General features: G+C 63.4%; 36 protein-coding genes and 1 pseudogene. 9 read left to right on the top strand and 28 right to left on the bottom strand.

The window, feature by feature from the left end:
• Positions 1–139: 139 nt before the first annotated feature.
• Entirely contained in the window at positions 140–610 is a 471-nt protein-coding gene (locus tag BN1127_RS06060) for a hypothetical protein (protein ID WP_005326718.1), read from the bottom strand.
• Between the two features lie 85 nt (positions 611–695).
• On the bottom strand, positions 696–1112 hold the full coding sequence (locus BN1127_RS06055; RefSeq protein ID WP_042648858.1) for a hypothetical protein: 417 nt from the start codon (positions 1110–1112) through the stop codon (positions 696–698).
• Between the two features lie 90 nt (positions 1113–1202).
• Between BN1127_RS06055 and BN1127_RS06050 the strand changes: the two genes are divergently transcribed.
• Together BN1127_RS06050 and BN1127_RS06045 are read left to right on the top strand one after the other, a co-directional pair.
• Positions 1203–1871 (top strand): response regulator transcription factor, encoded by a 669-nt coding sequence (locus BN1127_RS06050; protein WP_042648857.1) that lies wholly within the window; start codon positions 1203–1205, stop codon positions 1869–1871.
• A 29-nt stretch (positions 1872–1900) separates the two neighbouring features.
• Positions 1901–3130, top strand: a complete 1230-nt coding sequence (locus tag BN1127_RS06045; RefSeq protein ID WP_082029985.1) for a sensor histidine kinase — start codon at positions 1901–1903, stop codon at positions 3128–3130.
• A gap of 131 nt (positions 3131–3261) precedes the next feature.
• On the opposite strand, the gene rimK is transcribed toward BN1127_RS06045, so the two are convergent.
• Complete coding sequence (rimK, locus tag BN1127_RS06040; RefSeq protein ID WP_005326726.1) at positions 3262–4158, bottom strand: 30S ribosomal protein S6--L-glutamate ligase; 897 nt, start codon at positions 4156–4158, stop codon at positions 3262–3264.
• A 237-nt stretch (positions 4159–4395) separates the two neighbouring features.
• On the bottom strand, positions 4396–8091 hold the full coding sequence (gene metH, locus BN1127_RS06035; protein ID WP_042648855.1) for a methionine synthase: 3696 nt from the start codon (positions 8089–8091) through the stop codon (positions 4396–4398).
• A 202-nt stretch (positions 8092–8293) separates the two neighbouring features.
• Between metH and BN1127_RS06030 the strand changes: the two genes are divergently transcribed.
• Both BN1127_RS06030 and BN1127_RS21185 read left to right on the top strand, forming a co-directional pair.
• Entirely contained in the window at positions 8294–9571 is a 1278-nt protein-coding gene (locus BN1127_RS06030) for a cation:proton antiporter (protein WP_042648854.1), read from the top strand.
• A 449-nt stretch (positions 9572–10020) separates the two neighbouring features.
• Positions 10021–10197, top strand: coding sequence for a hypothetical protein (locus tag BN1127_RS21185; RefSeq protein WP_005326732.1), 177 nt, complete (start codon positions 10021–10023; stop codon positions 10195–10197).
• Positions 10198–10310: 113 nt separating this feature from the next.
• Here BN1127_RS21185 and BN1127_RS06025 read toward each other — a convergent pair whose 3' ends face one another.
• Positions 10311–10832 (bottom strand): GNAT family N-acetyltransferase, encoded by a 522-nt coding sequence (locus BN1127_RS06025; protein WP_041206779.1) that lies wholly within the window; start codon positions 10830–10832, stop codon positions 10311–10313.
• Between the two features lie 220 nt (positions 10833–11052).
• On the opposite strand from BN1127_RS06025, the gene BN1127_RS06020 reads away from it, so the two are divergent.
• Together BN1127_RS06020 and ypfJ are read left to right on the top strand one after the other, a co-directional pair.
• Entirely contained in the window at positions 11053–11316 is a 264-nt protein-coding gene (locus BN1127_RS06020; protein ID WP_042648853.1) for a hypothetical protein, read from the top strand.
• Positions 11317–11391: 75 nt separating this feature from the next.
• Positions 11392–12246 (top strand): KPN_02809 family neutral zinc metallopeptidase, encoded by an 855-nt coding sequence (gene ypfJ, locus BN1127_RS06015; RefSeq protein ID WP_042648852.1) that lies wholly within the window; start codon positions 11392–11394, stop codon positions 12244–12246.
• Between the two features lie 79 nt (positions 12247–12325).
• Here the strand turns inward: ypfJ and BN1127_RS06010 are convergent, their stop codons facing one another.
• Positions 12326–13003 carry a Dph6-related ATP pyrophosphatase gene (locus BN1127_RS06010; protein WP_042648851.1) on the bottom strand — a complete coding sequence of 226 codons (678 nt, stop codon included), beginning with the start codon at positions 13001–13003 and terminating at the stop codon, positions 12326–12328.
• 155 nt (positions 13004–13158) lie between these two features.
• Between BN1127_RS06010 and BN1127_RS06005 the strand changes: the two genes are divergently transcribed.
• The 3 genes from BN1127_RS06005 to BN1127_RS05995 all read left to right on the top strand — a co-directional run bounded on the left by BN1127_RS06005 (position 13159) and on the right by BN1127_RS05995 (position 15687).
• Entirely contained in the window at positions 13159–14475 is a 1317-nt protein-coding gene (locus BN1127_RS06005) for an MFS transporter (RefSeq protein ID WP_005331561.1), read from the top strand.
• Positions 14476–14651: 176 nt separating this feature from the next.
• The gene (locus BN1127_RS06000; protein WP_231557445.1) at positions 14652–15323 is read left to right on the top strand and encodes a MarC family NAAT transporter; all 672 of its coding nucleotides are present in this window, start codon (positions 14652–14654) and stop codon (positions 15321–15323) included.
• 160 nt (positions 15324–15483) lie between these two features.
• Entirely contained in the window at positions 15484–15687 is a 204-nt protein-coding gene (locus BN1127_RS05995) for a hypothetical protein (protein ID WP_041206780.1), read from the top strand.
• A 133-nt stretch (positions 15688–15820) separates the two neighbouring features.
• On the opposite strand, the gene tldD is transcribed toward BN1127_RS05995, so the two are convergent.
• The 22 genes and pseudogenes from tldD to mshL form a co-directional block, all read right to left on the bottom strand.
• Complete coding sequence (tldD, locus tag BN1127_RS05990; protein WP_042648850.1) at positions 15821–17269, bottom strand: metalloprotease TldD; 1449 nt, start codon at positions 17267–17269, stop codon at positions 15821–15823.
• 113 nt (positions 17270–17382) lie between these two features.
• Positions 17383–18189 carry a carbon-nitrogen hydrolase family protein gene (locus BN1127_RS05985; RefSeq protein ID WP_042648849.1) on the bottom strand — a complete coding sequence of 269 codons (807 nt, stop codon included), beginning with the start codon at positions 18187–18189 and terminating at the stop codon, positions 17383–17385.
• A 121-nt stretch (positions 18190–18310) separates the two neighbouring features.
• On the bottom strand, positions 18311–22213 hold the full coding sequence (locus BN1127_RS05980) for a YhdP family protein (RefSeq protein ID WP_042648848.1): 3903 nt from the start codon (positions 22211–22213) through the stop codon (positions 18311–18313).
• Positions 22214–23683: a ribonuclease G gene (rng, locus tag BN1127_RS05975; protein WP_005328020.1), complete on the bottom strand. Its 1470-nt coding sequence runs from the start codon at positions 23681–23683 to the stop codon at positions 22214–22216.
• A gap of 79 nt (positions 23684–23762) precedes the next feature.
• Positions 23763–24350 carry a Maf family protein gene (locus tag BN1127_RS05970; RefSeq protein ID WP_005328019.1) on the bottom strand — a complete coding sequence of 196 codons (588 nt, stop codon included), beginning with the start codon at positions 24348–24350 and terminating at the stop codon, positions 23763–23765.
• Between the two features lie 51 nt (positions 24351–24401).
• Entirely contained in the window at positions 24402–24887 is a 486-nt protein-coding gene (mreD, locus tag BN1127_RS05965) for a rod shape-determining protein MreD (protein WP_005328018.1), read from the bottom strand.
• On the bottom strand, positions 24887–25795 hold the full coding sequence (gene mreC / locus BN1127_RS05960) for a rod shape-determining protein MreC (RefSeq protein ID WP_042648847.1): 909 nt from the start codon (positions 25793–25795) through the stop codon (positions 24887–24889). Before mreC ends, mreD begins: the two co-directional genes overlap by 1 nt.
• Before the next feature lie 41 nt (positions 25796–25836).
• Complete coding sequence (locus tag BN1127_RS05955; protein ID WP_005308111.1) at positions 25837–26877, bottom strand: rod shape-determining protein; 1041 nt, start codon at positions 26875–26877, stop codon at positions 25837–25839.
• Between the two features lie 216 nt (positions 26878–27093).
• The gene (locus tag BN1127_RS05950; RefSeq protein ID WP_331418918.1) at positions 27094–29076 is read right to left on the bottom strand and encodes a DUF6701 domain-containing protein; all 1983 of its coding nucleotides are present in this window, start codon (positions 29074–29076) and stop codon (positions 27094–27096) included.
• A 131-nt stretch (positions 29077–29207) separates the two neighbouring features.
• Positions 29208–30089 carry a hypothetical protein gene (locus BN1127_RS23060; RefSeq protein ID WP_042648846.1) on the bottom strand — a complete coding sequence of 294 codons (882 nt, stop codon included), beginning with the start codon at positions 30087–30089 and terminating at the stop codon, positions 29208–29210.
• Positions 30086–30547: a hypothetical protein gene (locus tag BN1127_RS05940; RefSeq protein ID WP_042648845.1), complete on the bottom strand. Its 462-nt coding sequence runs from the start codon at positions 30545–30547 to the stop codon at positions 30086–30088. Before BN1127_RS05940 ends, BN1127_RS23060 begins: the two co-directional genes overlap by 4 nt.
• On the bottom strand, positions 30537–31316 hold the full coding sequence (locus BN1127_RS05935; RefSeq protein ID WP_042648844.1) for a PilW family protein: 780 nt from the start codon (positions 31314–31316) through the stop codon (positions 30537–30539). Before BN1127_RS05935 ends, BN1127_RS05940 begins: the two co-directional genes overlap by 11 nt.
• The gene (locus BN1127_RS05930) at positions 31316–31888 is read right to left on the bottom strand and encodes a prepilin-type N-terminal cleavage/methylation domain-containing protein (RefSeq protein WP_042648843.1); all 573 of its coding nucleotides are present in this window, start codon (positions 31886–31888) and stop codon (positions 31316–31318) included. Before BN1127_RS05930 ends, BN1127_RS05935 begins: the two co-directional genes overlap by 1 nt.
• Positions 31875–32354, bottom strand: a complete 480-nt coding sequence (locus BN1127_RS05925; RefSeq protein ID WP_042648842.1) for a type II secretion system protein — start codon at positions 32352–32354, stop codon at positions 31875–31877. Before BN1127_RS05925 ends, BN1127_RS05930 begins: the two co-directional genes overlap by 14 nt.
• A 68-nt stretch (positions 32355–32422) precedes the next feature.
• On the bottom strand, positions 32423–32863 hold the full coding sequence (locus BN1127_RS05920; protein ID WP_042648841.1) for a prepilin-type N-terminal cleavage/methylation domain-containing protein: 441 nt from the start codon (positions 32861–32863) through the stop codon (positions 32423–32425).
• An 18-nt stretch (positions 32864–32881) separates the two neighbouring features.
• Complete coding sequence (locus BN1127_RS05915) at positions 32882–33541, bottom strand: prepilin-type N-terminal cleavage/methylation domain-containing protein (RefSeq protein WP_042648840.1); 660 nt, start codon at positions 33539–33541, stop codon at positions 32882–32884.
• A gap of 76 nt (positions 33542–33617) precedes the next feature.
• Complete coding sequence (locus BN1127_RS05910; protein ID WP_042648839.1) at positions 33618–34079, bottom strand: hypothetical protein; 462 nt, start codon at positions 34077–34079, stop codon at positions 33618–33620.
• Positions 34080–34277: 198 nt separating this feature from the next.
• Entirely contained in the window at positions 34278–35498 is a 1221-nt protein-coding gene (locus BN1127_RS05905; protein ID WP_042648838.1) for a type II secretion system F family protein, read from the bottom strand.
• A 3-nt stretch (positions 35499–35501) separates the two neighbouring features.
• Positions 35502–37214 (bottom strand): MSHA fimbrial ATPase MshE, encoded by a 1713-nt coding sequence (mshE, locus tag BN1127_RS05900; protein ID WP_042648837.1) that lies wholly within the window; start codon positions 37212–37214, stop codon positions 35502–35504.
• Positions 37215–37246: 32 nt separating this feature from the next.
• Entirely contained in the window at positions 37247–38362 is a 1116-nt protein-coding gene (locus BN1127_RS05895; protein ID WP_042648836.1) for a tetratricopeptide repeat protein, read from the bottom strand.
• Positions 38359–39249 (bottom strand): ExeA family protein, encoded by an 891-nt coding sequence (locus BN1127_RS05890; protein WP_042648835.1) that lies wholly within the window; start codon positions 39247–39249, stop codon positions 38359–38361. Before BN1127_RS05890 ends, BN1127_RS05895 begins: the two co-directional genes overlap by 4 nt.
• An 83-nt stretch (positions 39250–39332) precedes the next feature.
• A pseudogene (mshL, locus tag BN1127_RS05885) lies at positions 39333–40943 on the bottom strand (pilus (MSHA type) biogenesis protein MshL); the annotation flags it as partial.
• Positions 40944–41015: the final 72 nt, after the last annotated feature.

Here is a 41015-nt window from a genome sequence, read left to right as displayed (position 1 = left end):
ATCTGGGTGAACAGTTACTTCGAGTTTAGCTATCCAAACCCAGCCCCCTGCGCCACCTCATGGAACGCGATCCAGATTCCTCTCGAGAACATTCACTTCCAATAAGCAACAAGCTAGCACCACCCGTGGCGCTAGCTCCTTAGTCATCCTCCGGGTTGGGGATCAGGATCTCGGTCAGACGGCCCGCATCATCCCGGCTCAGCACCAGCCGGCGGCCCGGTTGCAGATCGGCGAGGCTGCCGTTCACCCAGCGGGTGCCGGCATCAAACACCAGTACCCCCAGTTGCTGCAGCAACAATGTCTGGCCCGTGCTGGCGAGCAGATTGTCCTCCGCCCGCCGCCACTGGCCGCTCTGCACCGGATCCGGCTCAGCCGTGCGCAGCCGGATCTGCTCGGCAACGCCGTATCGGCTCTGGATGGCGAGGTGCATGCCGGGCCTGAGATCGTCATACTGCGCTATGCCGTGCAGCGCGGCGCTGCCGAGCTCGAGCTCGGCCCCCTGGAACTGCAGGCGGAGGCCGTCGTTGTGCTCCAGCTCCACCAGCCAGAGCTCGGGCTCGTCGGCAAGGACGTGAAAGGAGAGCAGCAGGAACAAGGCGGTTCTGGTCATAGCAAGCAGGCCCATGGTCAACCCGGCGAGGAGGTTTAACTATGGGCCTGGATGGGCAATTTTTCCGGTTCACTGGTGCGGCGGCTCAGTCGTCCTCCCGGCAGCGGCTCAGACGCATGCCATCGAAGCGGCACTCCAGCTCCAGCCAGCGCCCCTCGAAGGGGGCCAGGCTCTCATCCGAGGTGACATAGCCCCAGATCCGCCCCTGAGCCACCGGCCCCTCCAGCTCCATCTCATGCTCTTCTTCCAGCGGCTCCACCTCGCGGACCAACCGTCTGTCTCCCTCGATCACCCCTTCCAGATCGACCCAGGTGCCGCCGAGATCGTCTTCGTCCAGACCATCCTTGAAGCGGGTCTGATCATCGATCACGAAGGGAATACCGTTGACCATCAACTGGCCCAGTTGCCAGCTGGTACGGCCGGTCAGCTTGAACTCGGCCGCCTGCACCAGACCAAAGGGCAATAAAATCAATAGCCAGAGGGCGCAGAGAGACTTCTTCATCGGGGATCCTCGGGGTTACACTGGCACACAGGATGTCTCATCCGGTGTGAAATGGCCGTGAAATGCCGGCCCAAACCAGGAGATCAGAGCATGAAAATACTGGTGGTGGAAGACAGTCCCCAGGTGGCTGAGACCGTCATGGACTATCTGGAGCTGGCCGGGCACAGGGTAGACTGCGCCTATCACGGCCAGGCAGCCCTGCAACTGCTGGCCGAGCAGCGTTTCGACGTCATCATCATGGACGTCATGATGCCGCGCCTGGACGGCCTGCGCACCGTCGAGCGGTTGCGCTCGGACGGCATCGCCACCCCTGTGCTCTTTCTCACCGCCCGCGACAGCCTGGACGACAAGCTGGCAGGTTTCAAGGCGGGGGGCGACGACTACCTGGTCAAGCCGTTCGCCATGGAGGAGCTTGAGGTGCGGTTGCAGGCCCTGGCCCTGCGCGGCCCCCGCAGCGACATGGGGGCGTTGGCGTTCGGCGACCTGGAGGTGGATCCCGCCGCGGGCCGCGCCACCCGCGCCGGGGTGGAGCTCAAGCTCGGCAAGATCCCGTTCCAGATCCTCACTCTACTGGTGAAACGGGCCCCCCATCTGGTGACGCGCCAGGAGGTGCTCGACACCGTCTGGGGCGATGAGGAGCCAGACTCTGACGCCCTGCGCAGCCACATCTATGCCCTGCGCAACGCCCTGGACAAGCCCTTCCCCAGTCCCATGCTGGAGACATTGCACGGCCAGGGCTACCGGCTGGTCAAACCATGAGCCCCCCTGCCCCCCCAAGCCAGCAAGCCTTGAATCTGCCGAGCCTGCGCAAGCGCCTGATCCTAGCGCTGGGCGGGGCCGGCTTGTTGCTGCTGCTGATCCTGAGCCTGCTGATGGTGGTGGCCGAGGACAAGATGGAGGAGCTTAGCCTGCGCCACTGGCTGGAGGCCGAGGTCACCCGCTACAACGATGACTGGCTGCGGCTCGGCCATGCGGCCCCCGCCCCCAGCCCGCGCCAGTTCTCCAGCTACTGGACGGAGGCGGGACGTCTGCCAGCCTGGCTGAAACCCTACCAGACCCCCGGCTTCTTCGAGCACCAGCTGGGGGAGGAGGACAAACACTTCCTGGTGCGCGCCCACCCATCGGGCAAGGGCCTGCTCTATCTGGTGTTCAACGACGACGCCGACGACTACCTGGATCCTTACGAAGACAGGCTGCACCTGGTCACCCGGCTGATCGGGCTGGCCCTGTTGCTCGGCTGCATAGCGTTCGGCATCTGGCTTGTGCGCCACATCACCCGCCCCCTGGACAGGCTGCGTCAGCGCGTCGCCCACCTCACCCCGGATCAGGTCGACTTCGTGCCGGATGCCCCCTGGCAGGAGCTGCGGGAGATCGAGCTGGCGCTGCTGGCGGGCAAGCACGAGGTGGCCGCCGTGTTCGCCCGCGAGCAGGAGTTCAGCCGCTTCGCCAGCCACGAGCTGCGCACCCCCAACATGGTGATCCAGGGCTCAGCCGCCCTGCTCGGCAAGGTGACCGACCTGCCCGCCCCCGCCGCCCGGGCCGCCAGCCGCATCCGCGCCGCCAGCGACGAGATGGCCCTGCTCACCGAGACCTTCCTGCTGCTGGGGCGCAAGGAGGCGGTCGAGCGCCCCCCGCAATGGGTGGCACCGCTGATCGAGCGGGAGCTGGCGCGCCTCGCCCCCTTGCTGCAGCGGGAGAACCTCGACATCCGCCTCAATCTGGACGAGCAGAGCGAGGTGCAGGCCCCCCTCTCCCTGCTCGCCATCGCGCTCGGCAACCTGCTGAAGAATGCCCTGAGCTACGCCGAGGGTCACATCGAGATCGCGCTTCAGGGGCAGGTGCTCACCATCAGCAACCCCACGGCGGCGGCGCCGGATCAGATCCTGGGCTACGGCTGCGGCCTCACCATCATCCAGCGCATCTGCGAGAAGCTAGGCTGGCAGATAGAGACCCGGCTGGAGGATGGCGTTTTCAGTGCCAGGCTGGCGATGAACGCCCTCGACCTCACGCAGGCATAGTTTCCCCCTCATCCCCGGCCCTTCTCCCGCAAGGGGAGAAGGGAGACAACAGGCACTCCCCGGCAAGCCCACAAGCCAGATAACAACAAGGCGCCCGAGGGCGCCTTGTTGTCAGAGGATAGGAGGACGGCTTATTCCGCCGGCTTGTGCTTGCGACTCGCCTTGAGCTCCAGAAAATCGATGATCTTGCCCGCCACATCCTTGCCGGAGGCGGCCTCGACCCCTTGCAGGCCGGGGGAGGAGTTCACCTCCAGCACCAGAGGGCCGCGGGCACTGCGCAATATATCCACCCCGGCCACATCCAGCCCCATGATCTTGGCGGCCTGCACCGCGGTCGCCCGCTCTTCCGGGGTGATCTTGATGGCCGACGCCTCGCCGCCACGGTGCAGGTTGGAGCGAAACTCCCCCGGCTGGGCCTGACGACGCATGGCCGCCACCACCTTGCCACCCACCACCACGCAGCGAATGTCGGCGCCATTGGCCTCGCGGATATACTCCTGCACCAGGATGTTGTTGTTGGTCTGGATGAAGGCTTCGATCACGCTCTCGGCCGCCTTCTGGGTCTCGCACAGCACCACGCCTATCCCCTGGGTTCCCTCCAGCAGCTTCACCACCAGGGGCGCCCCGCCGACCATGGTGATGAGGTCGGGCACGTCGTGGGTGCTGTGGGCATAGCCGGTGATGGGCAGGCCGATGCCGTGGCGGGAGAGCAGTTGCATGGCTCGCAGCTTGTCCCGGGAACGGGAGATGGCCACCGAGCTGTTGAGGGCCATGGTATTCATCATCTCGAACTGGCGCAGCACGGCGGTGCCATAGAAAGTGATGCTGGCACCGATGCGCGGGATCACGGCGTCATAGCTCGCCAGCTCCCGTCCTTCGTAGTGGATGGAGGGGCTGTGGGAGGCGATGTTCATGTAGCAGCGCAGGGTGTCGAGCACCTCGACCTGATGCCCGCGCGCCTGTGCCACCTCGACCAGACGGCGGGTGGAGTAATTGTTGGGCTCGCGGGATAAAATGGCAATATTCATGACAATTCCGCTAGAAGGCAGTGCCTGGGCAGGATGGGGCGGGAGAGTATAAAGTGCCACAGCGCCAAGACAACGCCAATTGTTTCTCCTGACAACAAGACAAACCACGCAGAACTCTGCTATGCCATCCCGCTGTCATCCAGATGTAAAACGGCGGCACCAGACTGGTCTGTCCCCCAGTACAGGATGCCGCCGTTGTTCGTCAAAGATCAATCTGGACTGACCGGTCGCAACGCCTTAATTCAGGTTCGGCCCCAGCCAGCGCTCGGCCTCCACCAGCGTCATGCCTTTGCGCTGGGCATAGTCTTCCACCTGATCGGGCTGGATCTGCGCCACCGCGAAGTACTTGCTGTCGGGGTGGGAGAAGTACCAGCCGGACACCGCCGCCCCCGGCCACATGGCGTAGGACTCGGTGAGCTGCATGCCGATGGCCTGCTCTACATCAAGCAGCTCCCAGATGCTGCCCTTCTCGGTGTGCTCCGGGCAGGCCGGGTAGCCCGGCGCCGGGCGTATGCCCTGATAGTTCTCGCGAATAAGCTCCTCGTTGCTGAGGGCCTCGTCGGGGGCATAGCCCCAGTGCACCTTGCGCACCTGCTCGTGCAGGTACTCGGCGAAGGCTTCGGCGAGACGGTCGCACACCGCCTGGATCAGGATGGCGTTGTAGTCATCGTGATCCGCCTTGTAGGCTTGCGCTATGGCCTCCTCGCCGATGCCGCCGGTCACCGCGAAGGCGCCGATCCAGTCGGGCTTGCCGCTCTCCTTGGGGGCCACATAGTCCGCCAGACAGTAGTTCGGGAAACCCTGCTTCTCGCTCTGCTGGCGCAGGTGATGCAACACCTTGATGACCTCGGTGCGGGACTCGTCCCTGTAGACCTCTATGCTGTCCCCCACCCCGTTGGCGGGGAACAGGCCTATGATGCCGGCGCAGCGCACGCTCTGATCTTTCTCCAGCTGATCCAGCATGGCGTTGGCATCGGCAAACAGCTTGGTCGCCTCTTCGCCGATGATCTCGTCTTCCAGAATGCGCGGATACTTGCCCGCCAGCTCCCAGCTCAGGAAAAACGGCGTCCAGTCGATGTAGGGGCGCAGCACCGAGACGGGCACGTTTTCGAAGGTCTGCACACCGGGCTCGCGGGGTGCAGGGGGCTCATAGCCGACCCAGTCAAGCTGATGGCGGTTGGCGCGGGCATGGGCCAGGGAGACCGGCTTGGAGCGTGGCTGCTTGCGGGCATGCTGATCCCGCGCTATCTCGTACTCCTTGTCGATGCGGGCGACGAAGGCGGGCTTGAGCTCGGGGTTCAGCAGGCTCTGGGCCACCCCGACGGCGCGGGAGGCGTTCGACACATAGACCACGGGTTCGGAATAGTTCTGCTCTATCTTCACCGCTGTGTGGGCCTTGGAGGTGGTGGCACCGCCGATCAGCAGGGGCAACTTGAAACCCTGGCGCTCCATCTCTTTCGCCACGTGTACCATCTCGTCCAGGGACGGGGTGATCAGGCCGGACAGGCCTATGATGTCCGCCCCCACTTCCCGCGCCGTCTTGAGGATGGTCTCGCAAGAGACCATGACCCCGAGATCGACGATCTCGTAGTTGTTGCACTGCAGCACCACGCCGACGATGTTCTTGCCGATGTCGTGAACGTCCCCCTTGACGGTGGCCATCACTATTTTGCCGTTGCTGGAGCCGCCGGACTTCTCCGCCTCTATGTAGGGTTGCAGGTAGGCGACCGCCCGCTTCATCACTCGCGCCGACTTCACCACCTGGGGCAGGAACATTTTTCCGGCGCCGAACAGGTCACCCACCACGTTCATACCGTCCATCAGTGGCCCTTCGATCACGTGCAGCGGCTTGTCGGCCCCGGCCCGTGCCTCTTCGGTGTCCTCCTCGATGAAGTCGGTGATGCCCTTGACCAGGGCATGCTCCAGCCGCTTGCCCACCGGCCAGCTGCGCCACTCCTGATCCCGGGGATCCTCGGCCTGGGCGCCGGCGCCGCGATACTTCTCGGCGATGGCGAGCAGATCCTCGGTGGCGCTGTCACTCAAGTTGAGCACCACGGCCTCGACCTTCGCCTTCAGCTCCGCCGGAATGTCTTCGTAGATGGCGAGCTGACCGGCGTTGACTATCCCCATGTCCATACCGTTCTGGATAGCATGGTAGAGGAAGACGGCGTGAATGGCTTCCCGTACCGGCTCGTTGCCGCGGAAGGAGAAGGAGACGTTGGAGACGCCGCCGGAAATCATGGCGTGGGGCAGATGGGTCTTGATGTCCTTCACCGCCTCGATGAAGTCCACCGCGTAGTTGTTGTGCTCGTCGATGCCGGTCGCCACCGCGAAGATGTTGGGATCGAAGATGATGTCTTCCGGCGGGAAGCCGACCCTGTCCACCAGGATCCGGTAGGCGCGCTGGCAGATCTCGAACTTGCGGGCACGGGTATCGGCCTGACCCACCTCGTCGAACGCCATCACGATGACGGCGGCGCCGTAGCGGCGCAGCAACTTGGCCTGCTCGATGAATTTATCCTCCCCCTCCTTCATGGAGATGGAGTTGACCACAGGCTTACCCTGCACGCACTTGAGGCCCGCCTCCAGCACCTCCCACTTGGAAGAGTCGATCATCACGGGCACCCGGGCGATGTCGGGCTCGCCAGCGATGAGGTTCAGGAAGCGCACCATGGCCGCCTCGGCGTCCAGCATCCCCTCGTCCATGTTGATGTCGATGATCTGGGCGCCGCTCTCCACCTGCTGCTTGGCCACATCCAGGGCCTCGTCGTAGAGCCCCTCCTTGATGAGGCGCTTGAACTTGGCCGAGCCGGTGACGTTGGTGCGCTCCCCCACGTTCACGAACATGGATTCCGCCGTGATGATGAGGGGCTCGAGGCCGGACAGCCGGCAGGCCACCGGCAGCTCGGGCAGCGCGCGGGGCTTGATGCCCGCGACGGCGTCGCTCATGGCGCGAATATGGGTCGGGGTGGTGCCGCAGCAGCCCCCCACCAGGTTGAGGAAGCCGCTCTGGGCCCATTCGCGGATATGCTCCGCCATCTCGCCCGCGTCCAGGTCGTACTCGCCGAAGGCATTTGGCAGACCGGCGTTGGGGTGGGCGCTGACATGGGTCTCGCTGATGCGGGACAGCTCCTCCACGTACTGGCGCAGCTCGTCCGGGCCGAGCGCACAGTTGAGGCCGAAGGAGACGGGTTTGACGTGGCGAAGCGAATGGTAGAAGGCTTCCGTGGTCTGACCCGAGAGGGTGCGGCCGGAGGCATCCGTGATGGTGCCGGAGATCATCACCGGCAGGCTGTAGCCCAGCTCTTCGAACACCAGATCCACCGCGAAGGCGGCGGCCTTGGCGTTGAGGGTGTCGAAGATGGTCTCGATCAGTATGAGGTCGGCGCCCCCCTCGATGAGGGCGTGGGTCGATTCTGTGTAGGCGGCCACCAGCTGGTCATAGGTGACATTGCGCTTGCCGGGGTCGTTCACGTCCGGCGAGATGGAGGCGGTGCGGTTGGTGGGGCCCAGCACTCCTGCCACGAAGCGCGGCTTGTGGGGCTCTTTGGCCGTCCACTCGTCCGCCACGGCACGGGCCAGACGGGCCGCCTCGCGGTTGATCTCGGCCGAGAACGCTTCCATCTCGTAATCGGCCATGGCGATGCGAGTGGCGTTGAAGGTGTTGGTCTCGAGGATGTCGGCCCCGGCGGCACAGTATTGATCGTGGATCTCGCGGATCACCGCCGGCCGGGTCAGCACCAGCAGATCGTTGTTGCCCTTGATGTCGGTATGCCAGTCGGCGAAGCGCTCGCCGCGATAATCCGCTTCGCCGAGCCTGTACCCCTGGATCATGGTGCCCATGGCACCGTCGATGATCAGGATCCGCTCCTTGAGACAGGCTTCCAGTTTCTTTGTTACGTCCGACTTCTTGCTCGACTCTATGCTCGACACCGCTTCTACCCCTTACATCCATGCAACTGCGTGAGGTCCATCCTAGCAGCAAAAAAATCAAATGGAAATCTAGCCGTCTATCTGTCCGAAATATCGAGCATATACTCACAAATGGGTAATGAGTAAGATGTGGCCCGAGAGTACCCTATGCCCGTCCTCAACGGGGATACGTGCTTGCTGTTTACTAAAGAGAAAAATAACTATGAGCGTCTACTACACACTCTGTTTCTTGGCAGCGTTGGCGATCTTCATCGCCTTTGCCAACCAGTATGTCGTGAAGATCCAGACCACCATCGCCATCACCGCAGGATCCATGCTGATCTCCGCCCTGATGGTGCTGTTTGGTAAGTTGGGTTGGTTCAATCTGGAACCTCTGGCCGTCGAGACCATGGAAAGCATCGACTTCCAGAACTTCCTGCTGAAGGGGATCCTGGGCTTCCTGCTGTTTGCCGGCGGTCTCGGCATCAATCTGAAGGCATTGCGCAGCCAGAAGTGGGAGATCACCATTCTCTCCATCGCGGCGACCCTGCTCTCCACCTTCATCATCGGCTACGGCTTCTGGTTCATCGCCAGGCTGCTGGGCTGGGAACTGCCGCTGGTCTATTGCATGCTGTTCGGTGCCCTGATCTCCCCCACCGACCCCATTGCCGTGCTCGCCATCGTCAAGAAGATGAAGGCGCCTCCCCAGATCGCTATCCAGATCGAAGGGGAGTCCCTGTTCAACGACGGGGTTGGCCTGGTGATCTTCGCCACCGTCTTCGCCGTGGCCTTTGGCGGCGTCGAGCCCACCTTTGGCAGCGTGGCCGGCCTGTTCCTGCATGAAGCCCTCGGCGGCATCCTGTTCGGCGCCGTGCTGGGCCTCATTGCCCACGTGATGATCAGCGCCACCGACGACGGCTCCCTGGAGCTGCTGCTGACGCTGTGCATCCCGACCGCGGGCTTCGCCTTTGCCAACATGATCGGCGTCTCCGGTGCCCTGGCCATGGTGGTCACCGGCATCATGATAGGCAACTGGACCCGCCAGTCAGGCTTCTCCGAGCAGAGCCGCCACCACCTGGATCACTTCTGGGAGTTGATGGACCAGTTCCTCAACGCCCTGCTGTTCCTGCTGATCGGCCTGGCCCTGGTGCTGCTGGATCTGGCCTGGCAAGACTGGATCCTGCTGGTCATCGCGGTGCCGCTCTGCCTCGCCGCCCGCTTCATCAGCGTCTCCCTGCCCTATGTGGCCTTCCGCAAGTTCCGCAGCTACAACCGCTTCTCGGTGCGCATTCTCACCTGGGGCGGCCTGCGCGGCGGTCTTGCCATGGCCATGGCGCTGGCGCTGCCCTCCGGGGTCATGGTGCTGCCAGAGCAGGGCGTCGATCTGCGGGAGGTGATCCTGGTGATGACCTACTCGGTGGTGATGTTCTCCATCGTGGTGCAAGGCATGACCATCACCCCCATGATCACCGCCGCCAAGAAGGCCAGCGGCGACTACTGAGTCAGCCGCAGGCCGTGACTGGCAAAGGCAGAAGGGCTCCCTCGGGAGCCCTTCTCGTTGGCGGTCTGGCAATGGAAGATGCGGCATCGTCGCGACATCGCACAATTAGTGTTTGCTTTTTATTCATTTCGAAGAGAGAATGCGCGCCGGCTAGTTAATCAGCCCAGTTTATGTTCGCAATGCTTCAACATTAGATGAATCCTGCCAGTACCCACATAACCTTCCTCTGATTTACTCGCCTTGAGAACCGTCAGGCTGTCTGCCTGCGTTGCCCGGCTCTCACGGTGCAGACCAGATCTGCCCACCCAATTTGAACTATGCATCCGCATATTCCTTGATAGTGCAGACGCCCTTATGGGGCTGGGTATTCCTGCGCGGATCTGACCGCGCCCATTGACCTACATTTGCAAATACAAGGAGCAATTATTTAATTTATATAGAGAAATACCATGATGAAAGCCGTACAAACACACAAACCCCTGCGTCGCAGCAAACCCATCAACCTGCCCGTGCAAGAGCATGACTATGATGCGTTTCTGATCCAGTTCAGCACCCGCTCCAGCGGTGGCTTCGCCATCTCCTGTGATGGCATCCCTGGCGAGTTCTCCATCGAAGAACTCAACTGATCCTGCCCACCGGCAGCACCCGATGCAGACAGGCCGCAACTCACGGCGGCCCCCTTGTCTCCCTCGCCTTCAGCCTTGTGATCCCCTCTTCTGATTGACGGCCCTGCCATCCCTCAGACAGTACAGGCCTGGGTATCGGCCGCTTCCAGCAACAGGCACTCGTCGGCATCCTCGCTCAGCCTGACCAGACGGCTGCGCACCAGACCCAGCTTGCCCAGCAGCGCCACAGATCGCTCGTTGCCCGGGGTGACGATGGCGATGACCCGCTCGATGCCAAGCCGCTCCCGCCCATCCTTGATCGCCGCCTGCGCCGCCTCTATGCCATAGCCCTGACCACGCCAGGCGGGCAGGAAGGCGTAGCCGATGTCTTCGCACGGCAGGGTGTCGCGCTTGATGAGCCCGCAGATGCCCAACTTGGCCTCGTCTTCCCGTCGCATCACCAGATAGAGACCGTGCCCGTGCTGGGCATAGCTGACCGCCGGCCCCTGCTGGATGTAGTTTTCGGCGTCGTCCAGGGTGCGGATCCCGCGATCGCCGATGTAGCGATGGAAATCGGGGTCGTTGAGCAGTTCGAGAATGAAGGGGGCATCGTCGGTATTGAGCTCGCGCAGGATGAGGCGCTCGGAGAAGATCATGGCAAAGGGCTCGTGTGATGAGAACAACAGCTATCAAGACTGCCCCCACAGCCGGTGCTTGGCAAGATCCCCGGCCAAAAGGAGGCCGTCATGGACCGCAAACCGGCGACCACAGCCCCCGGCAGCCGACATTTAGTCCCTGCCACATGAGTCGCACGGCGGTTCCGGCTATACTGCCCGCCCTATCCCAATCCACAGTACAACAAACAGGACATTCCCCATGACGGACACCACCGAATTCTTTGACGAACAGACGCTGCTGGAGATGGTGGACAACCAGCTCGCCGACGGCCATCCCCTGCAGGTGAAAGCCACCCTGATGCGACTGGTGATGAAGGGCACCCCGCGGGACGAGGCGCTGCAATACATCGCCTGCGCCCTCGGTGCCGAGCTGATGGCCATGGAGGCCGAACAGGGCCCCTTCAACCTGACCCGCTACGCCGAGTTCCTCGACAGCCTACCCGAGATGCCCTGGGCCGAATAACCCCCCCCTCACCAGGCGGGCCGCGCCAGCAGACATTATCATTACTGCCACCACCAATGACGGGAGTATGGGGCTATGCGCTGGCAAGATCGCCGTGAGAGCAGCAACGTGGAAGACAGGCGCCAACAGGGCAGTGGCAGCGGGGGCGGCGGCCTGCCCCTCGGCGGCAAGGGCCGCCTCATCCTGATTGTCGTGGTTATGGTGGCGGGTTACTACGGCGTGGACTTGAGCCCATTGCTCGACGAGCCGGCCCAGCAGAGCCAGGCGCCGCGCCAGAATGTGTCTCAGCCGGCCAGCGATCCCCTGGCCAGATTCACCTCTGTGATGCTCGCCTCCACCGAAGACACCTGGGGCGAGATCTTCTCCCGAAGCGGCAACCAGTATCAGCCCCCCAGGCTGGTGCTCTATCGCGGAGCCACCCAGACCGGCTGCGGTCAGGGCCAGTCGGTCATGGGCCCCTTCTACTGCCCGGCAGACAGCACAGTCTACATCGATCTCTCCTTCTATCAGGACATGCGCGACAAGCTCGGGGCCGATGGCGACTTCGCCCAGGGCTATGTGGTCGCCCACGAGGTGGGCCACCACGTGCAGTACCTGCTCGGCATCTCGACCAAGGTGCGCCAGCAACAGCAGGGGCTGAGCCAGGCCGGGCAGAACAGGTTGTCGGTCAAGCTGGAGCTGCAGGCCGACTGCTTCGCCGGAGTCTGGGGTCACCATATGGAGAAGGAGCAGGTGCTGGAGCACGGCGATCTGGAGGAGGCCCTCAATGCCGCCCAGGCCATCGGTGACGACCGCCTGCAGCAGCGGGGTCAGGGCCGGATCGTGCCCGACAGCTTCACCCACGGCAGCTCGGCCCAGCGCCTAACCTGGTTCAAGCGGGGCTTTGACAGCGGCAAGCCCGCCAGCTGCGACACCTTCGCCGCCCGCTGAGCCGGACCAGACGACAAGGCCGGATCCCCTGGGATCCGGCCTTGTCGCATCCAGCAAACGGGAGATGAGCCTGCCGCCGTCAGGGGGCCTCATCCGGCAGCAGATCGGTAAAGACGAAGCCATCCCGCACCACTGTCTCCCCCACCCGGATCGCCAGGGGCCGCAGGAACATGGGGCCATCAAAGGCCAGGGTGTGGAACTCGCCGTTCTCGCCGCACGGATCCACCCCATCCGGCAGCGCCGCCAGCAGCGCCTCGTCGAACTCGTGCCCCCCCAGGCTCATATCCAGCTTCTTGGGGTCGAGCGTGCAGATCCTGGCCCTCAAGCCGGCGGCCATCATCTCCTGCGCCAGCTCGCTCGTGTCGCTACCCCAGAGCGGGAACAGGGGCGCTATGCCGGTGCCCGCCAGCTGTTTCTCTCTATAGGCGCGCACATCCTCGAGGAAGAGATCCCCGAATGCCATATGGCGGATCCCCATGGCCAGCACCTCGGCGATGAAGCCGGTCATGATCCGGCCATACTCTTCGTTGCTGCAGGGCCAGGGCAGATCGATGCAGTGCAGTGGCAGCCCCACGCACGCAGCCTGCTCCGTCAGCAACTGCTTGCGCACCCCGTGCATGGCCACCCGCTCGAACGCCTGATTCAGGGTGGTGAAGAGCCCCACCACCTCGATCGCCGGATCCTGGCGCAAGCGATGCAGGGCCCAGGCGCTGTCTTTTCCGCTGCTCCAGGAGAGCAGTACCTTTTTCTTCGTCATGACCTCTCCAATCCCTTGCCGCAAGGTGCTGCAAGACAGTGTTGCGAATTGTGCGATTTACATCGAGGGACACAAAAGCATACCCTCGTGGGTGAGCGTATCCCCGCAGAACGTGGGGGGAGAATAACTAAAAAAACGATGGGAAACATAAGGATATGACCACAGTCAGCACACATCATGACCACAATCGCCCCCTCAACCGACAGGATTACAAGACCTTGAGCCTGGCAGCGCTGGGCGGCGCCCTCGAATTCTACGACTTCATCATCTTCGTCTTCTTCGCCGTGGTGATAGGCGAGCTGTTCTTCCCGGCGGACATTCCCGAGTGGCTGCGCCAGTTCCAGACCTTCGGCATCTTCGCCGCCGGTTACCTGGCCCGCCCGCTGGGGGGCATCATCATGGCCCACTTCGGCGATCTCATCGGCCGCAAGCGGATGTTCACCCTCAGCATCATCCTGATGGCGCTGCCGACCCTGCTGATCGGCCTGCTGCCCACCTATGCCACCCTCGGCATTGCCGCCCCGCTGTTGCTGTTGCTGCTGCGAATCCTGCAAGGGGCCGCCATCGGGGGCGAAGTCCCGGGGGCCTGGGTCTTCGTGGCCGAACACGTACCCGCCCGCCGGGTCGGCGTCGCCTGCGGCACCCTCACGGCCGGGCTGACGGCCGGCATACTGCTCGGCTCCCTGGTGGCCACCGCCATCAACCGCGGCATGAGCCCGATCGAGGTGAGCGAGTGGGGCTGGCGTCTGGCCTTCGTGCTCGGCGGTGTGTTCGGCATCGTCGCCATGTACCTGCGCCGCTGGCTGCACGAGACCCCGGTCTTCGCCGAGATGCAGGCGAACAAGGCCCTGGCCGAGGAGCTGCCCCTCAAGACGGTGCTCCGTGAGCACAAGGGCAGCGTCATCGTCTCCATGCTGCTGACCTGGCTGCTCTCCGCCGGCATCGTCGTGGTGATCCTGATGACCCCGACCTATCTGCAGAAGGTGCATGGCATCAGCCCCACCGATGCCCTGACCGCCAACTCCCTGGCCATAGTGGCCCTCACCCTGGGCTGCATCTTCTACGGTCGACTGATAGACAGCCTCGGCAGCGGCCCCACCTTCGTCCTGGGTTCCCTGCTGCTGGCCGGTGCCACCTATGCCTTCTACCACAGCCTGGCGGCGGGTATGGATCAGCTGATACCTCTCTACATGCTGGCGGGCTTTGCGGTGGGGATCGTCGGCGCCGTGCCCTATGTCATGGTCAACGCCTTCCCGCCCGTGGTGCGCTTCTCCGGGCTGTCGTTCTCCTACAACGTGGCCTACGCCATCTTCGGCGGGCTCACTCCCATGCTGGTCACCCTCTGGATGAAGAACGACGTGCTGGCACCCTCCCACTATGTGGTCAGTCTGGCCGGTCTCGGCTTCGTACTGGGCCTCTGGCTCTGGCTGCGCCAGCGCACTCGGCGTCAGGTCACGCCACAAACCGCCTGATCAATACGGACCCCGGACTGTCGGGGCCCGCTTGTTCCGGCTATATTCAGCCGGGCTCCCGTAGAGTTGCCCCCCCCTTAGGCCAGACCCGCGTCTGGCCCTGTTGTTTGCCAACCACCCCGAGGTGCAAGATGTTTTTCTAGGTCGTATTCATCGCCTTGCTCGCGCTGCTTCCCATGGTCAATCCCCCCACCACGGCAACCTTGCTGCTGGGATTGAGCAAGGGCATGTCCCGTGAGCACGTACGCCGTCAGATCAATCTGGCCGCCATCTATCTGTTCGCCACCCTCTGCGTCAGCTTCTTCATCGGATCCTCCATCCTGGATCTGTTCGGGATCTCCATTCCCGGCCTGCGGCTGGCCGGTGGCCTCATCATCGCCTTCATCGGTTTTCGCATGCTGTTCCCGGCCCCCAGCCAGGCCGCCGGGGTCGACATCAACCAGAGCATCGCCTTCGTGCCGCTCACCATGCCCAGCATGTGCGGGCCGGGCACCATGGCCCTGGTGATCAGCGGCGCCGCCCAGATTGCCGAGCTGCCCGACGAGTACAACCGTTTCGTCATCTATGCCGCCATGGTGACCGCCTTCGCCCTGATGAGCCTGCTCAGCTGGGGCGTGCTCAAGCTGGCGGATCCGGTCTGCAAGATCCTCGGCGCGACCGGCATAGACGCCATGACCCGTATCATGGGCTTCCTGCTGGTGTGCATGGGCATGCAGTTCTGCATCAACGGCATCAAGGAGGTAGCGCAGGATCCCGTGTTCCACGGCGCAACTACGGTGCAGACGGCCCCTGCGCAGTCACACCCCTCCGCCGCCCTCGATCACCTGCCGGCCCCGCACCAGCCCTGACTGAAAACGGTGTCATCTCGGCTCGGGAATCGTCACCGAAGTTGCGCCTGATCATGTTGTCCATGCACGGATGGGTTAGTCTGTTTTTTGTACAGGCAGGGTTCAGAGGGCCGCGGCTAACGTGACCGATGCAGACCCAATCACTTGAGGAGACATGCAAATGGAAGAGATGCTGACCGAGATTGGAAGCTACAGCCTGTTTCATGAATATCTGAACGTAGTCGGGGCCGCCAGCCCAGCCCTGACCCGGATCAAGAGCAGATGGGAATACAAGCGAAGCGATCGGCTGGTCGCCCAGATCAGGATAGATCCGCAAGGCCACGCGCGATTCTATATCGACGCCCGTGCCATATCGGTCAACTGATCCCCATCAACCCCCTCACCCGCCCCGGTCCACTGACCGGGGTTTTTGTTTGTGCGCCCCGAAGAAAACAAAACCCCGGCGGTGGGCCGGAGTTTGATTGCGTAGGGTCATGCCGCTGCGCGGCCAAGCCAACCTAGGAAGTGCCGCCCACGGTGAGCTGATCCAGCTTGAGAGTGGGCTGACCGACGCCGACCGGCACGCTCTGCCCCTCCTTGCCGCAGACACCCACCCCGCGATCCAGCGCGAGATCGCTACCCACCATGGAGACCTGACTCATGGCCTCGGGGCCGTTGCCGATGAGCGTGGCACCCTTGATGGGGGCAGTGATCCTGCCATCCTCGATGAGGTAGGCCTCGGAGGCGGAGAAGACGAACTTGCCGGAGGTGATGTCCACCTGACCGCCGCCGAAGTTGGGGGCGTAGATGCCCTTCTTCACCGAGGCGATGATCTCCGCCGGATCGTGCTGGCCCGCCAGCATGTAGGTGTTGGTCATGCGCGGCATCGGCAGGGCGGCGTAGGATTCGCGGCGGCCGTTGCCGGTGAGCGGAACCCCCATCAGGCGGGCGTTCTGCTTGTCCTGCAGGTAGCCCTTGAGGATGCCGTTCTCGATCAGCACGTTGTAGCCCCCAGGCGTCCCCTCGTCGTCGATGGAGACGGAGCCGCGCCGACCCACCAGGGTGCCGTCATCGACTATGGTGCAATGTTTGGAGGCGACCTGCTCGCCGATGCGACCGGCGAAAGCGGACGATCCCTTGCGGTTGAAGTCCCCCTCCAGCCCGTGACCCACCGCCTCGTGCAGCAGCACGCCGGGCCAGCCGGCACCCAGCACCACCGGCATGGTGCCGGCCGGCGCGTCTATGGCCTCGAGGTTCACCAGGGCCTGGCGCACCGCTTCGCGCACATAGCCAAACGCCCGGCTTTCCAGTCCGTCCAGCTCGAGGAAATAGTCGTAGCCGACGCGGCCACCGCCGCCGGCGCTGCCGCGCTCCCGGCGATCCCCCTTCTCGGCGATGACGGTCACCGAGAGGCGCACCAGAGGGCGCACATCGGCGGCCAGGGTGCCATCGGTAGCGGCCACCAGGATCTCTTCATAGACGCCGCTGATGGAGGCCATCACCTGATTGATGGCGGGATCCAGGCTGCGGGCGAACTTGTCCATCTGCTCGAGCAGGGCGATCTTCTGCTGCTTGTCGAGGGTCTGCAGCGGATCCATGGCCGGATAGAGCAGGTTCGCTTCGGTTCTGGCCCAGGCCTTCACCTTGCCCTGGGCCCCGGCGGCGGCGATGCCGCGGGCGGCGGTCACCGACTGTTGCAGCGCCAGCAGGCTCAGCTCGTCCGAGTAGGCGAAGCCGGTCTTCTCGCCGCTGACGGCGCGCACCCCGACACCCTGATCGATGTTGTAGCTGCCATCCTTGACGATGCCGTCCTCCAGCATCCAGGACTCGTGCCAGCTGCGCTGGAAATAGAGGTCGCCGAACTCCACCTGATGGCTCATCAGGCTGCCGAGCAGCTGCTGCAGCCGCCCTTCGTCGAGATCGTTCGGGGCCAACAATGAGGCACTAACCTGGCTCAATAGACTCAATCTTTCTCTCCACTCTCGCTGTGAGAAGTCGTAACGGTTAATTCATCCGGTGTGGGTTCGTCGGGTGCAATCAGCGGAGCTCATGGCCCCCGGCGCCAATCAATGCCACGGCATCACAACAGCCGGGCATGTTGCAGCACCGGCATGGTGCGTTTCAATTCGTCAACCAGCCCGGGCTCCATCTTCACTAGTACGGTGGCTGGGCCCGAATCCTGGCAGGCCAGCACCCGGCCCCAGGGATCGATCACCATGCTGTGGCCCCAGGTCTGGCGCCCCGTCTCGTGGGTCCCGCCCTGATTGGCGGCCACCACATAGCACTGGTTCTCGATGGCGCGGGCCCGCAGCAGCGGCTCCCAGTGCGCCTCGCCGGTCACGGCGGTGAAGGCGGCAGGCACCAGCAGCACGCGGGCACCGGCCCGGGCCAGCCGGCGATAGAGCTCGGGGAAGCGCAGATCATAACAGATAGAGAGGCCGAGGGGACCAAAGGGGGAGTCCAGCACCACGCACTCCTGGCCGGGGCTGAAGGTCTCGGACTCCCGATAGCGGCCGTGATTGTCCGCCACGTCCACGTCGAACAGGTGGATCTTGTGGTAATGGCCCCTGAGCGCCCCCTCGGGATCGAACACCAGCGAGCTGGTGTGGATATGGTCGGAACCGGCGATGGTGGTGGGCATGGCACCGGCCACCAGCCAGATGCCGTAGTCACGAGCCCATTCGGCCAGTTGCTGCTGGATCGGGCCCTCACCTATGGTTTCGGCCCCGTCCAGATAACCCTGACGCTCGCCAAACAGGGCGAAATTCTCCGGCAGCAGCACCAGCAGCGGCCGTTCACTCGGCAGCAGGGCCAGCTCGGCGGCGATCTGTGCCCGGTTATCCTGCCAGTGACGGCCTGATATCAGCTGTATTGCGGCTAACCACATGACACGCTCCTTGTGATTGGGCAAGCCGCCGGACTCTGCATCCTCGGCTTGCGGGGGAATCCCTGCACTATGAGGGGTTCGGGCCCGGGACGAAAGGGTTTTGGCACCGCGATGCCGCTCCTCAGCGCTGGGCAGGCCCGCCGTGTTTGGGTGTCAGCAGGAAGGGGGTGACCTCCTCGGTGGGCAGATTCGGCGCCACCGCATCCACCGCCTGTTTCTGCTGCTGGTTGAGCTTGATACGGGCGCGATCCCGGCCCGCCTCGATCAGCTTGGGGTCGTCCAGCGGGCCCGAGACCCGGAAATCGATGCGAGTCACCACATCCACCACAGGCTCCAGCAGCTTGGAGAGCGCCAGCACATAGAGCCCGGTGATCGGGGTCAGGGAGAAGGCCGCCACCACCGGCAGGGTGCCCCCCAGGTTCGGCGAGAAGCTCAGATCGTAATCGAGGCGCCAGCGCACCAGATCGGCGACACCCTCGCCACGCAGGTTGCCGGCGGCCCCCTTCATGTAGAAGTCGTTGTTCTCCACCACCCCCTGCTTGATCTTGGCGGAGGCCGACATGGATTCGAAATAGAATCCCTTGTCGAAAACATCGCGAAAATCGAGGCGCAGCTTGCGCATCAGGGAGTCGAGGCTCAGCAGGGAGAGCAGGCGCGCGCCCTTGTCGTTGACCTCCCGCAGGGTGCCTCCCTCAAGCTGGTGATCGGCACTGCCTGCCAGGGTCGGCAAGTCCAGTCGGTAGGGCACGTCACGCCAGCTCAGATCCAGCGCCAGCTTGCCCGGCGCGTCGCCGATGGGCGAGGTGAAGCCGAGTCGCTTGAGTAGCAGTTCGCTGTTCTGGGTGCTGAGGTGGGCACGAACCCGGGTCTGCATCTGGCCGGGCTGCGCCAGCCACTCGGCGCTCCCGCTCAGGGTGCTGCCGGCCAGCCGCATCTCCAGCCCCTTGAGATCGAGCCGGTTGGCGCCGGGTACCAGTTCGCCTTTCAGCTCCCCGAGGGGCAACTCCCCGAAGCGACAATCCACGCAGCTGAAGGTGAGCCAGGGGATGGCACCCATGATGGCCTTGTCCTGACGGGCATCGGGCTCGGGGCTGAGATCGGATCCCTTGCCTGACCAGTGAATACGAGCAAACTTGGCGTCGATGGGCTGTCTGCCCGTCACGGGAATGCGCACCACCCCCATCACCTCGGGGCTGTCGATCATCACCTCGGTAGCCAGGTTCACCGGCCCCACGGTGAAGTGCACCGCCTTGAGGTTGGCGCTGCCGATATCGGCCCGGGCGAGCAGACCATCGACCCCCCACTCCTGGGGCAGGAAGGCAGGGCCGACCACCGCGTTGCCGCTGGTCTGCGTCCCCTTGCCCGGCAACCAGCGCGTGAGCCGCGCCAGCCAGCCGGCCACGTCGGCCTGGGGCTGATTGATGGCGAGCAGCATGGGCTTGTCTTGCAGCACCCGGGCCCCGGGCTGGCCGACGTTGACCCGCACCCGGCTGAGGTAGGGAGCCCCCTCGCCGTACACCAGACGGCTCTGCATATCCACATCGGCCCCCAGCACCGCGCGAATGTCGGCACTGCCGTCGCGGCTCCGTGCCGTGACCTTGAGGGGGAGCCTGCTCTCGGGCGCCTTGGTCAGCGGCACCGGCAGATCCAGCCCCATCCCCTGCAGGTTGGAGTCCAGCGCCAGCTGGAAGCTGAAGGCATTGTTCTCGGGCAGGGTCAGCCCCAGGGTCCCCGTCCAGTTGCTGCGACCCTTGAGCATTTCGAGGGCGGGAATGTCCTGGCGCTGGCGGCGGCTGTCCCAGAGTCCCTTGAACTTGAGATCCGCCTGATAGCCGTGGGGCAACTGTTTGCCCCGGTAATCCAGGGTCAGCGGCTGGTTCCACAGGCTGGCCTTGAGGTTGCTGAAGTGCGTGTGCTCGTTGTCGTATTCGAGTCGTCCCTGCACCTTCTCCAGGGGCAGATCCAGGGTGGCGATCCTGACACTGTTGTCATGGAAGCTCGCCTCCCCGCTGGCCTTGACCTCGCCCTTGCCATCCAGCGGTATGTCGAGCTTGACCGTGCCCTCCATGGGACCACGGATCTCGATCTCCCGCAGCGCCTGACCCACAGAGCCCGCGAGGGGAGAATCCTGCAGGTAACCGCTGATGGCCTGTCCCTCCCCCCGGACCTTGGCATCCACGTAGAGGTGCGCCCCGGGGGAGAGATCCGGGATCCAGGCATGCACAGCGTCGGATCTGGCCTTGCCGAGGCGAGTGGCGCTGCTGCGCATGTCCAGACCCGCGTTCTGGAACAAGAGATCGATCTGCAGGTCGGTGAGTGGCTGCCAACCGGGGAAGAACTCGTAGGTGGCCTGCTCCAGCGGTACGGCGACCTGGAAGACCCCCTTGCCGTTGTCGTAAGGGAAGTCCCGGAACTCGCCATACCAGAGCAGGTCCGCCCCCTTGGCCTTGCCCCCCTTGATGGCACCGCTCAGGTAGTCCACCAGACCGTCGCTCATCACGGCCAGCGGATAATAGCGATCCGCATGGGCCGCATTCTTCACGTCGATGCGGCCGGTCAGGGCGAGGAAGGGATGTTCGAACAGCTCGAGGCGGAAGCGGCTGGCGAGGCGCAAGTCCTCGTTATCCAGCGCAATGTCCTGGCCGTAGAGCACCCAGCCTTGCGTCTCGCGCCACCAGTCGAGGCGCGCAAAGAGGCTGTCCACCGGGATCGGCACCTTGAAGTGACGGGCGGGATCCACCTTGCCCTTGCCCAGGGTCAGGCGGGCGCTGCCCCCGGCCGGGGTCAGCCAGAAGTCGCCGTCCAGTTTCTGCAGGCCGGGCACGTCGTGCCAGGCCTTGGTCTCGAAGCCCCTGAGCTGGCCGCTCAGGGAGAGCCCCTGCCAGTCGCCATCGGCCTGCAGCACCAGCTCCTGCAACTTGCCCTTGGGCTGAGTATGTTTGAGGGTCTTGGTCAGTTCGGGATAGAGGCCGGACACCAGCTGGCTCAGGTTGGCGACCTGGTCGAGATCGATAGCGGGCACATAGCCCTGGATGCGGGAGCCGACCCGCTCTAGCTGCAACCGGCTCTGCAGCCAGGTCGCCCCGTCGAGCTTGAAGGTCACGTCGTGGCTGGCGAGCTGCCACTCCTCACCGTCGCGCCGCAGCTGGATCTTGCCGCCTCGCAGGTCGAGCCGGTGCGGCTCACCCTTGATCTCGTCCTTCCAGATCAGGTGGTTGTTGCCAAAGGCCAGCAGGGAGTTGCCGAGCCTCCCCCCCTCGAACTCGCTCCACAGCTGGAAGTCGAGCTGGCCGGTCACCCTGGGTTCGCCGGCATAGATCCGCGCCAGCATGGGACTGACGTCCAGCTCGCTGGCACCCAGGTAGAGCTGGCCCTTGAGCTTGTCGAGGCGCACTTGCGGGGCATCCACGTCGATGATGAGATCCAGGGTGCTCTCGCCCACCCCGTTGATCAGGTAGGCCTTGCCCACCCCCTGATGGCGCTTGCCGCGATTCTGCCAACGCAACTGGGCGATGTTGAGGGCACGCACCTCCCCCAGTGCCGTGGTGATGCTCAGGCGGCTGTCGTGAATGTCGAAGGTGGAGAGCTGGGTCAGCAGGAAGCGCAGCAGGGCCGCCTGCTGGCTGGGATTCTTGTCATTTTCCGGTGCCGCCGGCTGCGCCAGATCCAGCGCGATGTCGCCGTCGCTCAGCAACAACTGGCCGAACACCGGCTTCCAGTCGTTGAGGGAGCGCCAGAAGTCGAGGTGGGCCCACACCTTGCCGAGGCGCAGGGAAAAACGCCCCGAATCGGGGGCGATGGCGAGCTCTTGCAGCTCGAGAGCCGGGCCGCGCCGGGTCCAGCTCAACCCGACGTGCTCGACGCTCACCTCCAGCTGGTTGTCCCCCAGCAGGGTCGCTATCACGGCCTGCCGGTGCTGGTTGAGCAGGGGACCGCCAAGCCGTACCACGCTGACCAGGATGGCCAGCAGCACGAAGAGGACTCCGAGGGCCAACCAGCCCCGACTCAGCCAGCGATAGATCAATTACATCATCACCACATCGAATTGTTCCTGCCCACAGAGCGGCTCCGTCACCACCCTGACCTGCTTGCCGATGAAGACTTCCAGCTCCGCCAGACTGTGGGACTCCTCCCCTCGCAGGTAATCGGCCACCGAAGGCGCCGCATAGACGGTGAACTGATCCGCGTCGTAGGCACGGTTGACCCGGATGATCTCCCGCAGGATCTCGAAACAGACCGACTCCACCGTCTTGACCCGCCCGCGCCCCTTGCACTCGGGGCACTCGGAGCAGAGCACGTGTTCCAGGCTCTCCCGGGTGCGCTTGCGGGTCATCTCCACCAGGCCGAGCTGGGAGAAGCCATTGACGTTGGTCTTGGCCCTGTCTTTCGCCAGCGCCAGCTCCAGGCTGTGCAGCACCCGACGGCGGTGATCCTCGGACTGCATGTCGATGAAGTCGATGATGATGATGCCGCCCAGGTTGCGCAGCCGCAGGTGGCGGGCAATGGCGGCGGTGGCCTCGACGTTGGTGTTGAAGATGGTCTCTTCCAGGTTGCGATGGCCCACGAAGGCACCTGTGTTGATGTCCACCGTGGTCATGGCTTCAGTCTGGTCGATGATGAGGTAACCGCCGGATTTCAGCTCCACCTTGCGCTCAAGGGCACGCTGGATCTCGTTCTCCACATCGTAGAGATCGAAGATGGGCGACTCGCCGGAGTAGTACTCCAGCTTGCTGGCCAGCTCGGGCACATACTCGCCGGTGAAGTGCGAAAGCAGCTCGAAGCTCTGGCGGGAATCGACGCGGATCTTGTCGAGTTCGGCGCCGACGAAGTCGCGCACCACCCGGAAGGCCAGGCTGGGATCCTCGTAGAGGATCTTGCACGGCGGGTACTTCTGCTTGCGCTCCAGGATCTTGCGCCACAGGCGCTTCAAGAAGGCGGCATCCTGCTCCAGCTCCTGCTCTCCCACCCCTTCGGCGGCGGTGCGGATGATGTAACCACCCAGCTCGTCCACATAGCCCGCCACGGTGCGCTTGAGGCGCTCGCGCTCCGCTTCGGACTCGATGCGCTGGGAGACGCCGACGTGAGCACTGCCCGGCATGAAGACCAGATAGCGGGACGGCAGGGTAATGTCGGTGGTGAGGCGGGCGCCCTTGGTGCCGAGCGGGTCTTTCACCACCTGCACCATGATGTCCTGGCCTTGGCGCACCAGCTCGGCGATGTTGCCCGCCTGGAACTGCTCCTTCTCCTTGATCGCCACGCACTCGGTGTGGGGCACTATGTCGGAGGCGTGCAGGAAGGCGGCCTTGTCCATGCCGATGTCGACGAAGGCGGCCTGCATGCCGGGCAACACCCGACTGATCTTGCCCTTGTAGATGTTGCCAACGATGCCGCGCTTGGCCTGACGTTCTACATGCACTTCCTGCAGCAGCCCGTTCTCGACCAGGGCGACCCGGGTCTCTGAGGGGGTGACGTTCACCAGCAGTTCTACTGACATAAGTTACCTTGCCTTTCTAGTTTTGAATTCTGGCACGACGAACAACGGGTAACTCAGCAGCGAACTGCTGACGAGGGGATTACCGAGTCTGCTCGAGGTGCTGCTTGATCAACAGATCCGTCTCCAGCAGGGGCAGGCCGACCACGGCGCTGTAGCTCCCCTCGATGCGGCTGACGAACTTGCCGGCTATTCCCTGGATGGCATAGGCACCGGCCTTGTCACAGGGTTCACCGGTGCGCCAGTAGGCCTCGATCTCGGCCTCGTCCAGCTTGCGGAATGCCACATTGGTGGTCACCAACCGCACATCGCAGCGATCCGGGGTAGCCAGTGCCACCGCCGTCATCACCTGATGGACCTTGCCGGAGAGCGCTTCCAGCATGTCTTTGGCATCGAGCAGGTCGGAGGGTTTCTCCAGCACCCTGTCTCCCAGCACCACTATGGTGTCGGCGCCCAGCACCGGCAATGCGGTCGGGGCCGCGGCCACACCGGCCATCGCCTTGTCACGGGCCAGCCGGCAGACGTAATCCTGGGGCTTTTCGCCCGCGTCCCGCTGCTCGGGCACATCCAGCCTGAGCACCTCGAAGCGGTAGCCCAGCTGGGTCAGCAGTTCATGCCGGCGGGGTGAGCCCGAGGCGAGATAGAGTTGCAGTTCGTTGTGCTTGTTCATATTCACTCAATGAGGCGAGACGCAGTTACAATCCGTTGTTTTTGCTCATGTTCACTTGATATTGAAGCGACGGCGTACCTTGCGCAAGACCATAAAAATCCAGGGCCATATTAACATCGTCGTCAACGTCGACCAAAAATAGGCCAGATTGAGACTGGCACGGCTGAACAGGTGCTCGGCCCAGAACACGGTGATCTTGCCCACCAGGGAGAGCAGACCGATGATCAACGCCTGCTGCCAGAGGGAGAAGTTGCGGATCTTCTGGAACTGGAAGGCCGCCAGATAGGTGGTGATGGCCATGGCCATGGCCCTCACGCCGAGCGTGCTGCCGAGCAGCACGTCCAGCAGCAAGCCAGCCACCCAGGCGGTGCCGACGTTGGCCCGATGCGGCAGCGCCAGCGCCCAATAGATGAGGACCATGGCGAGCCAGTCCGGCCGGAAGGGTTCGAATTGAAAGGGAAGCGGCAGGATCGAGAGACACAGGGCCAGCAGGATCGAGATCCAGATCCAGATCCTGCCGCTGGCGGGTTGCAGCATCAGCGCGTCGCCTCCGCCGCCGAGGTAGCCGTCGCCGCAGAGGGCGTCGCGGCAGGCGCCAGGGCATCGTCGTCATGCACTTCCGGCTTCTTGTCGGTCCACAGCAGCAGCAGGTAACGCAACCTGTCCAGCGCCACCAGCGGCTTGGCCTCGATCTGGGCGAAGGGCTTGCCCTCCACGTAATCGGATCGGGTCACGGTCGCCACCGGATAGCCTTCCGGGAAGCGGCCGCCGAGGCCCGAGGTGACCAGCAGATCGCCAACCTGGACGTCGGTGTTGCGCGGCAGGTTGCGCAGCTCCAGCTTGTCCAGCTCGCCACTGCCGGAGGCGATGGCGCGCAGATCGTTGCGCAGCACCCGCACCGGGATGCCGTGGCTGGAGTCGGTGATGAGCAGGACTCGGCTGGTGGTGGAACCCACGTGCAGCACCTGGCCGACCACCCCCTGATCGTTGATCACCGGCTGGCCGTTATAGACGCCATCCAGCGCCCCCTTGTTGATCAGCACCTGATGGCTGAAGGGGTCGGAATCCACCGACAGCAGCTCGGCCACCATCTTGCGGGACTCCTTGTGCACAGGCGAACCGAGCAGTTCGCGCAGCCGCTGGTTCTCATGCTCCAGCTGATCCAGCTTGAGCAGGCGGGAGCGCAGGGTGAGCAGTTGCTGCTCCTGCTGCTTGGTCTGCTCGATCAGGCTGGATCGGGTCTGTACCTGAGTCGACATGGTGTCGAGCAGGGTACCGGGCGCATTGGCGATGTATTGCAGCGGGCTGACCAGCGAACTCAGATAGACGCGGACATGCGTGAACACACCGAAGCGGGAATCCGCGACGATGGCAGCGACAGAGATGATGACGGCGAGAAACAACCGTAACTGAAGCGAAGGGCCTCTACCAAAGATGGGTTTCATGAGTCGTCAAAAAAGAGCCGGCGCTCGGCCGGCTTTGGGTCTTATTCGTAGTGGAACAGATCGCCACCGTGCATATCGATCAGTTCCAGCGCCTTGCCACCGCCACGGGCGACACAGGTGAGGGGATCTTCAGCCACGACGACCGGGATGCCGGTCTCTTCCATCAGCAGACGGTCGATGTCTTTGAGCAGGGCGCCACCACCGGTCAGCACCATGCCGCGCTCGGAGATGTCGGACGCCAGCTCGGGCGGGGACTGCTCCAGGGCGACCATGACGGCAGAGACGATGCCGGACAGCGGCTCTTGCAGCGCTTCCAGGATCTCGTTGGAGTTCAGGGTGAAGCTGCGCGGTACCCCTTCGGCCAGGTTACGACCACGGACTTCGATCTCGCGCACCTCTTCGCCCGGGTAGGCGGAGCCGATCTCGTGCTTGATGCGCTCGGCGGTGGCTTCCCCGATCAGGCTGCCGTAGTTGCGGCGCACGTAGCTGATGATGGCTTCATCAAACTTGTCGCCACCGATGCGCACGGACTGGGAGTAGACCACCCCGTTCAGGGAGATGATGGCCACTTCTGTGGTACCACCACCGATGTCCACCACCATGGAACCGGTCGCTTCGGAGACCGGCAGGCCGGCACCGATGGCGGCGGCCATGGGTTCATCGATCAGGTAGACCTCGCGGGCACCGGCGCCCAGCGCGGATTCCTTGATGGCACGGCGCTCGACCTGGGTGGAGCCGCACGGCACGCACACCAGCACACGGGGGCTGGGGCGGAAATAGTTGTTGTCGTGAACCTGCTTGATGAAGTGCTGCAGCATCTTCTCGGTCACGTAGAAATCGGCGATCACGCCGTCTTTCATCGGACGAATGGCGGAGATGTTGCCTGGGGTACGACCCAGCATCTGCTTGGCGGCATGACCGACGGCAGCGACCGATTTGGCGTTCCCGCGCTCTTGGCGAATGGCGACAACTGAGGGTTCGTTAAGGACGATCCCTTGATCTTTTACGTAGATCAGGGTGTTGGCAGTTCCCAAATCGATCGACAGATCGTTGGAAAAGACGCCTCTGAGCTTTTTGAACATGGCTACGGGAAATCCTAAGAATTTGGAGGTGCAGAAAACCGGCTAACTTTACCAATGCCCACCCCAATGGGCAAGCGCTCAAACTGTCGCCAGTCAATCAAGCGCGACAAAAATGCGAGTCATCACTCACCCGCTCAGGCCGACAAACACTACGAAACAAGGAGATAAGACGCAGGCTCACCCCAAAGCGCCCCTCTCCCCGTCCCCATATCATTTTCAGGGCATCACTTCGCGGCGATAAATAATGCGATCGTTGCCCCTGTCCCGACCGAAAATGGCCTCACCCAGCAGGCTATTCGGGTCGGAAAGCCAGAGCGGGGCGGATGGTTGCAACAGCTGGTTCTCGAGCACTACCTGATAGGGGATACGAACAGCCAAATTCGGAACTGGTGCGGAAAAATGCAGCAAGAACTCACCTTTGTTTGCCGTCGCTACACTGGCTGGCGCAGCCAAACCACTGAGCGTCAAAGTGCTACTGAAAGATTGCGGCGGCATGGTTCCTGGTACCTGACCCGTGACCTCATAAGAACCGTTGTTGAAACTGATCTTGCGCGTCGGATCCAGGCGGGTTGTCGGATCAAAACCATTATTGGCTAGAGAGATCTGGGTACACACATCCTGCTGATTGACTCGCCACAGGCCCCCTTCGAAATATTGCGCCTGCAGTGGCAGCGCCAACGGGGCGCTGGCGACCCCTTGTCTGGTACTGGCCAGCAGGCGGCCGTAACGCAGTTGCTGGCTCCCAATTTTGACAGCGTTGCAGTTGCTCCCACAGGTACCGGCTCCATCAGCTTTCATGTCTACGCCAGCCAACAGTGTATAACCGCCGTCGTTGTCAGCCATCTTGACCCCGAAATCGAGCGACGGCAGCGGATCCTCGGCGCTGGCGCCGCGATCGAAGCGGGTATTGGCCAGCGGGATCGCCTGTTGATTGACGCTGGCAACCCCACCCACCCAGCTCAAACCCGGAGCCATACCGATACGGGCAGAGCGATCCACCCCATCGTTTCCGTTTTCCGCGACCAAGCTGACGCTGCCTTTGGCAAACTCACCTTTGTAATTCAGGGTGGTGCCCTGCTGTGCGTTACGGGCCGTGATGGCAAAACCGCTGGCGAAGGGTTGTCCCATGTAGCTGAACGGCGTGCAGGCCGGTGTGATAAAACCCCCGCTCAGGCTGTATTCGCTGGGGACGAAGCGACCAAGAGGCACACTGGTGGCGGCGGGGATGGTGTAACCGAAGTAGCCTGAGGCCGGCGGCGTCGCCGTCATCTGGAAGACCCCGACCTCATTGACCGATTGGCTGACGATGTTGAGGTTGTTGCTGCCTATTGCGTTTGAGTGGTCATAGCGGGGCGTGCCGACCACCGCCTCCTCACCGGGTTTAGGGGCCACCAGCTTGCTGCCGAGCACGATATTGGTCAGCGCGAAGTTAGGGGTCGCCAGATTGCCGCTGCAAAGATCGGTGTCGTTATCGGCCTGCCAGGCCACGCCCTGGATATTCAGTGAGAAGGTCTCCCCGGTTTTCTTGAATACCGGGCAGTTGGCGGCGTAGTCAGCATTGCCCGCATTGGCGCTGCGGATACATTCCCCCTGCGGGGCCTTGATGCAAAGTCCCACGGGGCGGCTGACGAAGGCATCCGCCCCCGTCATCACCAGCCCTGCTGTGTCGCCACTACCATCGTGGCGGGCATTGAGCTGCACCCTGCCCGCGTCCAGGTAACGCACATCCTTCAGCGTGGTTTCACCCTGCTCATTGAAATAGAGAACCATGGTACTCGGAGTCCCGGCCGCGGTGGCAATGGCCGTATTATCAATCCTTATCTGACTGCCAAAGAGATTGGTCGCAGGCTCTTTGTAATCACTCCAGAAGCTGATTCTTTTACTCTGCTGCTTAAAACCGGGCACGCACTGCTGGCTCACATCGTCTTTCTTGACCGCCGTCATCACCACCTGTTGTGGCTTGTTGGCCAGGGTATCCAGCACGTCGAACACGAAGCCGCTGTCGGCAAAGCTCAGGGTACAGGCGGCGGCGCTCAACGCCCCGCTACCCGCCCGGCACAGGGTGGTGTTCAGGGGGTTGGTGGACGGAGTTGAACCGCTCACCCCAACGGTCACAGCTCCTGACAAGTTGTTGCGTAGTTGCAGGGACGTGCTGCCACCACTGAAGCTCACCATGGCGCTGCTGCCGTTGTAGCTCACCTGACCGCTCGCTATCCAGCCATTGCTGCCACTCTTTGCCGGTATCAGGGCGGCGCTCACCGGGTCCGTGAACAGCTGGCTGCAGCTGGCATTGGCGCAGGCACGGATAGTCAGGGTCTCCGGGTTGCAGGTCAGGGCATTGCCGCTGTGGTCAAACTCGAAGTGATCGATCGCCGCGGTGACGGGGGGGACATCTTGTCATTTATGGCGGTGGTGCCAGACATAAACAGGGAGCGACTGGTCGTTCTACCGTTGATAACGCTCGCGTTATTCATGTTCAATGCCTGATCGGCATATACCAGGCCGTTGACCAGGCTTTCACCATTCAAATTGACATTCTGGTATCCAAACAGCAGCACAGATCCCGTCTTGGCCGCGTTGAGACGCCCGCCATTAAACTCCACCGCGTTGACGAAGATACGTACATTGCCCCGGGTTTCAATCTCCCCGCCCTGATTGACGACGAGTCTGTCTATCCAATAATCCCCGGCGGGCAGTACCACTTTTGCTCCCCCCAAAGCGAGAGACTGGATTCTGTACTCTTGACGGGTGCTGGAGAAAGTCAGGGTGCAGGCACTGTAGAGGCTGATAGTCCCGAACTGGTATTGGCTGGCACTACCCAGCGTCAATTGCTGCCCACTATTACAGTGACCGATGTCACCATCACTGCCCGAACTGCTCAGGAAGCTGTTATCCCCCGAGGTAGCCAATCCACGTATCGGGTTTCCGGTGATGGTGCAGAGCCGACGCGAGCCATTGGCATTGTCGCACGCATCCAGCGGCATGCCAGAACCCTGATTCGAGGCGCAAAAATTCAAGGCCACCCCTCCGGTCCCGGTGATCTTGGCCTGATTGTTCTGGGTCAATGCGGGATAGCCCAGGCCATTGCAAGAGGCACTCGTATTGCCGCGGTGACCCTGGGCAACGGCAGGGAAATAGAGATTGTTGTCTATGGTCTCAAAGCCATGAGCCACGCCAGACAGTAGCGTGAGAGCCAATAGCCAGCGCGTCATGGATTCACCCCATCAAAGGCTTCCGCCACCAGGGTGCGGCTGACGGCAAAGTCCGGACTGGGATTGTTCAGATCGCGACGACCGCAGGCGCCCGTGCTCTGAAAGCGGTAACCGGTCTGGGTGACCCCAGCCACACTGACCACCACCGGCTTGCAGGTCAGTACCACGTTGCAATCCACCAGCCCCGGGACTGCAAAGGGGATGGATGTCAGGGCGACGCACTGTTGCGCGCCCCAGTGATCATTGGGGTAGAGGCGGTAGAGACCCACCTCCAGCCCGCTCTGGGCCGCCATCAGGGCACGCACCCCGCGCACCTCCACCGTATTCTTCTCGCCGCTGTCCACCAGGAAGCGGCCCATGGCCGCCGCCAGCAGAGCCATGACGACAATGACGAAGAGCGCGATCATGATGGCGCTGCCGCGCTGGGGCGCCTGCCTGCGAGGGGGCCTAGGGAACATTGAGCGTCTCCAGCTTGTGGTTGAAGAGGACGCGCTCGCCGCGCTGCTCGAACTCCATCCGCAACCCCACCTCGCTCTGATTGAAAGCGGCGGGCTCACGGTAGAAGTAATAGGGCGAAAAACGGATATGCTCGGCCATCAGGACCGGTGTGCTCCCGCGAATGTCAGTGCCGATAGCGGCGCTGGCTCGGGTCAGGGCGGCATTCATCACGCAGTAACGCACCTGTTGGCGGGCAAAATAGATACGCTGCCCCGGCGACTCCTTGGCGAAGGAGCCATCCACCGTCAGCGGTAGCGCCCCCGACACGGATGCCCCAACAGAGGTGACGCTGGCCACACAGTTGCCATGGAGGCACCCCTGCTCCAGGGTGATATTCGGATCGGCAAGGGGATAGACGATGGCCAGGTCCTTATTCCGCTCGGGCAGCACGTCCGGCACCACTATGGTGAGCCCGGCGCTGGCCGCGGAGCCCAGATAGCGGCTGGCGGTGGCGATGGGCCAGAAGCGCAGACAGGCCCCCTGATCCAGAGGGTTGCCCGCCTCATCCTCGATGCGCACCGAGCCCGGCACCGCATCGCGCAGCTCGCGGTTGAGCCGCTCCAGGGCGAAGCGGGCATCGCTCATCAGCTGCTCCCGGCGGCTGGCATCCCCGTAAATCTGGGTGCCGATACCGATAAACTGGCTGGTAAAGGTGGCCATCACTCCGAGCAACAAGATCACCATCACCAGTTCCACCAGGGTGAAGCCCCGTGCAATGCGCTGGCTCATCAGTAGTTACCCCGGTAGAGCGCAAACTCGACTTCACTGCGATCAGGCAGCCGCACCGTCAACTCGATACGCTTGCCGATGGACGAGGCACCCTTGCCTGCACTGGCAAACAGGTCATCAGCCGTGACACGGATCTTCAGCTGATAGTGGCGATACTCCTCGTCGCTGGCGCTGGCAGAGCTCTGGGTGAACTGGTTGGCGTCCACCCAGTTACCCGCAGTATCGAAATCATCCACGTCGTTGAAGGCGTAGGGGCGCGTCTCACCCCCATCCGGACCGTAATCGGCGACTGGGGTGCAGGCGGGATAGATCTCGGGAGGCGTGCCGACGGTCTCGCCGCAGCGAAAACGGCCGCCATTGTGATCCGAGTGTTCATCGAAGGATTTTTGCAGCACCTCGTTCAGGATCCGCTGGGCCAGCTGGGCGGCCCGCACCTGCTGCACCGGATCCACTGACTGGGGCGCCTGATTGATGAGAAGCCCCAGAATGCCGGTGAGCGCGATGGCCAGCAGCACTATGCCGACCACGAATTCGATCAGGGTGAAGCCGCGACGGGCCTTAAGGGAGGGCATGGATATAGCCCTCGGGTTCGATGCGCAGCCGGGCGCTCTCCCGACCGTCGCTCACCACCAGATCGCAATAAGGAACGCAGGTTGGCGGAGAGAGGGGGCGGCCGGTGTGTTTATCGAAACGAATACCGAAGTCAGATTGCCAGTTTAGGGTTACCGACACGCCAGTGTTCACGATGTGTATCGGCGCAGAGACAGCTCCATCAGCCAGTGCAACAGAGTAGTGCCAAAACTGTCCCGGTTTAACCTGAAAAAAGGTTTGTCTGGCACCATTAATGCCTGGATTAGAGGGCTCATTCATATTGATGGTCTGCACCAGTCTCAGCCGGGCCACCATTTCATCGCGCAGGGTATGGGTTTCAAAGCCGCCTTTGCCCAGCCACTTGGGCACGGCAAAGGCGGCCAGAATCCCGAGCAACAGGATTACGATCACCAGTTCTATCAGGGTGAAGCCCTTGGCTGTCGTCATTCACGCTCTCATCGGGAATATCGTGGATAAAGAAAAAGCGAGGCCGAAGCCTCGCCAGCACAACATTATTATTCGCAGCCCACAAGAGTAGTTACTGCAGCGGTAGTATCATCCGCCTCTTTGTAGTTCACGGTGCATTTGGAGCTACTGGTGGAGAACACATAGTTACCAACAGCGCTGGATACCTTGCCACTCCAAGAACCGTCAATGGTGACTGCATTCTTGATACCTGCATCGGTTGCCGCCGGATAGCCATACACAACATCAATGTTGGTACCGTCGCTGCTGCTGACCGCATCAGAAGGCTCACGCTCAACCCCTTCCAGAGCTGACTTGCTATAGACCAGCTGGGCCGAACTGCTCACTGCTGCCTGCACGCCCTGCGCGGCAGACTTCTTGGCGTCATCCTGCAGATTCAGGAACTTGGGCGCGGCGGTGACCGCCAGAATGCCCAGGATGATGATCACGATCACCAGTTCGATCAGGGTAAAACCCGCCTGCTTTTTCATTACGTTTTCCTCGGTTTATCAATTGATATGGGTGGTCACCTGGCCGGAGGCCGGGCGGTAACTGAAACTCATGTAGGCATCGGTGCTCCCTTGCGGGTCCTGATAGCGCCCATCACTTCCCTTGCTCAGGCTGTTGACCAGATAGTAACGGCAGACCGAATCCAGTCCATTGTTGCTCACCGTGGCATAGAACTTCAGGTCATTGCCGCTACCGCGCACCTCGTCAAAGTTGGCAGTAGCCTTGGGAGGATTCTGCAACAAGCCCTCCCAAATATTGAGACAGCGGGTCGCCGTCAGATTGGCCGGGTCCACATCGGGAGCGCCGCTCGCCGCCGTGTCCATGGGATAACCGGGGGAGAGCTCGCCATTGCTGACCTGGCTGTCGGTCGGCGTGGTCAGATAGAAACGGGAACCGTCGTACAACACAGTGTTGAGGCTGTCCTGCTTGGCACGACCCTCGGCTTCCCACTGGGCCCGCACCAGGGAGACCCCGGTGGCGAAACCGCCGGACACCCCTTCCACGCTGGCCTTCTTCGCCTCGTCGGTCACGTCGAGAAAACGGGGCAAGGCGGTGACGGCCAGGATCCCCAGGATCACGATGACGATCACCAGCTCTATCAGGGAAAAACCGGCCATCTGACCTGGTCCCTGGCCGGTGCTCACTCTCTTTGCTGCCATGCTACCTCCGTAATGGTCCGCATTATTTCATGCAGATAGAAAAAAATCATGTGGCTGAAGCACTTGAGAGATCGCCTCACGGCTTTGACAGTACCCGGCCATCGCTGAAACTGTAGCGCAACCAATGCCCCTCCCAACCAAACTCGCAGCCGCCCCCATCCTGGCTGGCGAGGGCCTGCCAGGATGGCGACCCCGGATCGTCCGGGCCGATCAGCATCAACCAGAGCTGGCGGCAGTTCCCGGACGGGGACTGCAGCGGCAACACCGCCAGCGGCCAGCCCCGTTCATCGAACTGCCAGGCCACCCCCTCTGCATGCAGCACGGCGGGTCGCCGCTCATCGAGCCAGCGCCCGTGCAGTCGCTGGGCCCGCTCGGCAAACTGCTCCCCCAGCAGGCTCAGGCTGACCGCCAGCGCCTCTGCCCTGTGGCTGCGATAGCTCAGGGCCAGGGTGCCAAGGATGACCAGCAACAGGGCACAGACGACCATCCGCCTGTAGCCCCCCAGCCAGCGCTCATCCTGCTCGGTCTGTCTGCTCATGCCTCTCTCGCCCCTTGTCTACCGCAAACAGCATGCATCACTGGCCCCTACCTTGAGGAGTGAAGATCCCGCGGCCTGTCATTGACCGCGCACCGCTCGCATCATGTCCCACCATCAGGGGAGTGAAGATACCGCCTACTGACCGCGCACCGCTCGCATCATGTCCCCCACCAGGAGGAGTGAAGATGCTGAACCACATCACTGGCCGCGAACCGCTCGCATCATGTCCCACATGGGCGTGAAGATACCGAGCGCCAGCACCAGCACCATGACGGCCACTATGCCGATGAGGATCGGCTCGATGCGGGCGGTGAGGCTCTTGAGGTCATAATCCACCTCCCGCTCGTAATACTCGGCCGCCTCGTGCAGCAGCTCGTCCACCTGGCCCGTCTCTTCCCCCACCGCGATCATCTGCATCACCAGAGGGGTGAACAGGCCGCTGGCGCCGGCGGTGCGCAGCAGGCTCTCGCCTCGCTCGATACCGCCCCGCATGTCGCGGATCTGCCCCGCCATCCAGGCGTTGTCCACCGCATCGGCCACCAGGGTCAGCGCCGTGTTCAGCGGCACCCCGGCCTTGAGCATCATGGAGAAACTGCGGGCGAAGCGGGCCAGCAGGGAGCGCTCTATGATGGTGCCGACGATGGGCAGCCTGAGCTGCCATCGGTGCCAGGTCAGCTTGCCCCGGGCCGTGGCGACCCAGCGCCGCCAGCCGACGATCGTTCCCACCAAGATCGCGAGCAGCAGCCACCAGTAGTGGACGAAGAAGTGGGAGGTGGCGAGCAGGATCCGGGTCGCGAGCGGCAGCTCTACCCCGAACTTGGCGAACATGCCGGCAAACACCGGGATCACCATGATGTTGAGGATCACCATGGCGATGCCGATGGCTATCATCACGAAGCTGGGGTAGCGCATGGCAGTCTTGATCCGCTTGCGGGTCTCCAGCTCCAGATCGAAATAGTTGGCGAGCTGCAGGAAGGCCTCCTCCAGCTGGCCGGTGTTCTCGCCGACGTGGATGATGGCCACGAACAGGCTGCTGAACACCTTGGGGTGAGCCTGCATCGAGCTCGACAGCGGCCGCCCGTTGCCAAGATCCTCCCCCAGGGCGTGCAGTGCCCGCTTGAGGGGCTTGCTGTGGGCGCTCTCCTCCAGCCCGGCGATGGCACGCAGTATGGGGATGCCCGCCCGGGTCAGGGCATACATCTGGCGGCTGAACACCACCAGCTCCTCCAGCTTGACGCCCCCCTCCAGCAGCAGGGACCAGTCGATGGCGGCGGATCTGGCCTTGCCCGCCTTCAGCTCGATAGGCATCACGCCACGGCGCATCAGTTGCTCGGCGGCGGCCAGCTCGCTGGCGGCCTCCACCACGCCGTTGACGGCATTGCCCTGGCTGTCGCGGCCCTTGTACGCAAATGATCCCATGACTTAGCCCAGATCCTCGGCCAGCCGCAGCACCTCGTCCACCGAGGTGATCCCCTCCCGGGCATAGTCGAGGGCAGTCAGGGCCAGCGGCCGGTAGTGCTCGTGCTCGCGCGCCGCCCGGGCAAAGCCCTCGGCATCGTTGCGACGCAGGGCATCCATCATGGATTGATCCAGCTCCAGCAACTCGTAGACCCCGATCCGGCCCGCATAGCCGGTGAAGTTGCAGCTCTGGCAGCCGCGCCCCTTGCGATAGACGTGCTGACCCGGCATCTCGCCGGAGAGCGCGCCAAGCCAAGTGGCCTGCCCCTCATCCGGTGCCGTCTCACAAGCGCAGTGTTCGCACACTCGCCGCACCAGCCGCTGGGCCACCACGGCCCGCAGGGCGCTCGCCACCAGATAGCCGGGAGCCCCCATGTCGATGAGGCGCAGGGCACTGGTGACGGCGTCGTTGGTGTGCAAGGTGGTCAGCACCAGATGGCCGGTGATGGCACCGCGCAGGCCAATCTCCACCGTCTCGTTGTCTCGCATCTCCCCCACCAGCAGGATGTCAGGATCCTGGCGCAGGGTGGAACGCAGCACCTGGGAGAAGGTGAGGCCGATCTTGTGATTGACCTGCACCTGGTTGACGCGAGGCAGCCGGTACTCCACCGGATCTTCCACCGTGATGATCTTGTGGCTGGCCTGGTTGAGTTCGGAGAGGGCGCCATAGAGCGTGGTGGTCTTGCCGCTGCCGGTGGGCCCCGTCACCAGTATCATGCCGTGCGGGCGCTTGAGCTGGCGGCGGAAGCGGGTCAGGATGGCGGGTGGCATGCCGGTCTCGGCCAGCGACAGTATGCCGGTGGATTGATCCAGCAGCCGCATCACCACGGATTCCCCGTACTGCACCGGCATGGTGGACATCCGCACATCCACGTCACGACCGCGTACCTTCATGGCGAAGCGGCCATCCTGGGGCAGCCGCTTCTCCGAGATGTCGAGCCCGGCCACCAGCTTCAGACGCAGCACCAGCGCCTGGGCGATGCGCACCTCGCTCAGGATGTTCTCGTGCAGCACGCCGTCGATGCGCTGGCGGATGCGCAGCACCTTCTCGTCCGGCTCGATATGAATGTCCGAGGCTCCCACCTGCACCGCGTCTTCGAACAGGGAGCGCAGCAGCTTGGCCACCGTCGCCTCCCCCTCGTCGGCCCCGGCGTTGAGGCTGCTGGCACCCAGCTCGAAGCCGGTCTCCTGATGCTCCTCGTGCAGCTGCACCGCGAAGTTCTCTATCTCCCGGGTGCGGCGATAGAGGCGGTCGAAATACTCCAGCAACTGGCCTTCCCGGGCCACCGCCAGCACCAGCTCCCGCGGACTCAGCAGGGCGGCGATGGCATCGAGGGCGCTCAAGTCGGCGGGATCCGACATCACCACGGTGACCTTGTCGTCGCTGAGGTTGACCGCCAGCGCCCGGTAGCGGCGCGCCTGCACCTCGGGCAACAGGGTCACGGCCGAGGCGTCTATGGTGAGGTTGTTGAGATCGAAGAAGGGCACATCCAGCTGACGGGCGAGGAAGGTCAGCAGTTGCACCTCGCTGATGAAGCCGAGATCGATGAGGGTGGTGCCCAGCTTGCGGCCGGTGTGGCGCTGCTGCTGCAGGGCGAGCTGCAACTGATCATCCGAGATGATCCGCTCCTGTACCAGTAGGTCGCCGAGGCGCATTTTCAGTCTGGGTTGTGCCATGCAAACTCCAAAAAAGTGATCCCGGCTGCCCGTCAGGGGGCAAGCTGTGCAATTCGCTGTTCCAGCCAGCGGGTCGAGGCCTCGCCCAGGTTCCCGTGCAACTGGGCGTTACGATAGGCATCCAGCGCACGCTGGCGATGGCCCTGGCCATCCTCGGCCACGCCGAGCCCCAGCCACCAGCGCCCCTGATCCGGCTGCTGGCGCAGCAGCTTGACGTAGAGCTCCGACGCCTGGGCAGGCTGACCCAGCTCCTGGGCAAGCCCGGCCCAGGTGGCGTAGTAATCCAGATTGGCGGCCAGATCCGGTTGATAGCCGGTCAGCCAGTCCAGCGCCTTCTGGCGATCACCGCCACCGATGGCCACCCGGGCCAGCAGCAGACGCAGGTCGGCCTGCTCGGGATCCAGTCTCAACCCCTCTTCCAGCACCTGGCCGGCCTCCGCCAGCCGTCCCGCCCCATAGAGCAGGCCAGCCAGCTGTTCCCGCGCCCCCTGATTGTGCGGGTCATGGACCAGCACCTCGTAGTAGTTGTCCTGCGCTTCCTGCATCTGACCCTTGGCCATGGCGGTGGTCGCCTTGCGCTCGGCCAGGGCCGCCAGCTCGGGCTCGGAGAGCTCCACCGTCTCTATCTTCAAGATTCCGGGCTTGCGCGGGGCTGTCGGCACTGGCGCCTCTTCGGCATCCTGCTCGGCCGCCAGCTCGGCATAGAGATCCGGCTGCAACTCTTCGTCGCTCGGGATGACGTCATCCTCTGGCGGCGTCTCGGCCAGGGTCTGCGGCGCCAGGTCAGCGGTGTCGCTTGCCCTCGCCGCTATGGAGCCATCCACCCCAACCGCCCCGGAAGCAGCAGCCACCTGGGGTGCGGGGGCAACGGCAACCACCTCGGCGGCAGAGGAGGCAGGCAGCGTCTGCTCACCGCTCGCCGGGACGAGCCGGGTAGTCAACTGAACGGTCGACTGCGCCGTCCGCTGGCTCTGCTGCCAGTAGATCCAGGTACGCCAGCCGAGGATGGCCAGCGCCAGGGTGCACAACAGGGTCAGCACCAGCATCCACCACCCCTGCTGACGCACCGGCGCCACATAGACGGCGGCGCCCTCGGATCCTGACTGACGCTGCTCCAGATCTTTGAGCATCTGATTGATCACGCTCATGACCAGACTCCATAGGTCAGGGCAGCACCCAGCAGCAGCAACAGGGGCCACCAGCGTACCAAGGCGCCACGGCGGGCGTCGTCGGTATCGCGAACGGCGAGTCGCACCAGGGCGCTGTCGATCCGGCGCACCCCGCGGCCATAGGCCAGCATCAGGCACTTCTGGGCCAGCACGTTGATGAGCCGGGGAATGCCGCGGGACGCCCGCCACAGCAGGCGCAGGGCCGGGCCGCCAAACAGCGCCGCCCCGCGATAGCCCGAGACATGCAGCCTGTGCTCCAGATAAGCCCGGGTCTCGTCGCACCGCAGCGGCCGCAGGCAGTAGGAGAAGCCGATGCGCTGGCGCAACTGGCGCAGGTGGGGCTTGGCCAGCCGGACATCCAGCTCAGGCTGGCCGAACAGCACGATTTGCAACAGCTTGCTGGACTCCGTCTCCAGGTTGCCGAACAGCCGGATGGCCTCCAGGGTCTCGTCCGGCAGGGCCTGCGCCTCGTCGATCAGCACCACCACCCGGCTCCCCTGCTGGTGCAGGGTGATGAGGTGACGATGGATGCGATCCGTGAGATCCAGCTCGCTCTCTCCCTGCACCGCCAACCCCAGTTCCAGGGCCAGGGCGGTACGCAGCTCCCCCGGGGTGAGGTGGGGATTGGGCAACCAGGCCAGGCGCACCGGGCACGCCTCGGAGCCAAGCTCGCTCAGCAGCTTGCGGCAGAGCAGTGTCTTGCCGGTGCCCACCTCGCCGGTCACCTTGATGAAGCCCTCCCCCTGCGCCAGCGCCCAGTTCAGCACCTGCATGGCCTCCTCGTGGGGAGGCAGGCCGTAGTAGAAGCCGGTGTTCGGGGTCAGGCCGAAGGGCGCCTCCTGCAAGCCGAAGTGACTCAGGTACATGAGTCGTCACCGGCCTGGGGGCCTGTCGTGGCACAGAGCCACGGGCCGTAGGGGGCAAGGCCAATCGCATGCTGGTTCATGGCTTAGCCCTTGGGCGGATACCATTTGTCGAGCAGCTCGGAGGAGCGTTGCAGCTCCTGCTGCCAGGTATCCTTCTCCACCACGGTCGGCTTGAGCAGGATCACCAGCTCGACCTTCTTGGTGCTCTCCCGGCGGTTGGTGAAGGCCTCGCCGACCCAGGGGATGTCCCCCAGCAGCGGCACCTTGCTGACGATCTCCTGCTTGTCGGTCTTCATCAGACCGCCGATGACGATGATGTCGCCGTTGTTGGCCTGCACCACGGTATCCGATTCACGAATGGCGCTCTTGGCGAGCGGCAGCACCAGGGGATCCGCCGTGCCGACGTTGATGGTCTTGTTCTGCTCCTCGGTGTCGATGACGGAGGGGTGGATGTGCAGCAGCACCCGGCCTGCCTCGTCGATCTGCGGGGTAACGTCCAGGGCGATGCCGGAGAAGAAGGGGGTCAGCTCCACGTTCGGCGTGACGATGGGCGCCGAGTTGCCCGAGGTGGTGGTGGTGGTCGAGGCGTTGGTGACGAAGTATTCGTCTGTCCCCACCTTGATCACCGCCTTCTGGTTGTTGGTGGCGGTGACGCGCGGGCTCGAGAGGGTGTTCACGTCCCCCTGGGTCTTGAGCAGGCTGACCGCCACGTTGAAGTTGCCATCGGAGATGGTGAAACCGGCGCCGCCCCCCAGTGCCCTGAAGATCTGGTTCGGGGTCGAGGCGATGGGGCTGTCGAGCAGGGAGCCGCCCCCCGTGATGCCCTTGTTGCCGTCCCAGCTGGCGGAGAGGCCGCTCCAGTCCACCCCCTGCTCGTAGCCCTCGTTGAGGGAGACCTCCAGGATCCGCGCCTCCAGCACCACCTGGCGCTTGAGGTGTTCGCCGGACTGATCCAGAAACTCGCGCACCGCTTTCAGCTCTTTCGGATAGGCACGCACGGTGACCAGCCCCGCCTGGGGACTGGTGATGACGGCTCGTCCGTCTCCCGTACCGATCAGGGTCTGCAGGGCGTCCCGCAGATCGGTCCAGTAGTCGTTGTTGCTGTCCGTTTCGATCCGGGTGCCGTTGCTGTTGTTGCTGTTGCCGTTGTCCCCGTTGGAAGAGCCGAGGTTGTTGTTGCCGCCGTTATTGTTGCCGCTGCTGTCGACGTTGTTGTTGCCGTTATTGTTGTTGTCGTTGGCGGTCACCCCGCCGGTACTGACCGAAGTCCGGGAGAGGCCGCGACGGGCCATCATCAGATAGTTGACCGGGATGGTCTCGGTGCGCAGACCCGCCGGATAGACATGAAACACGTTGCCCTTGCGCTGCACGTCGAAGCCGTACATGTCGCCGACCGTGGCCAGCGCCTCCTGCAGGGTCACGTCTTTCAATTCTACCGAGATGGCACCGGCCACCCCGGGGTGGACGGCCACGCTGTAGCGGGAGCCCTTGAACAGGGAACCGAAGAACTCCACCGCATCGACGTCATGGGCCGCGATACGCAGCCGTTTCTCCGGAACCGCCAGGGGCTGCTGGGGACGGTTGAGCTGCAGCAGTTCGCTCTGCACCGAGGGAGGCAGGGTAGTCAGCGGCGCGGTCGGGGTCTGCTCGTTCATGGCCTGCTTGAGCGCGTCTTTGGCCTGCACCCAGGGCGGGATCGCACTTTGTTAATGAAATTTGAACAGGCAGATCGTCTGTGATCTAATCGCGTCTCCATGCAGGAGGCA

The organism is Aeromonas media, assembly GCF_000819985.1.
GTDB lineage: Bacteria > Pseudomonadota > Gammaproteobacteria > Enterobacterales > Aeromonadaceae > Aeromonas > Aeromonas media.
The sequence above is the reverse complement of the archived record's forward strand: the minus strand, read 5'-3'. Positions and strand labels throughout refer to the sequence as shown.

Bases quoted from the DNA above. Each gene is read 5' to 3' on its own strand.
- BN1127_RS06020 (WP_042648853.1), top strand. From the start codon at position 11,053: ATGACGGACACCACCGAATTCTTTGACGAACAGACGCTGCTGGAGATG.
- ypfJ (WP_042648852.1), top strand. From the start codon at position 11,392: ATGCGCTGGCAAGATCGCCGTGAGAGCAGCAACGTGGAAGACAGGCGC.
- rimK (WP_005326726.1), bottom strand. From the start codon at position 4,158: ATGAATATTGCCATTTTATCCCGCGAGCCCAACAATTACTCCACCCGC.
- BN1127_RS06005 (WP_005331561.1), top strand. From the start codon at position 13,159: ATGACCACAGTCAGCACACATCATGACCACAATCGCCCCCTCAACCGA.
- BN1127_RS21185 (WP_005326732.1), top strand. From the start codon at position 10,021: ATGATGAAAGCCGTACAAACACACAAACCCCTGCGTCGCAGCAAACCC.
- BN1127_RS06000 (WP_231557445.1), top strand. From the start codon at position 14,652: ATGGTCAATCCCCCCACCACGGCAACCTTGCTGCTGGGATTGAGCAAG.
- BN1127_RS06030 (WP_042648854.1), top strand. From the start codon at position 8,294: ATGAGCGTCTACTACACACTCTGTTTCTTGGCAGCGTTGGCGATCTTC.
- mreD (WP_005328018.1), bottom strand. From the start codon at position 24,887: ATGCTGCAACCCGCCAGCGGCAGGATCTGGATCTGGATCTCGATCCTG.
- BN1127_RS06010 (WP_042648851.1), bottom strand. From the start codon at position 13,003: ATGACGAAGAAAAAGGTACTGCTCTCCTGGAGCAGCGGAAAAGACAGC.
- mreC (WP_042648847.1), bottom strand. From the start codon at position 25,795: ATGAAACCCATCTTTGGTAGAGGCCCTTCGCTTCAGTTACGGTTGTTT.
- BN1127_RS05935 (WP_042648844.1), bottom strand. From the start codon at position 31,316: ATGAGCCAGCGCATTGCACGGGGCTTCACCCTGGTGGAACTGGTGATG.
- BN1127_RS05895 (WP_042648836.1), bottom strand. From the start codon at position 38,362: ATGAGCGTGATCAATCAGATGCTCAAAGATCTGGAGCAGCGTCAGTCA.
- BN1127_RS05955 (WP_005308111.1), bottom strand. From the start codon at position 26,877: ATGTTCAAAAAGCTCAGAGGCGTCTTTTCCAACGATCTGTCGATCGAT.
- BN1127_RS23060 (WP_042648846.1), bottom strand. From the start codon at position 30,089: ATGACGCGCTGGCTATTGGCTCTCACGCTACTGTCTGGCGTGGCTCAT.
- BN1127_RS05970 (WP_005328019.1), bottom strand. From the start codon at position 24,350: ATGAACAAGCACAACGAACTGCAACTCTATCTCGCCTCGGGCTCACCC.
- BN1127_RS05915 (WP_042648840.1), bottom strand. From the start codon at position 33,541: ATGGCAGCAAAGAGAGTGAGCACCGGCCAGGGACCAGGTCAGATGGCC.
- BN1127_RS06060 (WP_005326718.1), bottom strand. From the start codon at position 610: ATGACCAGAACCGCCTTGTTCCTGCTGCTCTCCTTTCACGTCCTTGCC.
- BN1127_RS06025 (WP_041206779.1), bottom strand. From the start codon at position 10,832: ATGATCTTCTCCGAGCGCCTCATCCTGCGCGAGCTCAATACCGACGAT.
- BN1127_RS06055 (WP_042648858.1), bottom strand. From the start codon at position 1,112: ATGAAGAAGTCTCTCTGCGCCCTCTGGCTATTGATTTTATTGCCCTTT.
- BN1127_RS05905 (WP_042648838.1), bottom strand. From the start codon at position 35,498: ATGGGATCATTTGCGTACAAGGGCCGCGACAGCCAGGGCAATGCCGTC.
- BN1127_RS05890 (WP_042648835.1), bottom strand. From the start codon at position 39,249: ATGTACCTGAGTCACTTCGGCTTGCAGGAGGCGCCCTTCGGCCTGACC.
- BN1127_RS05995 (WP_041206780.1), top strand. From the start codon at position 15,484: ATGGAAGAGATGCTGACCGAGATTGGAAGCTACAGCCTGTTTCATGAA.
- rng (WP_005328020.1), bottom strand. From the start codon at position 23,683: ATGTCAGTAGAACTGCTGGTGAACGTCACCCCCTCAGAGACCCGGGTC.
- mshE (WP_042648837.1), bottom strand. From the start codon at position 37,214: ATGGCACAACCCAGACTGAAAATGCGCCTCGGCGACCTACTGGTACAG.
- BN1127_RS05940 (WP_042648845.1), bottom strand. From the start codon at position 30,547: ATGTTCCCTAGGCCCCCTCGCAGGCAGGCGCCCCAGCGCGGCAGCGCC.
- BN1127_RS05985 (WP_042648849.1), bottom strand. From the start codon at position 18,189: ATGTGGTTAGCCGCAATACAGCTGATATCAGGCCGTCACTGGCAGGAT.
- BN1127_RS06050 (WP_042648857.1), top strand. From the start codon at position 1,203: ATGAAAATACTGGTGGTGGAAGACAGTCCCCAGGTGGCTGAGACCGTC.
- BN1127_RS05930 (WP_042648843.1), bottom strand. From the start codon at position 31,888: ATGCCCTCCCTTAAGGCCCGTCGCGGCTTCACCCTGATCGAATTCGTG.
- BN1127_RS05910 (WP_042648839.1), bottom strand. From the start codon at position 34,079: ATGAGCAGACAGACCGAGCAGGATGAGCGCTGGCTGGGGGGCTACAGG.
- BN1127_RS05920 (WP_042648841.1), bottom strand. From the start codon at position 32,863: ATGAAAAAGCAGGCGGGTTTTACCCTGATCGAACTGGTGATCGTGATC.
- BN1127_RS05925 (WP_042648842.1), bottom strand. From the start codon at position 32,354: ATGACGACAGCCAAGGGCTTCACCCTGATAGAACTGGTGATCGTAATC.